Source organism: Streptomyces sp. NPDC001348 (assembly GCF_053597535.1).
Window position 1 is genome coordinate 100934 of sequence record NZ_JBSFIK010000010.1, and the last position, 56441, is coordinate 157374.

55 protein-coding genes (2 of these 55 running past the window's edge) are annotated in these 56441 nt (G+C 71.0%); 9 read left to right on the forward strand and 46 right to left on the reverse strand.

Annotated elements, in window-relative coordinates:
- Positions 1–644, reverse strand: the 5' portion of a protein-coding gene (gene rlmN / locus ACWC21_RS13560) for a 23S rRNA (adenine(2503)-C(2))-methyltransferase RlmN (protein WP_450881240.1). The gene continues 463 nt to the left of window position 1, outside the view; only the first 644 of its 1107 coding nucleotides appear in the window; its start codon is at positions 642–644; its stop codon lies off the left edge, out of view.
- Between the two features lie 448 nt (positions 645–1092).
- Here rlmN and ACWC21_RS13565 point away from each other — a divergent pair, with 448 nt between their 5' ends.
- Positions 1093–2214 (forward strand): FAD-dependent oxidoreductase, encoded by a 1122-nt coding sequence (locus tag ACWC21_RS13565; RefSeq protein ID WP_450881408.1) that lies wholly within the window; start codon positions 1093–1095, stop codon positions 2212–2214.
- A 14-nt stretch (positions 2215–2228) separates the two neighbouring features.
- On the opposite strand, the gene ACWC21_RS13570 is transcribed toward ACWC21_RS13565, so the two are convergent.
- A complete protein-coding gene (locus tag ACWC21_RS13570) occupies positions 2229–2852 on the reverse strand; it encodes a LysE family translocator (RefSeq protein ID WP_450881242.1) in 624 nt (207 codons plus the stop codon).
- 110 nt (positions 2853–2962) lie between these two features.
- Between ACWC21_RS13570 and ACWC21_RS13575 the strand changes: the two genes are divergently transcribed.
- Positions 2963–3937, forward strand: coding sequence for a LysR family transcriptional regulator (locus tag ACWC21_RS13575; protein ID WP_450881244.1), 975 nt, complete (start codon positions 2963–2965; stop codon positions 3935–3937).
- 16 nt (positions 3938–3953) lie between these two features.
- On the opposite strand, the gene ACWC21_RS13580 is transcribed toward ACWC21_RS13575, so the two are convergent.
- The 7 genes from ACWC21_RS13580 to rpsB form a co-directional block, all read right to left on the reverse strand.
- A complete protein-coding gene (locus ACWC21_RS13580; protein ID WP_450881246.1) occupies positions 3954–4685 on the reverse strand; it encodes a hypothetical protein in 732 nt (243 codons plus the stop codon).
- A gap of 299 nt (positions 4686–4984) precedes the next feature.
- Positions 4985–5605 (reverse strand): LysE family translocator, encoded by a 621-nt coding sequence (locus ACWC21_RS13585; RefSeq protein WP_450881248.1) that lies wholly within the window; start codon positions 5603–5605, stop codon positions 4985–4987.
- Between the two features lie 86 nt (positions 5606–5691).
- Entirely contained in the window at positions 5692–6819 is a 1128-nt protein-coding gene (locus ACWC21_RS13590; protein WP_450881250.1) for a phosphatidate cytidylyltransferase, read from the reverse strand.
- Positions 6819–7376, reverse strand: coding sequence for a ribosome recycling factor (gene frr / locus ACWC21_RS13595; protein WP_014675285.1), 558 nt, complete (start codon positions 7374–7376; stop codon positions 6819–6821). Before frr ends, ACWC21_RS13590 begins: the two co-directional genes overlap by 1 nt.
- Positions 7377–7514: 138 nt before the next feature.
- Complete coding sequence (gene pyrH, locus ACWC21_RS13600; protein WP_450881252.1) at positions 7515–8273, reverse strand: UMP kinase; 759 nt, start codon at positions 8271–8273, stop codon at positions 7515–7517.
- A gap of 203 nt (positions 8274–8476) precedes the next feature.
- Complete coding sequence (gene tsf, locus ACWC21_RS13605; RefSeq protein ID WP_389155850.1) at positions 8477–9313, reverse strand: translation elongation factor Ts; 837 nt, start codon at positions 9311–9313, stop codon at positions 8477–8479.
- 149 nt (positions 9314–9462) lie between these two features.
- Complete coding sequence (gene rpsB, locus ACWC21_RS13610; RefSeq protein WP_450881254.1) at positions 9463–10380, reverse strand: 30S ribosomal protein S2; 918 nt, start codon at positions 10378–10380, stop codon at positions 9463–9465.
- 281 nt (positions 10381–10661) lie between these two features.
- Between rpsB and ACWC21_RS13615 the strand changes: the two genes are divergently transcribed.
- Positions 10662–11246 carry a peptidoglycan DD-metalloendopeptidase family protein gene (locus ACWC21_RS13615; protein WP_450881256.1) on the forward strand — a complete coding sequence of 195 codons (585 nt, stop codon included), beginning with the start codon at positions 10662–10664 and terminating at the stop codon, positions 11244–11246.
- A gap of 24 nt (positions 11247–11270) precedes the next feature.
- Here the strand turns inward: ACWC21_RS13615 and ACWC21_RS13620 are convergent, their stop codons facing one another.
- The 18 genes from ACWC21_RS13620 to proS form a co-directional block, all read right to left on the reverse strand.
- Positions 11271–11828, reverse strand: coding sequence for a TetR/AcrR family transcriptional regulator (locus ACWC21_RS13620; RefSeq protein WP_450881410.1), 558 nt, complete (start codon positions 11826–11828; stop codon positions 11271–11273).
- A gap of 53 nt (positions 11829–11881) precedes the next feature.
- Positions 11882–12724: an RNA polymerase sigma factor WhiG gene (whiG, locus tag ACWC21_RS13625; protein WP_132855968.1), complete on the reverse strand. Its 843-nt coding sequence runs from the start codon at positions 12722–12724 to the stop codon at positions 11882–11884.
- 312 nt (positions 12725–13036) lie between these two features.
- Positions 13037–14197 carry a DNA-processing protein DprA gene (gene dprA / locus ACWC21_RS13630; RefSeq protein WP_450881258.1) on the reverse strand — a complete coding sequence of 387 codons (1161 nt, stop codon included), beginning with the start codon at positions 14195–14197 and terminating at the stop codon, positions 13037–13039.
- Positions 14194–15819, reverse strand: coding sequence for a YifB family Mg chelatase-like AAA ATPase (locus tag ACWC21_RS13635; protein ID WP_450881260.1), 1626 nt, complete (start codon positions 15817–15819; stop codon positions 14194–14196). Before ACWC21_RS13635 ends, dprA begins: the two co-directional genes overlap by 4 nt.
- A complete protein-coding gene (locus ACWC21_RS13640; RefSeq protein WP_450881262.1) occupies positions 15819–16193 on the reverse strand; it encodes a YraN family protein in 375 nt (124 codons plus the stop codon). The genes ACWC21_RS13635 and ACWC21_RS13640 overlap by 1 nt, the downstream gene beginning before the upstream one ends.
- 88 nt (positions 16194–16281) lie before the next feature.
- Complete coding sequence (locus ACWC21_RS13645; protein WP_003993268.1) at positions 16282–16590, reverse strand: DUF2469 domain-containing protein; 309 nt, start codon at positions 16588–16590, stop codon at positions 16282–16284.
- A gap of 55 nt (positions 16591–16645) precedes the next feature.
- A complete protein-coding gene (locus tag ACWC21_RS13650) occupies positions 16646–17170 on the reverse strand; it encodes an NUDIX hydrolase (protein ID WP_450881264.1) in 525 nt (174 codons plus the stop codon).
- The gene (gene lepB / locus ACWC21_RS13655; RefSeq protein WP_450881266.1) at positions 17160–17939 is read right to left on the reverse strand and encodes a signal peptidase I; all 780 of its coding nucleotides are present in this window, start codon (positions 17937–17939) and stop codon (positions 17160–17162) included. The genes ACWC21_RS13650 and lepB (ACWC21_RS13655) overlap by 11 nt, the downstream gene beginning before the upstream one ends.
- A 197-nt stretch (positions 17940–18136) precedes the next feature.
- Positions 18137–19111, reverse strand: coding sequence for a signal peptidase I (gene lepB, locus ACWC21_RS13660; RefSeq protein WP_450881268.1), 975 nt, complete (start codon positions 19109–19111; stop codon positions 18137–18139).
- Positions 19002–20096: a signal peptidase I gene (gene lepB / locus ACWC21_RS13665; protein WP_450881270.1), complete on the reverse strand. Its 1095-nt coding sequence runs from the start codon at positions 20094–20096 to the stop codon at positions 19002–19004. The genes lepB (ACWC21_RS13660) and lepB (ACWC21_RS13665) overlap by 110 nt, the downstream gene beginning before the upstream one ends.
- The gene (lepB, locus tag ACWC21_RS13670; RefSeq protein ID WP_450881272.1) at positions 20089–20790 is read right to left on the reverse strand and encodes a signal peptidase I; all 702 of its coding nucleotides are present in this window, start codon (positions 20788–20790) and stop codon (positions 20089–20091) included. The genes lepB (ACWC21_RS13665) and lepB (ACWC21_RS13670) overlap by 8 nt, the downstream gene beginning before the upstream one ends.
- A 45-nt stretch (positions 20791–20835) precedes the next feature.
- On the reverse strand, positions 20836–21186 hold the full coding sequence (rplS, locus tag ACWC21_RS13675; RefSeq protein WP_030612790.1) for a 50S ribosomal protein L19: 351 nt from the start codon (positions 21184–21186) through the stop codon (positions 20836–20838).
- A gap of 135 nt (positions 21187–21321) precedes the next feature.
- Positions 21322–22155, reverse strand: coding sequence for a tRNA (guanosine(37)-N1)-methyltransferase TrmD (gene trmD / locus ACWC21_RS13680; RefSeq protein ID WP_450881274.1), 834 nt, complete (start codon positions 22153–22155; stop codon positions 21322–21324).
- Positions 22155–22751 (reverse strand): ribosome maturation factor RimM, encoded by a 597-nt coding sequence (gene rimM, locus ACWC21_RS13685; protein ID WP_450881276.1) that lies wholly within the window; start codon positions 22749–22751, stop codon positions 22155–22157. The genes trmD and rimM overlap by 1 nt, the downstream gene beginning before the upstream one ends.
- A 106-nt stretch (positions 22752–22857) precedes the next feature.
- Complete coding sequence (locus tag ACWC21_RS13690) at positions 22858–23097, reverse strand: RNA-binding protein (RefSeq protein WP_003973401.1); 240 nt, start codon at positions 23095–23097, stop codon at positions 22858–22860.
- Positions 23098–23102: 5 nt separating this feature from the next.
- Positions 23103–23522, reverse strand: coding sequence for a 30S ribosomal protein S16 (rpsP, locus tag ACWC21_RS13695; protein ID WP_450881278.1), 420 nt, complete (start codon positions 23520–23522; stop codon positions 23103–23105).
- Between the two features lie 275 nt (positions 23523–23797).
- Positions 23798–24400 (reverse strand): hypothetical protein, encoded by a 603-nt coding sequence (locus tag ACWC21_RS13700; RefSeq protein ID WP_450881280.1) that lies wholly within the window; start codon positions 24398–24400, stop codon positions 23798–23800.
- Between the two features lie 261 nt (positions 24401–24661).
- Complete coding sequence (gene proS / locus ACWC21_RS13705; protein WP_450881282.1) at positions 24662–26077, reverse strand: proline--tRNA ligase; 1416 nt, start codon at positions 26075–26077, stop codon at positions 24662–24664.
- A 199-nt stretch (positions 26078–26276) separates the two neighbouring features.
- On the opposite strand from proS, the gene ACWC21_RS13710 reads away from it, so the two are divergent.
- Positions 26277–27110 (forward strand): methyltransferase domain-containing protein, encoded by an 834-nt coding sequence (locus ACWC21_RS13710; RefSeq protein WP_450881284.1) that lies wholly within the window; start codon positions 26277–26279, stop codon positions 27108–27110.
- On the opposite strand, the gene ftsH is transcribed toward ACWC21_RS13710, so the two are convergent.
- From ftsH to nsdA, 6 genes are all read right to left on the reverse strand, one after another.
- Positions 27107–29065 (reverse strand): ATP-dependent zinc metalloprotease FtsH, encoded by a 1959-nt coding sequence (gene ftsH / locus ACWC21_RS13715; protein ID WP_450881286.1) that lies wholly within the window; start codon positions 29063–29065, stop codon positions 27107–27109. The two genes, ACWC21_RS13710 and ftsH, sit on opposite strands and share 4 nt — an antisense overlap.
- 108 nt (positions 29066–29173) lie before the next feature.
- Positions 29174–30724 carry a signal recognition particle protein gene (gene ffh / locus ACWC21_RS13720; protein ID WP_450881288.1) on the reverse strand — a complete coding sequence of 517 codons (1551 nt, stop codon included), beginning with the start codon at positions 30722–30724 and terminating at the stop codon, positions 29174–29176.
- A 129-nt stretch (positions 30725–30853) separates the two neighbouring features.
- Positions 30854–33301, reverse strand: a complete 2448-nt coding sequence (locus ACWC21_RS13725; protein WP_450881290.1) for a [protein-PII] uridylyltransferase — start codon at positions 33299–33301, stop codon at positions 30854–30856.
- A 64-nt stretch (positions 33302–33365) separates the two neighbouring features.
- A complete protein-coding gene (locus ACWC21_RS13730) occupies positions 33366–33704 on the reverse strand; it encodes a P-II family nitrogen regulator (RefSeq protein WP_039656487.1) in 339 nt (112 codons plus the stop codon).
- Positions 33701–35047, reverse strand: coding sequence for an ammonium transporter (locus ACWC21_RS13735; RefSeq protein ID WP_450881292.1), 1347 nt, complete (start codon positions 35045–35047; stop codon positions 33701–33703). Before ACWC21_RS13735 ends, ACWC21_RS13730 begins: the two co-directional genes overlap by 4 nt.
- A 397-nt stretch (positions 35048–35444) precedes the next feature.
- Positions 35445–36923 carry a transcriptional repressor NsdA gene (nsdA, locus tag ACWC21_RS13740; RefSeq protein ID WP_450881294.1) on the reverse strand — a complete coding sequence of 493 codons (1479 nt, stop codon included), beginning with the start codon at positions 36921–36923 and terminating at the stop codon, positions 35445–35447.
- A 457-nt stretch (positions 36924–37380) separates the two neighbouring features.
- On the opposite strand from nsdA, the gene ACWC21_RS13745 reads away from it, so the two are divergent.
- Complete coding sequence (locus tag ACWC21_RS13745) at positions 37381–38037, forward strand: bifunctional DNA primase/polymerase (RefSeq protein WP_450881296.1); 657 nt, start codon at positions 37381–37383, stop codon at positions 38035–38037.
- A 148-nt stretch (positions 38038–38185) separates the two neighbouring features.
- Here ACWC21_RS13745 and ftsY read toward each other — a convergent pair whose 3' ends face one another.
- On the reverse strand, positions 38186–39385 hold the full coding sequence (gene ftsY / locus ACWC21_RS13750; RefSeq protein ID WP_450881298.1) for a signal recognition particle-docking protein FtsY: 1200 nt from the start codon (positions 39383–39385) through the stop codon (positions 38186–38188).
- Between the two features lie 163 nt (positions 39386–39548).
- Between ftsY and ACWC21_RS13755 the strand changes: the two genes are divergently transcribed.
- Together ACWC21_RS13755 and ACWC21_RS13760 are read left to right on the forward strand one after the other, a co-directional pair.
- Positions 39549–40520, forward strand: coding sequence for an LLM class flavin-dependent oxidoreductase (locus ACWC21_RS13755; protein ID WP_450881300.1), 972 nt, complete (start codon positions 39549–39551; stop codon positions 40518–40520).
- Positions 40521–40572: 52 nt separating this feature from the next.
- Complete coding sequence (locus ACWC21_RS13760) at positions 40573–40950, forward strand: hypothetical protein (RefSeq protein ID WP_450881302.1); 378 nt, start codon at positions 40573–40575, stop codon at positions 40948–40950.
- A 123-nt stretch (positions 40951–41073) separates the two neighbouring features.
- Here the strand turns inward: ACWC21_RS13760 and ACWC21_RS13765 are convergent, their stop codons facing one another.
- The 4 genes from ACWC21_RS13765 to ACWC21_RS13780 form a co-directional block, all read right to left on the reverse strand.
- Positions 41074–42492 carry a sugar porter family MFS transporter gene (locus ACWC21_RS13765; protein WP_450881304.1) on the reverse strand — a complete coding sequence of 473 codons (1419 nt, stop codon included), beginning with the start codon at positions 42490–42492 and terminating at the stop codon, positions 41074–41076.
- A gap of 231 nt (positions 42493–42723) precedes the next feature.
- On the reverse strand, positions 42724–46425 hold the full coding sequence (locus ACWC21_RS13770; RefSeq protein WP_450881306.1) for an AAA family ATPase: 3702 nt from the start codon (positions 46423–46425) through the stop codon (positions 42724–42726).
- Between the two features lie 245 nt (positions 46426–46670).
- Positions 46671–46874, reverse strand: a complete 204-nt coding sequence (locus ACWC21_RS13775; protein WP_388796615.1) for a hypothetical protein — start codon at positions 46872–46874, stop codon at positions 46671–46673.
- 383 nt (positions 46875–47257) lie between these two features.
- Positions 47258–47539 (reverse strand): acylphosphatase, encoded by a 282-nt coding sequence (locus tag ACWC21_RS13780; RefSeq protein ID WP_450881308.1) that lies wholly within the window; start codon positions 47537–47539, stop codon positions 47258–47260.
- 170 nt (positions 47540–47709) lie between these two features.
- Here ACWC21_RS13780 and ACWC21_RS13785 point away from each other — a divergent pair, with 170 nt between their 5' ends.
- Both ACWC21_RS13785 and ACWC21_RS13790 read left to right on the forward strand, forming a co-directional pair.
- Complete coding sequence (locus tag ACWC21_RS13785) at positions 47710–48780, forward strand: CAP domain-containing protein (RefSeq protein WP_450881310.1); 1071 nt, start codon at positions 47710–47712, stop codon at positions 48778–48780.
- An 85-nt stretch (positions 48781–48865) separates the two neighbouring features.
- On the forward strand, positions 48866–49276 hold the full coding sequence (locus ACWC21_RS13790) for a winged helix-turn-helix transcriptional regulator (RefSeq protein ID WP_450881312.1): 411 nt from the start codon (positions 48866–48868) through the stop codon (positions 49274–49276).
- On the opposite strand, the gene mutM is transcribed toward ACWC21_RS13790, so the two are convergent.
- From mutM to ACWC21_RS13830, 8 genes are all read right to left on the reverse strand, one after another.
- Entirely contained in the window at positions 49249–50133 is an 885-nt protein-coding gene (gene mutM / locus ACWC21_RS13795; RefSeq protein ID WP_450881314.1) for a bifunctional DNA-formamidopyrimidine glycosylase/DNA-(apurinic or apyrimidinic site) lyase, read from the reverse strand. The two genes, ACWC21_RS13790 and mutM, sit on opposite strands and share 28 nt — an antisense overlap.
- 81 nt (positions 50134–50214) lie before the next feature.
- A complete protein-coding gene (gene rnc / locus ACWC21_RS13800; RefSeq protein ID WP_450881316.1) occupies positions 50215–51021 on the reverse strand; it encodes a ribonuclease III in 807 nt (268 codons plus the stop codon).
- Between the two features lie 7 nt (positions 51022–51028).
- On the reverse strand, positions 51029–51202 hold the full coding sequence (gene rpmF / locus ACWC21_RS13805) for a 50S ribosomal protein L32 (protein ID WP_003951102.1): 174 nt from the start codon (positions 51200–51202) through the stop codon (positions 51029–51031).
- Between the two features lie 2 nt (positions 51203–51204).
- Complete coding sequence (locus tag ACWC21_RS13810) at positions 51205–51855, reverse strand: YceD family protein (protein WP_450881318.1); 651 nt, start codon at positions 51853–51855, stop codon at positions 51205–51207.
- Positions 51856–52283: 428 nt separating this feature from the next.
- On the reverse strand, positions 52284–53411 hold the full coding sequence (locus tag ACWC21_RS13815; RefSeq protein WP_450881320.1) for an ATP synthase F0 subunit B: 1128 nt from the start codon (positions 53409–53411) through the stop codon (positions 52284–52286).
- A 98-nt stretch (positions 53412–53509) separates the two neighbouring features.
- On the reverse strand, positions 53510–53989 hold the full coding sequence (coaD, locus tag ACWC21_RS13820) for a pantetheine-phosphate adenylyltransferase (protein WP_450881412.1): 480 nt from the start codon (positions 53987–53989) through the stop codon (positions 53510–53512).
- 26 nt (positions 53990–54015) lie between these two features.
- Positions 54016–54603: a 16S rRNA (guanine(966)-N(2))-methyltransferase RsmD gene (gene rsmD / locus ACWC21_RS13825; RefSeq protein ID WP_450881322.1), complete on the reverse strand. Its 588-nt coding sequence runs from the start codon at positions 54601–54603 to the stop codon at positions 54016–54018.
- A gap of 46 nt (positions 54604–54649) precedes the next feature.
- A protein-coding gene (locus ACWC21_RS13830) for a helicase-related protein (RefSeq protein ID WP_450881324.1) crosses the window boundary here: on the reverse strand, positions 54650–56441 show its 3' portion. Its footprint extends 1445 nt past the window's final position; only the last 1792 of its 3237 coding nucleotides appear in the window; its start codon lies off the right edge, out of view; its stop codon occupies positions 54650–54652.

Consider the following 56441-nt stretch of genomic DNA (forward strand, 5'->3'; position numbering starts at 1 on the left):
ATGCCGCGCTGGGAGAGCCCCAGCCCGTCCGGCGCGGGGTCGGTGAGGGCCCGGACGGCGCCGACGACCCGCTTGTAGTTGGCCAGCGGCTCCCCCATCCCCATGAAGACGATGTTGGACAGCCGCGCCGGACCACCGGGAACCTCGCCGTCCCGGAGCGCCCGCATCCCGTCGACGATCTGGTGGACGATCTCGGCGGTGGACAGGTTCCGGTCGAGCCCCGCCTGCCCGGTCGCGCAGAACGGGCAGTTCATCCCGCATCCCGCCTGCGAGCTGATGCACATGGTGACCCGGTCCGGGTACCGCATCAGCACCGACTCGACGAGCGTCCCGTCGAACAACCGCCACAGCGTCTTGCGGGTGGTCCCCTGGTCGGTCGACAGATGCCGCACCACCGTCATCAGCTCGGGCAGCAGCGCCTCCCGCAGCTTGCCGCGCGCCCCGGCGGGGATGTCGGTCCACTGCTCCGGGTCGTGCGCGTACCGCGCGAAGTAGTGCTGCGAGAGCTGCTTGGCACGGAACGGCTTCTCCCCGATCTCGGCCACCGCGTCCTTGCGCTCGGCGGGCGTGAGATCGGCGAGATGCCGCGGCGGCTTCTTGGCTCCGCGCGGGGCTACGAAAGTGAGTTCTCCGGGTGCAGGCATAACCCTTCCAGTGTCGCAGATCAACTCCGGGGCCCAGGCAGGTCACCAGGAGGAGGGCTCGCCTCGGCCGGCCGGCCCGTCGTCGACCGCGGCCGACCCCGCTTGTGACACGTGATCCCTTCGCCCCGTCAGTAGCTCGGCCAGTACTGCTGTGCCGGGCTGTCGCCCGGTGGTGTCGGCGCCAGATGGAGATGAACGTGGCGGGCGCGGTGCGTCGCAGCGTGAGCGGCCCCGGCCGCTGCGAGGTGGATGCCGGGCTATAGTCGCGGGGTCGCGAAAAACGATGTCCCGCGGGTCCGCCCGCCGGGCATCGCGCATACATCGATGCAGATGGTTCTGATCGGTGAGCGTCTCCTGCCGAGACCGGACGTCCCGTCCGCTCACGGCGCTGGCCCCCGCCGACGCGTGTCGGCGCTGCAGAGGAGCGCGCAGCATGCAGAAGACCATCATGCAGAAGACAATCGCCATCGTCGGAGCGGGACTGGGCGGGCTGACGCTCGCCCGGGTGCTTCAGGCTCACGGTGTCGCCACGACGATCTACGAGGGTGAGGCTTCGGCGACGACCCGTGCGCAGGGCGGCCTGCTCGACATCCACGAAGAGACCGGACAGGTCGCGCTTCGCGCGGCTGGTCTGTACGACGAGTTCCTCACTCTGGTCCGCCCGGGCGAGGACGCCAAGCGGGTGGTCGACCGCCACGGCACGATCCTGTTGGACATGCCTGCGGACCCCGGTTCGGCCCGTCCTGAGGTGGCTCGTGGCGAACTCAGGCGCCTGCTCATCGACTCGCTGGCGCCCGGGACGATCAGGTGGGGTCACAAGGTCGCCTCGGTCCGGCACCGTCCGGAGGGCGGCTGCGTCCTCACCTTCGCGGAAGGTTCCGCCGCGCGCGCCGACATCGTCATCGGCGCGGACGGCGCCTGGTCGAAGGTGCGTCCGCTGCTCACCCCCGCCGAGCCTCTCTTCAGCGGAACCTGCTTCATCGAGATCGCCCTCACCTCGGGCGGCCAGAACTGTCGGGCGAGCATGGCTGCGATCGGCAGCGGCACGCTGATGGCGGTCGCGCCGGGCAAAGGCATCATCGCCCATCGCTACGCCGACGGGCACGTGCGCGGATACGTGGCGCTGAACAAGCCCGAGGAGTGGATGAGGTCGATCGACTTCGGCGACCCGTCCGCGGGGCTCCGCCGACTTGCCGACGAGTTCGACGGCTGGTCGCCGCTGCTCACCGCCTTCGTGACGGAGAGCGACGCGGAACCGTGGCTCCGACCCATCTACGCCCTTCCCGTCGGGCTTGAATGGGGCAGGGTGCCCGGAGTGACGCTCGTCGGTGACGCCGCGCATCTGATGTCGCCCTTTGCCGGCGAGGGCGCGAACCTCGCCCTGTACGACGGCGCGGACCTGGCCGGAAAGCTGGTTGAGCAACCTGACATCGAGGTCGCGCTCAGCGCCTACGAAGAGCAGCTGTTCCTGCGTGGTAGCGACGCCGCCGGACGCTCGGCGCAGAATCTGGACATCTTTTTCGGCCGGGAAGCGCCGCAGAGCATAGTCACTCTGTTCGATCACTCCTGATGATGCTGGTGCGCTCAGACGCCTGCCGCCACCGCGGCGCCCAGGCCTAGCAGGACGACACCGGTCGTCACGCTGAGTCCCCGCAGGACGGTCGGCCGGGACACGAGGTCGCGTCCTCGGCCGACGGCCCAGGTGAGCAGGGTGTACCAGGAGGCGCTGACGAGTGCCCACAAGGCTCCCAGGGCGACGGTCGACAGGAACACCGGGCCTTTCGACGTCACGAACTGGGGCAGCACCGAGACGGCGAACACGCCGGCCTTCGGGTTGCCGAGGTTGGTGCTCAGGCCGGTGAGGTATCCGCCCGCGAATCCGGTGCGGCGCTCGCCCTCGCCGGGTGGACGGTCGGAGGCGGCGGTCAGGGCGGTCCGCAGCGTGTTCACTCCGAGGACCATCAGCACGACGCCGCCTGCGATCCGGAGCGCCGCGTATGCGGTGGGGCTGGCCAGCAGGACGGCGGACAGCCCGGCCGCGGCGGCCGTGGACCACAGCAGGAAGCCGGTGGCGTTGCCCGCGAGCGTGCCTCGGAGGGTGCGGTGGCCGCCTTCCAGGACCTGCCGGATCATCAGGGCCTGGCTCGCGCCGGGCAGCATGGCCAGCAGCAATGTGGTGGCGATGAATACGGGCACATGCGTGGGCATGGGAAAGAACCCCTTCCGGGGATCGCGGTCGATGGGTGCACCGACCAGGCTTCCTGGCCCGCGCTCGTAAGAGAAGTCAAAAGAGAAGGGTGCAGCGTTAAGATCGGTGAATGGTGGTGGACCCGGGTCAGCTCCGGCTACTCGCACTGATCGAGCGGCACGGCTCGCTGACGGCGGCGGCTCACGCCCTGCACCTCTCGCCTGCGGCGGTCACCCAGCAGGTGGCCAAGGCTGAGCGCGATTGGCAGGTGCCCCTGGTCATCCGTGGTCCTCGGGGCGCAACGCTCACCGCGGCCGGTGCGCTGCTCGCCTCGCACGGTCGGACCGTGGAGGAGGCATCGGAGAAGGCCGAGGCGCAACTGGCCGCACTGCTGGGCCACCTCTCGCTACGACTGCGGATCGGAACGTTCCAGGCGGCAGCCCTGCACCTGTTGCCACCCGCCCTGACGGCTCTGCGGCACCGCCATCCGGACGCCGACGTCTCCGTCGTCGACGTGGTGTCCGGACGCGGAGCGGACGAGATCAGCGCGGGCCGCCTGGATCTGGCCATCGTCGCGTCCTGGGGCACGCCGCTCGCGCCGCCCCCGCAGCTACGCGCCCACCCGCTCCTGCTGGACCCGATGGTCGTGGTTCTCCCCGACGACCACCCGCTGGCCACCGGGCACCCCCCGGAGACCGAACTACAACTGGAACAACTGCGCGACGCGACGTGGGTTTCCATCCTGGCCGGCCACGCCGCCCGCGAGCAGTTCCACGACGCTGCCCGCGAGGCCGGCTTCACTCCCACCGTGCGGTTCGAGACCGAGTCGTACGACGTCGCCCAGGCCCTCGTCGGCACGGGCAGCGCAGTGGCCCTGGTCTCGCGGCTGGCCCTGACCCACACCCCCGGGACCACCCACCGCGAACTGGCCCGCCCCAGACCGCACCGCCAGCTCTACGCCCTGACCAGGGCCGACGCCAGCCTCACACCACTCGCGGACAAGCTCATCGGCCTCCTGCGCGACGTCGCCGGCGACATCACCGCCACCTGGGAGGCTCCCCGCGACCCGGTGCCGGCCGATTCCCCGCCCGAGGCCACGTTCTGACCGTGGCCCTGCCTGTTCAGACTCTGTGGTCGATCTTCTTTTCCCGCATCAACTCGCCCAGCTCCGTGTCCGACAGCGGGTGCAGCGTGCTCAGGAGTCGGCGCAGCGCCTGTTCGTCGACGGTCTGGCTGGTGACCTCGATCTCCACCTTCCGGTGGCGGCGGGTAAGGGTGATGTCCGCCGCGCCGGCGAAGCGGCGGACCGTGACCATCTCGCCGTCCGTGTCCACCCTGCAGGTCACGTCCTTGTCCGCGGGCTCGGGGCACCGGAGTGCCGGCGTGACCGGCGGGCGCACCGTCAGACCCACGTACCCCGTCTCGTACCCCTCCCGGACGGGGCGGTACTCGACGGTGAAGGCGGCGGGGCCGGCCTCGGCACGGGACACGTGCATGCCCGGCGGCGCGGTGCCGATGTAGAGCAGCTCCGACTGCTCCCGGTACCGGGCGATCTCCGCCTGGTCCTGGCGCCGGTGAGCCTGCGCCGGACCGATGAAACCCCCGTAGGCCACCGCGGCCGCCAGCACGGCGAGCGCCCCCAGCCGTACCCAGCGGCTCGGCACGAAGAGCGCCGCGGCCACGGCGTACGGCAGTCCCGTCAGCGCGATCCGGGTACCGGCGCTCCCCAGGTCGACGCCCGCGCCGTAGGCGGCCACCCCTGCCAGGTCCCCGAGCGTGCCCAGGATGAAGACCAGCACCGCCCAGCCCAGCCGCTGCGCCGCCGAGCCGCACTGCGGCACCACGGTCCGCACCGGCCGGCCATGGCCAGCAGGACCACCGTCAGCGGCACACCCAGCGCGAACACCGGCAGCGTCGCACCGGCCCCACCGCCCCAGGCCGACAGGAACACCGCGAAACCGAGCGTCGGCACCACGGCCGTCGCCAGCACCCAGACCAGTAAGAGATGCAGGGCGGTGAGCGTCCCTCTGTCGCTTGTCATGTCACGGAGCCTGTCAGCCGGCGTCCCGGCGTACATGAGTACGCGTACCCACTCTCCGTTCGCGCCGCGTCCTCGGCAAGTTCCGGGCTGTTCAAGGCTGTTCAGCGCTGGTCACGGCTGGGACGTGGCGACCTTCACCCCGAACCCGATCAGAACGAGGCCTGTGGTGCGGTCCATGGCGCGTCGTACGGAGGGCTTCTCGAAGAAGGCGCGAGCCTTGGCCAGCACCATCACGTAGCCGCCGAGCCAGAGGAGCGTGAGGGCCGCGTGGATGAGGACCAGCAGCGTCATCCCGAGGTGCGGGGAGAGGCCGGACGGCGCGAGTGTGGGCAGCAGGCCCGTGTAGAAGACGGCGATCTTCGGGTTGAAGACGTTGCTGACCAGTCCCATGCGCCACGGGCTGCCGGACGGAGACGGAGCACTTGCCTCCGCGGTCGCCGTATGGCCGCGCCGGCTGTGCAGGAGTGCCTGGACGCCGAGGAAGCCGAGGTAGGCGGCGCCGGCGAGCTTGACGACCGTGTAGGCCGTGGCGGATGCCGCCAGGACGGCGGCCAGGCCCACCACGGTGAGTACGCCCCAGATGAGCAGGCCGACCGTAATGCCTCCGACCGTGCGCAGGCCGTCCTGCCATCCGGAGGCGATGGCTCGCTTCGTCACCACCGCCATGTCAGGACCGGGGACCATGGTCAGGACGGCGAGGACACCCGTCGCCGCCACGAGCTGAACGAGCATGCTTCAGTCTCGCATCGCACGAGTGGGCAGAACTCCGGGCCCCCGTTCCGGTGCGGTACGGGGGCCCGTGAGGTCCTGCGCGCGGCTCAGGCCGAGCCGACGAACGTCACCATCAGCAGCCAGACCACCGGAGCGGTCGGCAGCAGTGAGTCCAGGCGGTCCATGATGCCCCCGTGGCCCGGGAGCAGCGTGCCCATGTCCTTGATGCCCAGGTCGCGCTTGATCATCGACTCGCCGAGGTCGCCGAGCGTGGCGCTGGCCGCGACCGCGAGGCCGAGAACGAGGCCCTGCCACCAGGCGCCGTCGTCGATGAGGAACTGCATGCACAGCGCGCCCGCGACCATGGCGAACAGGATCGCGCCGAGCAGCCCCTCGCGGGTCTTGCCGGGGCTGATCCGCGGGGCGAGCTTGTGCCTGCCGAAGCGCCAGCCGACGGCGTACGCCCCGGTGTCGCTGACCACCGTCAGGAGGAGGAAGGTCAGCACGCGCCACGGGCCGTCGTCGGCGGTGAGCATCATCGCGACGAACGTGGCCAGGAACGGGACGTAGAACGCCGCGAACACGCCGGCCGTGACGTCCTTGAGGTAGCCCTCCGGCGGTTCGGTCATCCGCCAGACCAGCGCGGCCAGCGCGGTCAGCGCCATCGCCACCCAGGCACCCTCGGCGCCACGGAGGTAGCCGGCCACGACCATCGCCGCACCGCCGAGCGCGAGCGGGACCAGGGGCGCCTTGATGCCCTTGCGCTCCTGCAGCCTGCTGGTCAGCTCCCACAGGCCCACGACGACGGCGACCGCCACGACGCCGACGAACACGGCCTTGACGACGAACAGGGACGCCACGATCACGACGCCGAGCCCGACGCCGACCCCTATGGCCGCGCCCAGGTCCCGGCCCGCGCTCTTCTTCTGCGGCGCGGGCGCCGGCTGCGGGGCGTCGGGCATGGGCTCCGGATTCTGCGGCGCCGCCCCGGGGGGCGACGTCCGCTGCATGTCATACGGTCCGTAGGGGTGGGCCTGCGGTGTCTCCTGGTCTCCGCCGAACGCGGGTACGTCGGGCACGCTGGGCATGGGGCGAGTCTGCTGCGCGTCCTGCGCATCGTACGCGGGCCCCGCCGGGGCAGGTCCCTGGACCGGTCCCCGGTCGGTGGGCCCCGGCCCCCAGTACCCGGCCGGTGGCCCGGTCTGCGGCGGAGCGCCCCAGGAAGAGTCGTTCATCAGACCTCGAGCAGCTCCGCTTCCTTGTGCTTGAGGAGCTCGTCCACCTGGGCGACGTACTTCGCGGTGGTGTCGTCGAGTTCCTTCTCCGCACGGCGGCCCTCGTCCTCGCCGACCTCGCCGTCCTTGATCAGCTTGTCGATGGCGTCCTTGGCCTTGCGGCGGACGGAGCGGATGGACACCTTGGCGTCCTCGCCCTTGCCCTTCGCGACCTTGATGTACTCGCGGCGGCGCTCCTCGGTGAGCTCGGGGAACACCACGCGGATGATGTTGCCGTCGTTGCTCGGGTTGACGCCCAGGTCGGAGTCGCGGATCGCCTGCTCGATGTTGCGCAGCGCGCTCTTGTCGAACGGGGTCACGACCGCCATGCGCGGCTCCGGCACGGAGAACGAGGCCAGCTGGTTGATCGGCGTCGGCGCGCCGTAGTAGTCGGCCACGATCTTGTTGAACATCGCGGGGTGTGCTCGGCCGGTGCGGATCGCGGCGAAGTCCTCCTTGGCGACCACGACGGCCTTCTCCATCTTCTCCTCGGCCTCGAGGAGGGTCTCTTCGATCACCACTTGCTCCTGCGTGTCTTGAGTAGGCCCGGCTGCGGTTCCCTGTCGGCGGCGGCCGGCTGCGTCGCGTCTTCTTCCTGCACGGTTCCCGACCGGCAGGTCATTGTCCATCCCCCGGCGAGGTCCCGGGTGGTCCGGTCAGGCCCGGCTGCCCTGATCACCCACAAGGGTGCCGATCTTCTCACCCTTGACGGCCCGCGCGATATTCCCCTCGGCCAGCAGCTCGAACACGAGGATCGGCAGCTTGTTGTCACGGCACAGGGTGATCGCGGTGGCGTCGGCGACCTTCAGGTCGCGGGTGATGACCTCCCCGTAGCCGAGGGCGTCGAACTTGACCGCGTCCGGGTTGGTCTTGGGGTCGGAGTCGTACACCCCGTCCACGCCGTTCTTGCCCATCAGCAGCGCCTCGGCGTCGATCTCGAGGGCGCGCTGGGCGGCGGTGGTGTCGGTGGAGAAGTACGGCATGCCCATACCGGCGCCGAAGATGACCACGCGGCCCTTCTCGAGGTGGCGCACGGCGCGCAGCGGGATGTACGGCTCGGCGACCTGGCCCATGGTGATGGCGGTCTGCACCCGGCTGTCGATGCCCTCCTTCTCCAGGAAGTCCTGGAGGGCGAGGCAGTTCATCACGGTGCCGAGCATGCCCATGTAGTCGGAGCGGGCGCGGTCCATGCCGCGCTGCTGGAGTTCGGCGCCGCGGAAGAAGTTGCCGCCGCCGATGACGACCGCGATCTCGGCGCCGTCGCGCACGACGGCCGCGATCTCACGGGCGATCTTGTGCACCACGTCCGGGTCGACTCCCAGGCCCCCGCCACCGGCGAACGCCTCTCCGGACAGCTTCAGCAGAAACCGGCCGTGTACTTTGCCGTCGTCGCTCTTCTGGGCCTTGGTGGTCATGGGGATCCCGCCTCTGTTACGTGGTGCACATGCGAAGGAGGCCACTGCCGGTTGGGGTCGCTTCTCGCTCCCATGCGCGGCAATGGCCTCCTCGTCAGTTCTGCTGTCGTCCGCCACATGCCCGGGTGCGGCGGTGTACGCGGACGACTGCTGTCGACCCTATCGGGATTTCCCCAGGGTCACGCGTCGATCGCGGTACGGACTCAGATGCCGACCTTGATGCGCGTGAAGCGCTTCAGGGTGACACCGGCCTCGTCCAGAACCTTCTGGACCGACTTCTTGTTGTCCAGCGCATACGGCTGGCCGAGCAGCGTGGCGTCCTTGAAGAACCCGTTCAGCCGACCCTCGACGATCTTGGCGATCGCGGCCTCGGGCTTGCCCTCGGCGCGGGTGGTCTCCTCGGCGATGCGACGCTCGGACTCGACGACGTCGGCCGGCACGTCCTCCTTGGCGAGGTACTTCGGCGCGAAGGCGGCGATGTGCTGGGCGACGCCCTTGGCCACCTCGGCGTTGGGCTTGTCCAGCTCGACGAGGACACCGATCTGCGGGGGCAGGTCGGGCATCGTGCGGTGCATGTAGGCGGTGACGTAGCCGTCGGAGAACTGCGCGAAGCGGTCCAGGACGATCTTCTCGCCGAGGTTGGCGTTGGCCTCGTCCACGAACGCCTGGACGGTCTTGCCGGCCTCGATCTCGGAGGCGAGCAGGGCGTCGAGGTCGGCCGGGGAGGTCTTGGCGACGTGCTCGGCGATGGTGTTGGCCACGGCCTGGAACTTGTCACCCTTGGCGACGAAGTCCGTCTCGCACTTCAGCTCGACCAGGACGCCGGAGGAGTTGTCGTCGGCGATGATGGAGACCACGGCGCCGTTCTCGGCGGAGCGGCCCTCGCGCTTGGCGACGCCCTTCTGGCCCTTGATACGGAGCGCCTCGACGGCCTTCTCGACGTTGCCCTCGGCCTCGTCCAGCGCCTTCTTGCAGTCCATCATGCCGGCGCCGGTGAGCTCACGGAGCTTCTTGACGTCGGCGGCGGTGTAGTTCGCCATGAGTCTGTGAGTCTTTCTCGAAGTCTTGGGAGATCGGAGATCTGCGCGGTCTGCGCTCCACTGGAGTAGCGCGGACCGCGGACCCGGTGCTGACCTACGGGTGAACAGCGGGGGCGGACTTCATGCCGCCCCCGCCGTCAACACCGGGGTCAGGCCTGCTCGCCCTCGGCGGCCGGAGCCTCGGTGGCCTCGGCGGCCGGAGCCTCGGCAGCGGGGGCCTCGGCAGCGGGGGCCTCGGCGGCCGGAGCCTCGGCAGCGGGGGCCTCGGCGGCGGCCGGAGCCTCGTCAGCCTTCTTCTCGCCCTCGAGCAGGTCGCGCTCCCACTCGGCGAGCGGCTCGCCGGCGGCCTTCTCGCCCTTGTCACCGGTGGCGACGCGGGAGCGGGAGATGAGGCCCTCGGCGACGGCGTCGGCGATCACACGGGTGAGCAGGGTGACGGAGCGGATCGCGTCGTCGTTGCCCGGGATCTTGTAGTCGACCTCGTCGGGGTCGCAGTTGGTGTCGAGGATGGCGACGACCGGGATGTTGAGCTTGCGGGCCTCGCCGACCGCGATGTGCTCCTTCTTGGTGTCCACGATCCAGACGGCGCTGGGCACCTTCTGCATCTCGCGGATACCGCCGAGGGTCTTCTCCAGCTTGGCCTTCTCGCGGGAGAGGACCAGCAGCTCCTTCTTGGTCAGACCGGAGGCCGCGACGTCCTCGAAGTCGATCTGCTCAAGCTCCTTGAGGCGCTGCAGACGCTTGTAGACGGTGGAGAAGTTGGTGAGCATGCCGCCCAGCCAGCGCTGGTTGACGTAGGGCATGCCGACACGGGTGGCCTGCTCGGCGATGGCCTCCTGCGCCTGCTTCTTCGTGCCGACGAACATGACCGTGCCGCCGTGGGCCACGGTCTCCTTGACGAACTCGTAGGCGCGGTCGATGTACGACAGCGACTGGAGCAGGTCGATGATGTAGATGCCGTTGCGCTCGGTGAAGATGAAGCGCTTCATCTTCGGGTTCCAACGGCGGGTCTGGTGACCGAAGTGGACGCCGCTCTCCAGCAGCTCCCGCATCGTGACGACGGCCATGGCCGTATCTCCTTGAATTTCTCGGTTGTGCCGCGGATGCCGGACGGCTCCCGCGCCTGACGCCCGCGATGCGCCGTTGCCACATGAGGACCGAGGGGCGCTGACACGAACGGACCGTCGCCGGTCACGTCGCGTCGGGGCGTGCGAAGTCGACCCGGTGACCCGGATCGCCACAAGAAGTGTACGGGACCGGCGAGCCGCCGGGTGACGCCGCTGTCCACAACCCGGGTGCCGTCCACAGATCGGGGTGGTGACCGGCGGTGGTGCGGGACGGTTCTCCCATGCGAGCGAAACGAGGTGCGGGTATGTGGCTGCTCCTGCCGCTGGCCCTGTCGGTGAGTGCCCTGTCCCCCCTGACGCTTCCTCCCCTGGCGCGGGCGGACACCCCTGGCCCCCCGGCCGCCGGACCACCGGTCCCGGCGATCGGCCGGGCCTGGCCGGTGGGCACCCGGCCGGCGGTGGTACGCGGCTGGGAGCCCCCGGCGTCGGTGTACGGCCCCGGGCACCGGGGCGTGGACCTGGCGGCCGCCGCCCCGGCTCCGGTACGGGCGGTGGCGGCGGGCCGGGTCTCCTTCGCGGGGCGGGTGGCCGGGCGGGGAGTGGTGGCCGTGGAACTGGCGGGCACCGGCCTGCGCACGACGTACGAGCCGGTGAAGCCCTCCGTACGGAAGGGGGACGAGGTGGAAGCGGGCGAGACGGTGGGCAGGGTGGAGGCCGCCGACGGGCACTGCGGGGGCGGGTGCCTGCACTGGGGCCTGCTCAGCGGGCACACCTATCTGGACCCGCTGTCCCTGCTCCCACCGTGGCTCCTGCGCAGGGGCCCGTCGCGACTGCTGCCGGTGCTGGGCGTCCCGCTGCCCGGGTAGCGCCGGCGGCCGACGCGGCCGGTGTCAGCCCCGCACGCCGCGCAGGGCCATACCGACCGCGGCATCCGTGATCTCGGCCGGATCCTCGGCGGCGCCCAGCTCGATCCGCCGCACGGCCGCGTCCACGACGCCCTGCAGCAGCATGGCGGCGAGCCGGGGTTCCGCGTGCCCCAGCTCCCCCAGCGCCTCGACGATCATCGCCACCAGCCCTCCGTGGGCGGCGCGGATCTTCTCCCGCGCCCCGGCGTCCAGCTCGCTCGCCGAGATCGCCACGACGGCCCGGTGCCGCCGGTCCCCGACCAGGGCCAGCTGCCGGCGCACATACGCCTCGACCTTGCCCTCAGGGGTGTCCGCCCGCTCCATCGCCGCCGCCACCTCGGCCGCCCACACCGGGAAGTCGACCTCGCACAGCTCCTCGACCACGGCGGCCCGCGACCGGAAGTACTCGTACACGGACGACCGCGCCAGCCCGGTCCGCTCGGCGAGGGCCGGGAAGGTCAGTGCCTCCGTCCCGCCCTCGGACAGCAGGGACCGGGCCGCGTCCAGGAGGGCGGCTCGCTGCATCGACCGGTGCTCGGCCACGGAGGCCGCTCGAATCCTTGGCACGTCGACAACTGTACAAACGCGCCGCCCGGTCAGCGGCCGAAGCTCGCCAGCTTCGCCCGCAGCTGCAGCACCGACTTGGTGTGGATCTGACTGACCCGGCTCTCCGTGACCCCGAGCACGTTGCCGATCTCGGCGAGCGTGAGCCCCTCGTAGTAGTAGAGCGTCACGACGGTCTTCTCCCGCTCCGGCAGCGTGTTGATCGCCCGCGCCAGGAACCGTCTGAGCTCGCGGTCCTCGGCCACCTCGACCGGATTGTCCGCGTCGGTGTCCTCCAGCGTGTCCATCAGGGTCAACCGCTCGCCGCCCTCACCGCCGGCGTGCAGCATCTCCTCCAGCGCCACCACGTTCGCCAGCGACAACTGGCTGAAGACCGCGTGCAGCTCGTCCACCTCGATGCCCAGCTCGGCGGCCACCTCGGGCTCCGTGGGGGTCCGTCTGAGCCGCGCCTCCAGCGTCGCGTACGCACGCTCGACGTTCCGCGCCTTCTGCCGCACCGACCGGGGGATCCAGTCCAGTGCCCGCAGCTCGTCGATCATGGCCCCGCGGATCCGGGTGATCGCGTACGTCTCGAACTTGATCTCCCGGTCGATGTCGAACTTCTCGATCGCGTCGATGAGCCCGAAGACTCCCGAGGACACGAAGTCGGCCTGCTCCACGTTGGGCGGCAGACCGACGCTCACCCGTCCCGCCACGTATTTCACCAGCGGCGAGTAGTGCAGGATCAGCTGCTCCCGCAGCCGCTCGTCCCCCGTCGCCTTGTAGGACCGCCACAGCTCGTCGAGCGTCGAGGGAGCGGGCGGCCGCACGCTGCCACCGTCGCGGGCGGCTGGGGGGATCGCCGCCCGGTCGGACCCGGAGGTGTGCTGGGGCATTCGTCGCCTTGTGCCGTTCTGCCGTGAAGTGCCGTGAAGTGCTGTAACTGAGAGGAGTGGACGGAAGAGGTAGTGGGTGGGTGAGGTGTCTGTCTGGTGTCGAGTTGCCGCGGTCTGTGTCGAAGCCTTCGTGAGCGTAGCGTGACTGAGGAGTCGCGGTGTGCGAACGGCGAGCCTCACCCCCTGCGGGGGCACCCGTGACGACGTGTCGACGCCCGTCCGACGTATTGCTCTGTGTGACCGTCCGGGGGTGCCAACTCCGAGAAAACCCAAGGGTGTCGGGGGTTCCCCCGGACGGCCGAACACGCTCGGTCAACATCGGGTCCGATCATCCTCGACCGGGTTCATCGCCTGGCGTGTCAACTTCCAGCCGTCGCCGTGTCGTTCCACGTAACCAAGTGCTCGGAGCTCGTACAGTCTGGCGACCGCCTCGTCCCGCGTGGTCTGCGCCCCGCACGCGATCTCCCCGGGCGGCGCGGGCCGGTGTGCGGGCAGGGCGGCCAGGACGCGCCGGGCGTCGGGTTCCAGCAGGTCGCGCGGCAGGACCGGGCCGCGCCGGGCCGGGGCGAGATCACCGATCTCGCCGACCAGCTCGACGACCTCCGCGGCGTCGGTCACGAGCACCGCCTCGCCGCGCAGCAGGTCGTGCACCCCCGCCGAGAGGGCGCTGGTGACGGGTCCGGGCACGCCCATGGTGAACCGCCCCAGCCGCTGTGCCGCCCGCGCCGTGACCAGGGCGCCGCTGCGGCAGGCGGCCTCCACGACCACGGTGCCCCTGGTCAGGGCCGCGATCACCCGGTTGCGCAGGATGAACCTGCTCGGTGTCGGATGATCACCGGGCGGCAACTCCCCGATCACCAGCCCCTGTTCCGCGATCCTGGCGATCAGCTGGGTGTGCCCGCGCGGATAGGGCCGGTCGACTCCGCAGGCCAGGACGGCGACGGTGGCACCGCCCGCGCCGAGGGCGCCCCGGTGGGCGGCGCCGTCGATGCCGTAGGCACCGCCGGAGACGACCACCCAGCCCCGCTCGGCGAGCCCCGCGGAGAGCACGCCCGCCGTGTGGGCCCCGTACTCGGTGCAGGCCCGGGCGCCCACGACGGCGACCGATCTGAGCGCCCACATCCGCAGGCCGGCCCGGCCGCGCACCCACAGCCCCAGGGGCCGGGCGTCCCCGAGGTCGTCGAGCTGTCCCGGCCACTCGGCGTCCCCGGGGCACACGAACCGCACCCCGGCCGCCCGCGCGGCCTCCAGGTCCCGTTCGGGCTCGGCCCGCCCGGCCCGGGCCCGCAGCCCGGCCCACCGGGTGCCGCTCACCCCCGGCAGCGGCTCACTCCCCTCCCGCAGCCGCCGGGCCACCTCCCGGACCCCGTGCTCCCGCACCCAGCGGCCGCCGGTCTCGTCACCGGGTTCGAGGACCCGGGTGAGGAAGATCCGGCACAGCCGGGCCTCGGGCGAGGCGTCCACCGCGGTCACGTCAGCGCCCCGATGGCCATCGGCACGCCCCGGGGGACGCCCGTGCGCAGTTGGAGGGCCAGGGCGACGTCCGTGGCATCCGGCCGGTCGTGACCGACGAGGTCCGCCACCGTCCAGGCGACCCGGAGCACGCGGTCGATCCCCCGGGCGGTCAGGACGCCCCGTTCCAGGTTCCGCTCCGCCTCGTCCATCGCGCCGCTCGCCGCGTGCCAGCGGCCGCGCAGCTCTCTGCCGGGGACCTCGCTGTTGGTGCGCCAGGGGGTTCCGGACAGGCGTGCGGCGGCCCGTTCCCGGGCTGCCCGGACCCGGTCGGCGACCGTCGCCGTGGACTCGCCGCGCGCACCGGGCCGGGTGAGCTCGGTCCGGGTGACGGGGTCCACCTCGACGCGCAGGTCGACCCGGTCGAGCAGGGGGCCGGAGAGCCGGGACTGGTAGCGGCGGATCGCCGAGGGCGGGCACTCGCACAGCGAGTCGCGCTGGGAGAAACGTCCGCACGGGCAGGGGTTGGCCGCGAGCACCATCAGGAACCTCGCCGGGAACCGCACGACGCCCGCGCTGCGCGCGATCACCACGTGGCCCGACTCGAGGGGCTGCCGGAGCGCGTCGAGCGTGTGGCCGTGGAACTCGGGGGCCTCGTCCAGGAAGAGCACGCCCCGGTGCGCCAGCGAGACGGCGCCGGGCCTGGCGATGCCGGGGCCGCCGCCGACGAGGGACTGCATGGTGGCCGAGTGGTGCGGGGCGCAGTACGGGGCGGTGTCGATGAGGGGCTTGCCCGGCGGCAGGAGCCCGGCGACCGAGTGCACGGCCGTCACCTCCAGGGAGTCCTGGCGGCCGAGGCGGGGCAGGACGGCGGGCAGCCGCTCGGCGAGCATGGTCTTGCCCGCGCCGGGCGGCCCCTCCAGGAAAAGGTGGTGTCCGCCCGCGGCGGCCACCTCCACCGCCGTGCGGGCCGAGCGCTGGCCGACGACGTCGGCGAGGTCGTGGGCCTGCTCGTGCTGCGAGTCGCCGGCGCTGTGCATGCCGGTGGCCGCTCCCGCGCCGGGCGCGCGCAGTCCGGCGAGGAGCGGGTCCGGGCGCCCCGGTTCGTGCTGTTCCTCGTCCGGTACGGGTTCGTCCGTCAGGACGGCGATCAGCTGCCGCAGGCTGCGGACGCCGAGCACCGAGACACCGGGCACCAGGGCGGCCTCGGCGGCGGCGCACTCCGGGACGACCACCTGCTCGTAGCCCGCGTCCGCCGCGGCCAGCACGGCGGGCAGGATACCCCGGACCGGGCGGACCCGGCCGTCCAGTCCCAGTTCACCGATCATCACGATGTCGGCGAGGACCCGGGGGTCGATCCGCTCGGCGGCGCCGAGCACCGCGCAGGCGACGGCCAGGTCGAAGCCGCTGCCGGCCTTGGGCACCGAGGCCGGGCTCAGGCCCACCGTGAGTTTCTTCTGCGGCCACTCGCAGCCCGAGTTCACGACCGCCGCCCGCACCCGGTCCCGGCTCTCCGTGAGGCTCTTGTCGGGCAGGCCCACCAGGGTGAACGCCGCGACGCCCGGTTCCAGGTCGGCCTGGACCTCGACCAGCACTCCCTCGACGCCCACCAGCGCCACGGAACACGTTCGGGCGAATCCCATCAGACCACCCCCCGTGCGTGCTCGACCACGGGTGAGCCGCGGTCGGGGAGCAGGACGCCGATCAGGTCGATGCGGACGCCGCCCGGCGGGGCGCCCCCGTGTTCCTGTGTCCAGCGTTCCGCCAGGCCGCGCAGGCGCTGTGCCTTGGCCGGTGTGACCGCGGCCATGGGGTGCTGGAAGGAGCCCGCCCGGCGGGTCTTGACCTCGCAGACCACGAGGACGTCTCCGTCCCTGGCCACGATGTCGATCTCCCCCGTCCTGCCGCAGCGCCAGTTGCGCTGCAGGACGGTCATCCCCGCCTCCCCCAGCCGCCGCGCGGCCAGGTCCTCGCCGTACTTGCCCATCGCACTGCGTCGTGCGTCGCGTGCCCTCATCCCGGCACCACCTCCGGCGCCAACGATGAGGGCGGCTCGGCGGACTAGTGGATCTTGGTGGACAAGTCCGCGGTTGTGGACAACCCCGTCACCCGCTCGGGAGCTCCAGGTCGCTCTTGTTCAACTCCTCGATGTTCACGTCCTTGAACGTGAGGACGCGCACCTGCTTCACGAAGCGGGCCGGCCGATACATGTCCCACACCCAGGCGTCCGCCATGGACACCTCGAAGAAGACCTCACCCTGGACCGAGTGCACCTGCATCTCGTAGTCGTTGGTGAGATAGAAGCGCCGTTCGGTCTCGATCACGTATTTGAACAGACCGACGACATCGCGGTACTCCCGGTAGAGCTTCAGCTCCATCTCGGTCTCGTACTTCTCGAGGTCCTCGGCGCTCATGGCATGTTCCCCTTCACCGTGCGGTCCCCCCATTGTGCGTCAGTCCCGCAGGCCCCTAGACGATTTCCGGGTCAAGGGTCACGGGCCTGGCCGGGGGACCTTCGTCGAGCAGCCTGCCCAGGAGCTCGGCGAGTCTGGTCGGATACACCGTCTCATGTGCCCGGGTGAGTTCCCGGCACGTCCACCAGCGTGCTCCGGCGACGCTGCGCCGCTCCAGTTCGGTGAGGGCCGCCGCGCGGGTCTCGGTCTGGGCCGTACGGGCCAGGTAGTACCACTCGTCCTGGTCCCAGCGGCGGCCGGCGAACGGGAACGAGCACACGCGCCGCCACAGCACCGGGCCGAGTTCGACCTCGGTGATGCCGGTCTCCTCGGCGAGTTCCCTCAGTGCGGCCTCTTCGCGCGTCTCGTCGCCCTCCAGTCCTCCGCCGGGGGTGAACCACCAGTCGTCGGCCGGATCGTCCGGCTCGTGGCCGTGCAGGAGCAGGATGCGGTCGTCGGGGTCCAGCAGGACCACCCGGGCGACCTTGCGCAGCCCGCCGTCACGTGAGCCCGAGTCCGGCTCCGCGGTCTCAGCCGGCACGGACGGGCTCCGTACGAGCCCGGGAACGGCCGCCGAACAGCTTGGCCACGGGGCCGTAGGCGCCACCGCCCAGGATGAGCACGGCGCCGGCGCCGATCAGCCAGACGATCGCCCGAAGCGGGCCGGGCCGGGAGAGGGCGCCGAGGGTCTCGAAGCCGGTGGGGCGCTTCAGTATGCCGTTCATGGGCCAGACGACGGCGTCCACCCGGGCGGAGACGGCGCTGCGGGAGACGGTGCCCCTGGCGGCGTCGGTGAGGTGTGCGGTGGAGTCCAGGGAGCCCTGCCGCTCGTCGCCGAGGAGGAAGAGCCGGCCCTTGGGCACGGTCACCGTCGGGATCTGCTTGTCCTCGGCCGGACTGCCCTTGGCCAGGTACGGCTCGTCGATCTGCTTGCCGTTCACGGTCAGCTTGCCGTCGGTGCAGCAGGCGACGGTGTCACCGCCGACCGCGACCACGCGCTTGACCACGTTCGAGCCCGTCACCCAGCTCTCGTCGCGGAAGACCACCACGTCGCCGCGCCGCACCTGGTCGCCGTCGACGCGCTGGGCGAGCACCCGGTCGCCGGCGGCTATGGTCGGCGCCATCGAACTGGTGGGTACGGTGTACGGCCGGTAGACCAGCGCCCCCCACCCGAATCCGCCGAGGAACATCACCAGACCCAGCGCCACGACCACTCCGGACAGCCGCTGTCCCAGCGGGCTGCCCACCTGTGCCGCTCCTGTGCCCGCGCCGCTGCGCGGGGCCGTACGCGTCGTGCTCTCGCCACCCATGGCCCCGCACCCTACCCGGCGGTACCGGCGGGGGGCACCCGGCACCGGGCACCCGATCACCCGGCGCGGACGGGCGGGCGATGATCCATTGGCGAACGCATAACCGAACTTGACCGTCCCGTTGCCCGGAAACGGCGACGGGCCCCGGAGGCGGACCCGCTCGGTCCGCCTCCGGGGCCCGTCCGTGGCGTACGTTCCTACCTGCGGCGGCGCCGCCAGAGAGCCACCGGTACCACTCCTGCCAGCGCGAGCGCTTCCGGTGCGTACGGCGGTGCCGCGGCGGCCGCCTTCCGGTCGAGGCCCGGCTGGTCGAAGGTGTCCGGAACCGGCAGCGTGCCCCAGCGGTTGATCGGCCAGGCCTTCACGATGGCGCGTCCGACGACCTCCTTGACCGGAACCATGCCGTGGTACTTGTCGTCCTGGTTGTAGCGCGAGTCGCGGGAGTTCTGACGGTGGTCGCCCATGACCCAGACGTAGCCCTTGGGCACCTTGACCTTGAACTGGCCGCCGGAGTCGTCGTCCGTGCAGGGCGTGTTGCCGGGGTAGACGTACGGCTCGTTCAATGCCTTGCCGTTGACCTTCAGCGGGCCGGTCCCGTTGCACTGGACGGTGTCGCCGCCGACTCCGATCACCCGCTTGATCAGGTCCTTCTCCTCCGCCGACGGCATCAGGCCGATCCAGCTGAGGACCTTCTGCACGGCGTTGGGCTCGGGTGTGGGTTCACCGGCCAGCCACTCGCTGGGGTCGTGGAAGACGATGACCTCGCCGCGCTCCGGCTCGGAGCCGAACCACGGGGTGAGCTTGTCGACGAGGACCCGGTCGCCCTCCTGCAGGGTGTTCTGCATGGAATCGGAGGGGATCGAGAAGGCCTGCACCAGGAACGTCTTGATCAGCAGGGCCAGCACCAGCGCGATGCCGATCAGGATCGGCAGCTCCTTCCAGAAGGAGCGCGGCTTCCTCGGGGCCGGCGTCGAGCCACTGGAGCCCTGGTCCCCGGCCGGGGGCTGCTGCCCGCCCGGCGCCGCACCGTCACCGTCACCGTCGCCGTCACCCGCCACGGGGTCATTCCCGGAGGTCACGGCGTCGTCCGCACCGGGGGTCGCGTCCACGGGGCGTCCGCGGTCCTCCTCGCCGTCGTGTCCTGACCGTGCGCCAAGGGCCACATCCCCCACGCCAACTCCTCACTCTGTGCCGCCGCCTGCCCCATCCACGGTGCAGGCCCACCACTCCCATAACGAGCGGAAGTTCCGCAGGGGTCGGGAGTTGGATCGTTCCGTTCGGATCGTCGTTGACAACCCTATGCGACAGCTGCGGTGGTGAGGCCGTCGTGGCCCCCGCGTCGGTGACGGAAGAAAAGGTTTGCGGTTCCTTGAGACGTGTCCAGTGGCCCAGCGGCCAGCCGATGACCATGGCGCGTCCGACCACCGATTCCTCGGAGACCGTGCCGCCGTATTTGGAGTTCTGGTGGTAGCGGGAGTCCGCCGAGTTCCCCCGGTGGTCGCCCATCACCCACAGCCGCCCCTTGGGGACGGTGATGTCGAACCGCATGAGGGACGGGGCGTTGCCCGGGTACAGGTAGTCGGTCTCGCTCAGCGGAACGCCGTTGACCGTCACCCTGCCCTGTGCGTCACAGCACTTGACGTGGTCGCCACCGACTCCGATGACCCGCTTGATGAGGTCCTTCTCGTTGGCCGAGGGCAGCAGGCCGATGAACTGGAGCCCTTCCTTGACCTGCTTGACCACGACGGGGTCGTTCTTGGTCGTGGTGGTCTGCTCGTCCTTGAGCCAGCCGCCCGGATCGTGGAACACCACGACGTCCCCGCGCTGCGGCTTGGAGCCGAACCACGGGGTGAACTTGTCGACCAGGACGCGGTCGCCGATCCGGATCGTCTCCTCCATGGAGCCCGAGGGAATCACGAACGCCTGGACGAGGAAGGTCTTCAGGACGAGCGCTATGAGCACCGCCACGCCCACCAGGAGGGGGATCTCCCGTACGGCGCCGCGCCTGCGCTTGCGCTTGACCTTGCGCTGCAGCTTGCGCCGCTCGGCGCGGCTGCGCCCGCCGGACGACGGAGCGGAAGTGCGACGGAGCCCGGTGGGCAGCAGGCCGCCGGCGGGGGTGCCGGGCACGCTGCGCGGTTTGCCACGGTTACCCATGGGCGCCCTCCGCGGCGGCGGGCACGCGCGCGTAGGCGGCGGGCCGCCTCAGGTGGGTGAGACGGTCGTACGGCCACACGATCCAGTCGGCCCTTCCGATCACGTCGCCGACGGGGATCATGCCGCCGCCCGGCGAGCCCAGGTGGTCGCGGGAGTCGCTGGAGTCGCTGCGATGGTCACCGAGGAGGAAGAGCGTGCCGTCGGGCACCACGACGTCGAAGGGCACGGCGGACGCGCTGTCCCCGGGGTAGAGGAACGCCGTTTCGTCGACCGGACGGCCGTTCACCTCGATCCTCCCCTTCTTGTCGCAGCAGACCACGTGGTCTCCCCCTACACCCACAACGCGTTTGACGTAGTCCGCGTCCCCGAAATACCCGGTGCCGTCGAACACAACCACGTCGCCACGGCGCGGCTGGGCACCGAAACGGTACGCCAACTTATTTACGAGAACGCGGTCCCCGATCCTCAATCCCTGTTCCATGGATCCGCTGGGAATCTGGAAGGGCTGGACCACGAACGTGCTGAGGAGGAGCAGGAACACCAGGCAGGCGAAGAGCGTGAGGGTGGCCCACCCACCCGGCAGCCAGTCGGTGATCCGCGACACCAACGCGAAACGCGACCGCTCCTCCGTGCCCCCGGTGTCGTCGGGGCGGGAGGAGCGGTCGCGCTCCGTCGGCTGTGCTTCGGCGTCCATCGGGGCCAGATGCTATCCGCCCCCGCTGTGACCTCCGCGGAGAGCTCAGCTCTCGCGCTTCTCCTTGATCTTCGCGGCCTTGCCGCGCAGCTCGCGCAGGTAGTACAGCTTGGCGCGGCGCACGTCACCACGGGTGACGAGCTCGATCTTCTCCACGATCGGGGTGTGCACCGGGAAGGTGCGCTCGACGCCGACCGAGAAGGAGACCTTGCGGACCGTGAAGGTCTCGCGGACACCGGAGCCCTGGCGGCGGATCACAACGCCCTTGAACTGCTGCACACGGGAGCGGTTGCCCTCGATGACGCGGACGTGGACGTTGACGGTGTCACCCGGGCGGAAGGCCGGGATGTCGCTGCGCAGCGACGCGGAGTCGACGGAGTCGAGCAGGTGAGACATTTCGTCTGCTTTCTTCGCTGATGCCACAGGTCATCAACGGGAACTAGGTTTCCAGGAGGACTGCCGTGCGGGTCGGGGCGGGCGTCGTGTCCCCCTGTGGCAGGGGCGCACACCGGACGGACGCACAACAGCGGTCTATTCTTCCACGCCCTCGGTCCTGCGCCAAAATCGGCCGTAGGGCTCGCCGTCCGGGTCGGGCTCCCAGCCCAGGATGGACAGCATCTCGCGGTCCTTCTTGTCGAACGCCTTGGGATCGCAACGCTCGACGAGGTCGGGCCGGTTGGCCGTCGTACGCCGGAGCGCCTCGTCCCGGCGCCAGCGGGCGATCTTTCCGTGGTGGCCGCTGAGCAGCACGTCCGGGATGTCGCGGCCGCGCCAGACGGGCGGCTTGGTGTAGACGGGGCCCTCCAGGAGGCTCGCCATCGCGCCGGGCGCGAAGGAGTCGTCGCGGTGGGACTCGGCGTTGCCCAGGACGCCGGGCAGCAGTCGTGCCACGGCCTCGGTGACGACCAGTACGGCGGCCTCGCCGCCGGCCAGGACGTAGTCGCCGATGGACACCTCGTACACCGGGATCCGGGTGGCGTACTCGTCGATGACCCGCCGGTCGATGCCCTCGTAGCGGGCCGGGGTGAAGACCAGCCAGGGGCGCTCGGACAGCTCGACGGCCAGCTCCTGGGTGAAGGGGCGGCCGCTGGGGGTGGGGACGATCAGCGCGGGAGAGCGCGAGCCCGTCTCGTAGCCGTCGGCGAGCACGGAGTCGAGGGCGTCACCCCAGGGCTCGGTCTTCATGACCATGCCGGGGCCGCCGCCGTACGGGGTGTCGTCGACGGTGTTGTGGCGGTCGTGGGTCCACGCGCGCAGGTCGTGCACCCGTACGTCCAGCTGTCCACGCGCGCGTGCCTTGCCGACGAGGGAGACGTTCAGCGGTTCCAGGTACTCGGGGAAGATCGTGACGACGTCGAGGCGCATCAGGCATCGTCCCCTGAGTCCCTCGAGTCCCCCGAGCCCCTGGAATTCTCGAAGTCCCCGGATTCCCGGGACGACGCGATCTCCGCGCGGTCGTCGATCAGCCCCGGCGGCGGGGCGATGACCGCCCGCTGCCGCTCCAGGTCGACCTCGGTGACGATCTCCGCGACGAACGGGATCATGACCTCGGTGCCGTCCGGGCGTTCCACGATGAACAGGTCCTGCGTGGGCAGGTGCGAGATCTCCGTGATCCGGCCGACCTCCGTGCCGTCCTCGGTCACCACGTCGAGGTCGACGAGCTGGTGGTCGTAGTACTCGTCCTCCTCCTCGGGGAGTTCGTCCGGATCGATCTCCGCGATCAGGAGGGTGTTGCGCAGCGCCTCGGCGGCGTTGCGGTCGGCGACGCCCTCGAAGCGCAGGAGGAGCCGGCCGCTGTGCACCCGGCCGGCGGCGATGGTGAGCGGCCCCGCGGAGGCGGGATCCGTGGTCAGTACGGCACCGGGGCCGAGCCGGAGCTCCGGCTCGTCGGTACGGACCTCGACGGTGACCTCGCCCTTGATGCCGTGGGCGCGGCCGATCCGTGCGACTACCAGCTGCACTGTGCTTGCTCTCCTGTCGGAACGAGGAGCCGGGGACGGCTCATACGACTACGGGCCGGGGACGGCCCAGTGGCCTTCCCCGGCCCGAGCCGGTGCTGCGAAACGATCAGCGGACGTGGTCCACGTCGACGAGGTCGACGCGGACACCGCGGCCGCCGATGGCGCCCACGACGGTGCGCAGGGCGCGCGCGGTGCGGCCGTTGCGGCCGATCACCTTGCCGAGGTCGTCGGGATGCACCCGGACCTCGAGCACGCGCCCGCGGCGCAGGTTGCGCGAGGCGACCTGCACATCGTCAGGGTTGTCGACGATGCCCTTCACGAGGTGCTCAAGCGCCTCTTCGAGCATGCTGCTCAGGCCTCGGTCGACTCGGACTCAGCCGCGGCCTCGTCCTTCTTCTCAGCCTTCTTCTTCTGGGTGATCGCCTCACCCTTGCCCTCGTCGTCACCGCCGAGAGCGTCGAACGACGGACGGGCGGACTTCGCCTCGGCGACGAGCAGCGGCGCCGGGGCGGGCTCGCCCTTGAACTTCTGCCAGTCGCCGGTCTTCTTCAGGATGGCGAGCACGGGCTCGGTCGGCTGCGCGCCGACACCCAGCCAGTACGCCACACGGTCGGCGTCCACCTCGATGACCGACGGGTTGTAGGTCGGGTGGTACTTGCCGATCTCCTCGATGGCCCGGCCGTCACGGCGGGTACGGGAGTCGGCGACGACGATGCGGTAGTGAGGCGAACGGATCTTGCCCAGACGCTTCAGCTTGATCTTGACTGCCACGGGAGTGGGTTCTCCTGGATTTGACGTGGTTGGGCACGGCGAGACGGCCGCGTGGGGTTGCGGTACCCGAGTGCCCGATGGACGCGTCAGCCGGAGGAGAGAGGGGTCCTGTGCGGCTGTCGAGTACAGCTAGCCATTGTGCCATACCCGGCGGGTCGCTTCGGTACAGGGGCGTGCGCGGGCATGCGTGAGGGGCACCCGGCGCGGAGGTGAGGTACGTCGGGTGCTCGCCCGCCGGACGGGCCGGGTTACGGCTGCCACGAACAGCCGTAACCTCAGCTCGCCGCCGCCCCCACGATCTCCGGGATCCGGAACGGCTTGCCGCACCCGCCGCACACGATCGGGGCCTGGGCCAGGACCGACGGGACCACCCGGACGTTGCGACCGCAGTCGCAGACCGCCTTGACGCGGACGCCGCCGCCGGACGAGCCGTGGCGGGCGGCCGGGCCGCGGAACGTTCGGGAGGTGTCGGCGGAGGTGGCCGCCGTGTGTGCCTTGAGGGCGCGCTGCAGGCGCTCGATGGTCGACCGGTAGCGACGCTTCGCCTCGGGGTTGAGCGTGACCAGCGAGAAGCCGCTGCTGGGGTGCGGCTCGTCGGGATGGTCCAGGCCCAGCTCCTCGGCGATCGCGAGGAATCGGCGGTTGTGGTAGCGGCCGGCGCGGGAGGTGTCGCGTACTCCGCGTGCGGCGGCGATGCCGTGGACTGCTTCGTGCAGCAGCCGTTCGAAGGAGAGCTCGTGTCCGCAGGCGGACGAGGACTCTCCGATCAGGGACTCTGGCGCGGCAAGGTCAGGCAGCTCGGGGTGGTACCGCTGGATGTCGGACCACGCCTGCGCCAGCTCCGCGGCAAGGACAGGTGGTGTCTGTGTCGTGCTCACGTAATGACAACGAGCCGGGGTGCCGCTGTGTTCCGATTCCGGGGCATCCCAAATAATTTGCACGTACCCGTCAGTTGCCCCTGATGCGTCCCGACGAGGGCGGGTGCGCTGATCTGCGGATATGCCTCACAGGTCGTAACAAGCCGGTACGTAGTGCTACGTACGGCCCGGCGCGTACCTGGTGTCCGCGCGCCGGGCCGCAGCGGTCCGCGTGAGCCGCAAGAGGCGTTTCGGCCGCTCGCCGGGCCGGAAGGGCTCCGCTCAGTAAGCGCGTGCGACGAGCGCGACGTTACCGGGGGCGTCCTCGTCGGCCGGCACCGACCCGTCCTCGGCGACCAGACACCGTACGGTCATCGCCTGCTCGGCCAGCCTGGCCTCGCCGTCCGCGCCGAGCGTCGCCCACGGGATGCACGCCCAGCCGCCCGCGCCGACCGCCTCCACGGCCTCGTCGATCGAGGACACGTCCGTGGTGCGGGACTCGCGCCGCTCACGGGACTGGCTCAGCAGCAGCGCCTGGTCCTCCTCCAGCAGGCCGGGCAGGACGTCGGCGAGCGTGTCGAGCTTCGCCGGCTCCTTGCCCCCGGGGATGCGCCGGGCGAGCATCGCGGTGTCGTTCTCCAGGTCGCGGGGGCCGACCTCGACGCGCACGGGCACACCCTTGAGTTCCCAGTCGACGGCGCGGCGGCCGAAGGGCGTGTCGGTGCGGTCGTCGACCTGGACCCGCAGACCCGCCGCCCTCAGCCGGTCGCCGATCTCGCGGACCTTGGCCAGAACCGCCTCGTCACCCTTGATCGCGAGGACGACGACCTGGGTCTGCGCCAGACGCGGCGGGACGCGCAGGCCGTTGTCGTCGCCGTGCATCATCACCAGGGCGCCGATCATTCGGGTGGTCGAGCCCCACGAGGTCTGCCAGACCAGTTCCTGGGTGCCTTCCCTGGACAGGTACTGGGTGTTGAAGGCCTTGGCGAAGTTCTGGCCCAGCTCGTGGCTGGTGGCCATCTGCAGGGCCTTGCCGTCGCCCATCATGCCTTCGAGCGTGAGGGTGTTGATGGCGCCGGCGAACCGCTCCTTGGCGGTCTTGCGTCCCGCGACCACGTCCATCGCGAGGACGTTCGTCATGAAGTCCTCGTACACCTCGCGGTGGATGTGCGAGGCGAAGTCACGGGCGTCCTCGTAGGTGGCGTGCGCCGTGTGGCCCTCCTGCCACAGGAACTCGGTCGTGCGCAGGAACAGCCGGGGCCGCAGCTCCCAACGGACCACGTTCGCCCACTGGTTGATCAGCAGGGGCAGGTCCCGGTAGCTCTGCACCCACTTCGAGAAGTACTCGTTGATGATCATCTCGGAGGTGGGCCGGACCACCGCCGGCTCCTCCAGCTCCTTGCCGCCGCCATGGGTGACCACCGCGAGTTCGGGCGCGAACCCCTCGACGTGGTCGGCCTCCCTGGCGAGGTACGACTGCGGGATCAGCAGCGGGAAGTACGCGTTCTGGGTACCCGTCTCCTTGATGCGGGCGTCCATCTCCGCCTGCATCCGCTCCCACAGCCCGTATCCGTACGGTCGGATGACCATCGTGCCGCGCACCGGGCCGTTGTCGGCCAGTTCCGCCTTGCTGATCAGATCCTGGTACCAGCGGGGGAAGTCGTCCGCCCGGGGTGTGAGAACGGGTGCCTTGGCCATGGCGAGATGGTACGGGCTCACGTTGCGAGGATGTGAATTCTCGCCACAGGCGCAGGGAAGGCACAAGGAGGGCCCTTCGACCACTGGACGCCGCCGCGAGCCCGGAGTTACCTGACATACGTGGAATGTGCGAGCGCACGGCACGGGGGCCACGCAACGGGGCACAGCGGCAACTCTCTGCGGATTGGGGCGCTTACCTATGACACCTACGCTCGTGCGACAACACCTGTCTCTCGCGGGGACGGCTCCCCGCGTGAACCTGTGCGCACGCGCGCGTGACTGGTCCGAGATTCAGGAGCGGATGCTGGTCCCGCTCTACGAGGCCGTCTACGAGCGACTTGAAACAGGCCCCGGCACACGGCTGTTGGGCCTCGGCTGCGGCTCCGGGCTCGCCCTGCTGATGGCGGCCTCCCGAGGGGCCGCGGTCGCCGGTGTCGACTCCTCACCCGAATTACTCGCCCTCGCGCGGCAGCGCCTGCAACCGGACGGCTGGAACGCACACACGCGTGCCCGCACCCGGGTCCTCGCCGGATCGGTCCGGGACGCGGCGGGTCCGGGCACCCCCGCCTACACCCTCGTCACCGCCCTGGACCCCGTCGGGTCCCTGGCGTCCGGTTCGGAGGACCTCGGTGAGCTGCTCGCCGCGGCGACCCCGCTCGCCCGGCGTGGGGCGCCCGTGGTGCTCGCCGGCTGGGGCCCGCCGGAACGCTGCGCCACGTCGGCGGTGCTGCGGGCGGCCGCCGGGCCCACGCGGTGGCGGCCCGCCCTGCGCGACGACCTCGAGGACGTCGCCCAGCGGGCCGGGCTGAAACCGGACGGCTCGGGCCGGGTCTCCTGCCCCTTCGGGTACGCCGACCTCGACAGCGCCGCGCGCGGCCTGATGTCGACGGGTCTGCTCGACGGGGCGATCGCCGCCACCGACCAGGAACGGGTCGGCAAGGAGCTGGCGGAGGCGTTGCACCCGTACCGGCGGGGGGACGGAACCGTCTGGATGCCGAACGTCTTCCGCTACCTGATCGCCCGCGTTCCCTAGGGGGTGTCTCCCCGCTGGGGCTCGTCGTCCTTGCTCAGGCGTGTGATCCCCGCGATCCGGTACGCGTCCGCCTCTTCGAGCGTCTCGTGCTCCAGCAGGGCGTGGGCGAGGGCGTCGAGCTTCCCGCGGTGCTCGCGCAGTTTGCGGCAAGCCTGCGCGTAGCACTCGTCGACGATCCGCCGCATCTCGCCGTCGATCACGTCGAGGGTGTGCGGTGCGGCCGCGAGTCCGTACGCCTGCTGGGCGTCGCTCGGGAGGGCGGAGAGACGGCCGACGCGCTCGCTCATGCCCCAGCGGGCCACCATGCCGCGCGCGATGTTGGTGACCTGCTCCAGGTCGTTCTCCGCGCCCGTGGTGACGACCCCGTAGATCACCTCTTCCGCCGCCATGCCGCCCAGGGCGCCGATGATCCGGCCGCGCAGGTACTCCTCCGAGTGCGCGTACCGCTCGACCTCGGGGGTCGACATCGTCACCCCGAGGGCCCGGCCGCGCGGCACGATGGTGATCTTGCGGACGGGGTCGGCGCCGGGCTGCAGCATGCCCAGGAGGGCGTGTCCGCTCTCGTGGTAGGCCGTGCGGCGGCGGTCCTCCTCGGGCATGATCAGGGTGCGTTCGGCGCCCAGCTGGACCTTCTCCAGGGCTTCCGACAGGTCGGACGGGGTCACCTGCTCCTGCTTGCGCTTGACCGCGAGCAGTGCGGCCTCGTTGGCGAGATTGGCCAGATCCGCACCTGTCATGCCGGGGGTCGTACGGGCCACCCGGGCCAGGTCCACGTCCGCGGCGAGCGGGATCCCGCGTGTGTGGATCCGCAGGATCGCCTCACGTCCGCCGCGGTCCGGCGGCGAGACGTTGACCACCCGGTCGAACCGGCCGGGCCGGGTGAGCGCCGGGTCCAGGATGTCGGCGCGGTTCGTCGCCGCGATGACGACCACGCCCTCCGAGCCCGAGAAGCCGTCCATCTCGGTGAGGATCTGGTTCAGCGTCTGTTCGCGCTCGTCGTGCCCGCTCACCGAGGCCCCGCCGCCGCGGGCCCGCCCGATCGTGTCGATCTCGTCGATGAAGATGATCGACGGGGCCACCTTGCGCGCCTCGGCGAACAGCTCACGGACCCGGGAGGCGCCGACGCCCACGATCATCTCGATGAACTCGGAGGCGGAGGCGGAGAAGAAGGGCACGCCCGCCTCGCCCGCCACCGCGCGCGCCAGCAGGGTCTTGCCGGTGCCGGGGGGACCCGCGAGGAGCACGCCGCGCGGCATCTTCGCGCCCATCCTGCGGTAGAGGTCCGGGTGTTCCAGGAAGTCGACGACGTCGTCCAGCTCGCCCTTGACCTCGTCGATGCCGGCCACGTCGGCGAACGTGGTGCGCTGGGTGCCCGGCCGCAACTCGACCGGCCTGGGCGGCGCCTTGCGGCCGAGCATGCCTCCCGGGCCGCCGAGGCCGCCCGCCCGCAGCCGCCGTGCGAAGAAGAGCCACACGGCCACCAGGATCACCAGCGGCACCAGGGAGAGCAGCAGGTTGGACAGCAGGCTGCGCTGCTGCACCACGGGTTGTGCGGTCACCGTGACGTGGTGGCTGCTCAGGTTCTGCCAGAGCCTGTCGTCCGCGAAGGCCGGGCGCTGCGTCCGGAACCTGGTGTACCGGCCGCCGCCCTCGGGGTTGGTACGGGCGGTCCTGAGCTGGCCCTGGATCGCGTCGCCCTTGGAGTAGATCTTGGCGACGTTGCCCGCGCCGACCTGTCTGCTGAACTCCGTGTAGGAGATCGTCGGCTCGTTGCCCTGGCCGAGGTAGTTCAGCCCGGCGTACGCCAGCAGGAAGACGATCACGGCGGTGAGGAGCAGCCCCCACCACCGGCCGCGGATCCTTCTGCCGCCGGTCCGGGGTGGTGTCTCGTCCGGGGTGCCCTCGGTGCGCCACGGGCGGTCAGGGGCCCTGGGGGGTGGCGCGGCATTGCTCATATCTGGACGTTACGGCACACAACGGGTCGTGGCACGCGCTGAGGGCGCCCCTCCCGCACGGGAGGGGCGCCCTCGGTGTCGTACCGGCGTCCTGCGTCCGGTGGCCGGTCAGCCCATGAACTTCTTGAACTCGTCCGGCAGCTCGAAGTCCTGGCCGCCCTGCTGGGGCAGGTTGAAGGCGCCCCCGCCCTGGCCGGCCGCCTCGCGGCGCTGGGCCGCCTCCAGCTCCTGCTGCTTGCGCTTCATCGGGTTGCCGGAACGCTGCTTGCCCTTGGCCTTCTTCGGCTGCTTCTTGGTGCGGCCGGGACCGCCGCCCATGCCCGGGATCCCCGGCATGCCGGGCATGCCGCCGCCCTGCGCCATGCGGGACATCATCTTGCGGGCCTCGAAGAACCGCTCGACGAGGTTCTTGACCGCGCTGACCTCGACGCCGGAGCCCTTGGCGATACGGGCCCGGCGCGAGCCGTTGATGATCGTGGGGTCCTGGCGCTCGCCCGGGGTCATCGACTTGATGATCGCGGCCGTGCGGTCGACGTCCCGCTCGTCCAGGTTGTTGATCTGGTCCTTGATCTGGCCCATGCCGGGCAGCATGCCGAGCAGCTTGCTGATGCTGCCCATCTTCCTGACCTGCTCCATCTGGGCCAGGAAGTCGTCCAGGGTGAAGTCCTGGCCCTTCTTGGACGCCAGCTTGGAGGCCATCTTCTCGGCCTCTTCCTGGCTGAACGTCTTCTCCGCCTGCTCGATCAGGGTGAGCAGGTCACCCATGTCGAGGATGCGGGAGGCCATCCGGTCCGGGTGGAACGCGTCGAAGTCCTCGAGCTTCTCGCCGTTCGACGCGAACATGATCGGCTTGCCGGTGATCTGGCGGATCGACAGGGCCGCACCACCGCGGGCGTCACCGTCGAGCTTGGAGAGCACCACGCCGTCGAAGCCGACACCGTCGCGGAAGGCCTCCGCGGTGTTGACGGCGTCCTGGCCGATCATGGCGTCGACGACGAAGAGGATCTCGTCGGGGCTGACCGCGTCGCGGATGTCCGCGGCCTGCTGCATCATCTCCTGGTCGATGCCGAGGCGGCCGGCGGTGTCCACGATCACGATGTCGTGGACCTTGGTCCTCGCGTGCTCGATGGAGTCCTTGGCGACCTTCACCGGGTCACCGACACCGTTGCCCGGCTCCGGCGCGTACACCGCGACACCGGCCCGCTCGGCGACCACGCTGAGCTGGTTGACGGCGTTGGGCCGCTGGAGGTCGGCGGCGACCAGCAGGGGCGAGTGGCCCTGCTCCTTCAGCCACCGGCCGAGCTTGCCCGCGAGGGTGGTCTTACCGGCACCCTGCAGACCGGCGAGCATGATCACGGTCGGGGGCTGCTTGGCGAAGCGCAGCCGGCGGGTCTCGCCGCCGAGGACCGTGACGAGCTCGTCGTTGACGATCTTCAGGACCTGCTGGGCCGGGTTCAGCGCCCTGGAGACGTCGGCGCCGAGGGCGCGCTCCTTGACGTTCTTGATGAACGTGCGGACGACAGGGAGGGCCACGTCCGCCTCGAGGAGCGCGATACGGATCTCGCGCGCCGTGGCGTCGATGTCCGCCTCGCTCAGCCTGCCTTTGCCGCGGAGGTTTTTGAAAGTCGCGCTGAGGCGGTCGGAGAGGGTATCGAACACGGCGGCGTCGGTCCTTGGTGTCGGCGACAATCTGGGCTGCCCTCCAGGGTATCCGGCCCGGCAAGCAAATCGTCCCCGCCCGCTGGATCCAGCGGGCGGGGACGTCCGGTGAACGCGCGGTCCGGAGGGTCAGGTGCGCAGCATCTCCTCGAGTTTCCGTGCCACGGTCGCGGCTTCCGCCCCCGGCAGCGGCGTGCCCTCGGCGCCGGTGACGTAGAAGGCGTCCACCACGTTGGAGCCGAGCGTGCTGACGTGGGCACTGCGCACCCGCACCGCCGCGTCCTCCAGTGCCCGTCCGATCCGGAACAGCAGCCCGGGCGCGTCCTGCGCGCGGACCTCGATCACCGTGGCGTGGTGGGAGGCGGCCGGGGCGACCGTGACGCGCGCCGGCGGGGCGACCCGGCCGCGGCGGCGGGGGTAGGCGGCGTCGCGTTCGGCGAGGCGGGCGGCGATGTCCAGGCTGCCGTCGAGGGCGCGTACGAGGTCGGCGCGCAGGCGGGCCGCCTGTGGCAGGGAGCCGTACTCCGCGGCGACCCGCCAGTCGAGGAGCAGCACCGAGCCCTCCTCGATGCTGTCGGTCAGGTCCAGGGCACGCAGTTCGGCCGTGCGGACGGTCAGCCGGTGCACGGCCAGGACACCGGCGACCGCGGGCAGCACGCCGGGCTGGTCGGGGACGGCGATGAGGAGTTCCACGCCGAGGGGCTCCGGTTCGGCGGAGGGCTCCTCGGCCGGCGGCTCGGTCTGGGCGCGCAGGGCGAGGACCGGCCCGCCGGTGCGGAGCGCCTCGACGGCGAGCCGCTCCTGTTCGGCGGTGGGCGCCGCGGTCTCGGGTTCGTCGGGGGCGTCCCCGGCGATGACGGCGGAGACCCGCTTGACCAGGTCGGCGACGAGGGAGCCGCGCCAGGAGGACCAGGCGGCCGGGCCGGTCGCCAGCGCGTCCGCCTCGGTGAGGGCGTGCAGCAGTTCCAGCGTGCTCTGGGTGCCGACCGCCTCGGCGACCGAGTTGACGGTGGCCGGGTCCTCCAGGTCACGCCGGGTGGCGGTGTCGACGAGCAGCAGGTGGTGGCGGACGAGCGTGGAGAGCACGGCCACGTCCGCGCGGTCGAAGCCGATCCGTGCCGCCACGTCCTTGGCGATGATCTCGCCGGCCACGGAGTGGTCGCCGGGCCAGCCCTTGCCGATGTCGTGCAGCAGTGCGGCGACGAGCAGCAGGTCCGGGCGGCTGACCCGGCGGGTCAGCTCGGAGGCGCGGACCGCCGTCTCGATCAGGTGCCGGTCGACGGTCCAGATGTGGACGGCGTTGCGCTGCGGGCGGCAGCGGACCCGCTCCCAGTCCGGCAGCAGGCGGGTGATCAGGCCCTCCGCCTCCAGTGCCTCCCACACGTCGATGGTCGGACGCCCGGAGCCCAGCAGTGTCACGAGCTGCTCGCGTGCCTCGGCGGGCCAGGGCGTGGGCAGGGGGCGGGTATGGGCCGCCATGCGCCGTACGGCGTGCAGGGAGAGCGGGAGTCCGGCCTGCGCGGCGGCGGCCGCGGCGCGCAGCGGCAGTACGGGGTCGCGTTCGGGGCGCGCGGCGCGGGCGAGTACCACCTCGCCGTCCTGCTGCACCACGCCCTCGGCCAGCGGAGAGCGTTCGGGGGCCGGTTTGCCACCGCCCAGCATGGCGCGCAGGCGCGGGCGTACGGCGCGCGACCGCAGCACCCGCCCCACCTCGCGCCAGGTGACGTCACTGGCGTACGAGATGACCCGGGCGGCCTCGTACACCTGCCGCAGCAGGGTGTCGGCGTCGAGGAGACCCAGCTCGGCGGCGACCTGGTCCTGTTCCTGCAGTGCCAGCCGGTCGGTGGCCCGTCCGGTGGCCAGGTGCAGGGCGTCGCGTACGTCGAGCAGGCGCCGGCGGGCGTCGGCGAGGCCCTCGCGCGGGGCGTCGGCCAGCCAGGAGGCGGCCACGGCGCGCAGGGCGGTGGCGTCCCGCAGGCCGCCCCGGGCCTCCTTCAGATCGGGTTCGAGGAGGTACTGCAACTCGCCCTGGCGTTCGGCGCGCTCGGCGCACAGCTCCTGGAGTTCGGGGAGACGTTTCGGCGCCTGGTTGCGCCAGTCCGCGAGCACCGCCGTGCGCAGCCCGGCGGTGAGGCCGAGGTCACCGGCGAGGTGCCGGGCGTCGAGGAGGCCGAGCTGGACCTTGATGTCCTCGCCGGCGGTCTTGCGCGCCTCGGCCGGCGTGCGCACGGAGTGGTCGAGGGCGAGGCCGAGGTCCCAGACGGGGTACCAGAGGCGGTCGGCCAGGGCGGCGACCGCCTTGGTGTCACCGCCGTCGTGCAGCAGGAGCAGGTCGAGATCGCTGCGCGGGGACAGCTCGCCGCGCCCGTAGCCGCCGACCGCCACGAGGGAGACGCCCGGCAGCCCCTCGGCCGCCGCGGTGAACAGCCGCGCGAGCCAGTCGTCGGTCAGTTCGGCGAGGGCCGCACGGCGCGGCGGCCCGGACCGCGCCCCCTCGCCGAGGAGGCGCAGCCGGGCCGCCGCGTAACCGCTGGGTCCCGAGTCATCCGCTTCGTTCCGTACATCCGCACTCGTCACCCAGCAGCTCCTGCCCGTATTCAGGTGGTTCTGTTCTTCAGTGTGTCCGGATCCCAGCGTCCGGTCACAGCGCGTCCGGGCCGCGCTCGCCGGTCCGGACCCGTACGGCCGTCTCGACCGGCAGGGACCAGACCTTGCCGTCGCCGATCTTGCCGGTGCGGGCCGCCTTGACGACGACCTCGATCAGCTGTTCGGCGTCGTCGTCCTCGGCCAGTACCTCGATGCGGATCTTGGGGACCAGGTCGACGGTGTACTCGGCACCGCGGTAGACCTCGGTGTGGCCCCGCTGACGACCGTATCCGCTCGCCTCGGTCACCGTCAGCCCGTGGACGCCGAAGGCCTGGAGGGCCTCCTTGATCTCGTCGAGCCGGTGGGGCTTGACGACGGCGGTGATGAGCTTCATGCGTCCACCTTCTTGGTCTTGGTCTGCGGGGCGGCCAGAGGCGAAGCGGCGACCGACCCGGCGACACCACCGCCGGCGCCGCTGAAGTCGTATGCGGTCTCGGCGTGCTCGGCCTGGTCGATGCCGGAGATCTCCTCGTCCTCGGTGACCCGCATGCCGATGGTCTTGTCGAGGAGGAAGGCCAGGACGGCGGAGGCGATCAGGGAGTAGGCGAGGACCGCGCCGACACCGGCGCACTGCTTCCACAGCTGGGTGAAGCTGTGGTCGCCGTAGAAGACACCGGTCGCGGTGGACTGGCCCTTGCCGGTGGCGAAGAAGCCGATGAGCAGGGAGCCGATGATTCCGCCGACCATGTGGACGCCGACGACGTCGAGGGAGTCGTCGTAGCCGAACCTGAACTTCAGGCCGACGGCCGCGGCGCAGGCGACACCGGCGATGGCGCCGACGGCGATCGCGCCGAGCGGGGAGACCGCGCCACCGGACGGGGTGATCGCGACCAGACCGGCGACGGCACCGGAGGCGGCGCCCAGCGTGGTGAACGCGCCGTGGCGGATCTTCTCGTAGGCGAGCCAGGCCAGCATGGCGGCGGCGGTGGCGACCTGGGTGTTGACGAACATCAGCGCGCCGACGCCGTCGTCGTTGCCGAGCCACGAGCCGGCGTTGAAGCCGAACCAGCCGAACCACAGCAGGCCGGCACCCAGCATGACCAGCGGGAGGCTGTGCGGGCGCATCGGGTCCTTCTTGAAGCCGACGCGCTTGCCGATGACCAGGATCACACCGAGGGCGCCCGCACCGGCGTTGATGTGGACCGCCGTACCACCGGCGAAGTCGATCACGCCGAGCTTGTAGGCCCAGCCGTCGGCGCCCCAGACCCAGTGGGCGACCGGGACGTAGACGACCGTGAGCCACAGGGCGACGAAGAGCGACCACGCCGAGAACTTGACGCGGTCCGCAAGGGCGCCGCTTATCAGGGCCGGCGTGATGACCGCGAACATCAGCTGGAAGACCATGAAGACGAAGATCGGGATGGTGTAACCGTCCCAGAGCTGCGTCAGGCCGACGTTGCTCATGCCGAACCAGTCGGAGTTCCAGCCGATGAGGCTGTTCTTCGTGCCGAAGGCGAGGGAGAAGCCGTAGAGGACCCAGAGGATCGTGACGATCCCGATGCTGATGAAGCTCATCATCAGCATGTTCAGGGTGCTCTTGACGCGGACCATGCCCCCGTAGAAGAAGGCGAGGCCGGGTGTCATGAGCAGCACCAGGGCGGAACAGATGAGCATGAAGCCTGTGTTCGCGGATGACAGCTTCGGTGCCTCCGCGGCAAGCGTGATGGCTGATGCCATCGGCGTCTCCTCGTCGATTGGTACGGCCCCGTGCGGGCGAAGCCTGAGCGGTCCGGTCAGTGAGGGGTGGGCCGGTTATGCGCCATGAGATTGGCGCAGCGCCGTTTCGGTGGAAGCCACTCGTTGTTTCGCCGGGGTGACGAAGACGCCGTGCGTGTTACGCGTAGGTGAAGTGCCGGATGTCCCCCGCGCCGATCGTTATCGTGGCGCAACCTTGGGAACGACAACCGCGACCGTCGATCGAGGAACCCCCACGGCGCTCGGCCACATGCGCGAAATCGGCGCCGGTTCAGGCGCCGAGGGGTGTGTGCCGGCCGCGGACGGCCTTCCGATGACCTGGCATGGGGGAGCCGAGTCGGACAGTTCGGGAGGGCCGGCCGCGGCCGGGGCCTGCGGGTCAGACCGCTTCCGCGGTCTCCGGGAGGTCGACGGCGAGCTGCTGGCCGAGCTCGACGACCTCGGCGAGATCGCCGTAATCGCGGACGGCCGTGTCGACGGTCTTTCGGATACGGGTGTTCACACGCTCGGAGCGGACCTTCTTGGCGACCTGCATGGCCTGGGAGGCCATGACCGCGCATTGCTCGGGTTCTCTGCGCAGCAGGTGCACCGTGGCCATGCCGATGAGGTTGAGCGCATACGACCGCTGGTGCTCGTGGTCCTTGGCGAACAGTTCCACGGCGCGCTGCATCAGGGGTTCCGCGAGGGAGGCGTAGGTGGGGCTGCGACCCGCGACATAGGCGAGGTCGCGGTAGGAGTGGGAGTTCTCCGCGTGCAGCTCCGCCTCGGAGAAGAAGCGGATCCAGTCGGGGTCGGGATCGTCCCACTCGTCGGCCTCGGCGAAGGTGTCCTCGGCCATCCGCACCGCCCGCTTGCACTTGCCGGGCTGGCCCATGTTGGCGTAGGCGCGGGCCTCCATCGCATACAGCATCGCCTGGGTGCGCGGGCTCGCGCAGTCCCGGCTGCCGTACTGCGCGAGGTGGATCAGTTCCAGGGCGTCGTCGGGCCGGCCGAGGTGGATCATCTGCCGGCTCATGCTGGACAGCACGTAGGAGCCGAGCGGCTTGTCGCCGGCCTCCTTGGCGGCGTGCAGGGCGAGGACGAAGTACTTCTGCGCGGTGGGCTGGAGCCCGACGTCGTAGCTCATCCAGCCGGCCAGCTCGGCGAGCTCGGCGGCGACCTGGAAGAGCTTGCGGGCGGTGGTTTCGGACTGGGGTTCCTGGAGGAGGTCGGTGACCTCGTGCAGCTGGCCGACGACCGCCTTGCGGCGCAGACCGCCGCCGCACTGCGCGTCCCACTGCCGGAACATCACCGTGGTGGTCCCCAGCAGCTCCAGCTCCGGCTTGGACAGACGGCCGGGGCGCCGGGGCTCGGCGGCGGGCCCGGCCTGGTGCGGTACGGGCGCGGACGGTGAGGGGACGAGCCAGCGCTGCATCGGCTCGACGAGGGACGGGCCCGCGGCCAGGCCCAGCGAGGTTCCGAGGAAGCCGCGCCGCGCCAGCATCAGGTCGCTGCGCGAGAACTCGCTGAGCAGGGCCACCGTCTGCGGGCCCGTCCAGGGCAGGTCCACTCCGGACACGGAGGGTGACTGGCGGGCCGCGCGCAGACCGAGGTCCTCCACGGAGACGACACAGCCGAACCGCTCCGAGAACAGCTCGGAGAGGATCCTGGGAATCGGCTCGCGAGGGTTCTCCCCGTCCAGCCAGCGGCGCACCCGCGAGGTGTCCGTGGAGATGTGGTTGGCCCCCAACTGCCGTGCGCGGCGGTTGACTTGGCGGGCGAGCTCGCCCTTGGACCAGCCGCTGCGCACGAACCACGAGCCGAGCAGCTCGTTGGGGCGCTTGTCAGCGTTCGTCCCGCTACCGCCACTGCCGCCCACTGGAACGCCCCCATCCCTGAGACCACTTGTCGCCGAGTGCGCCAAGCCCTATCAGAATGCCGGTAAATACGGCTTCTCGTCCGGCAGTTGCCACCCTTCGAACGGGATGACGACTTGCCTCCGGCATACCCACGAGTGCATGCGTCCCCAGGACTCGTGCACTCAGCGTAATCCTACGATCACGGACGCAGCCACGGCGATCCCGGAATCGCCACCATTCGCCACCCCTTCGAATGAACCCACGTCCGGCCGGTCGCGATTCACTTGACACAGGGCGACTTGAAGCAGGTGCAGCGGTGCACTCAGGGGCGCGCGTGGCAGGGCGTACAACCCTGAGCGCTTCCACGCGCCACCCGTATCGAGCGGAAAGAAGGGAAGGCGGAGCCTGAAAGGTCACGTTCCGTTTCCATATCGTTCCGCCGCGTAACCACCGCGCGCCGGACCCGTTGGAGGGGGCATGGAGTTCACGATCGGCGGCATCCGTGAGATCCGCTCCGGCGCGCGTCGGCGCGGGCGCTCCACGGAGTGCACCGCCGTCGCCGAGTTCACCGGACTGTGGGGCTGGGACGTGGTGCCGGGCGCGCGGGCCTCCGCCGGTGCCTGCTCCTGTGGCCGCGCGGAATGCCCCGTACCGGGGGCCCACCCCCTGGAGTTCGCGCCCCGGATCTCCGCCGGGGCCACGCTGGACGAGGCGACCAAGGCCTGGGCCGAGCACCCGGGCGCCGCCGTGATGCTGCCCGTCGGGCGGGCGTTCGACGTGATCGAGGTGGCCGAGCCGGCCGGCCGCCGCGCGCTGGTCCGGCTGGAACGCATGGGCCTCCCCCTCGGCCCGGTCACCGCCACCCCGGACGGCCGTGTCCACTTCCTGGTCGCCCCGGGCGCCGCCGCGGAGCTCCCCGCCCTGCTGTACCGGATGGGCTGGGACGACCCCTCCGCCCTCGACCTGCGCGGCCTCGGACCCGGCACGTACATCACCGCGCCGCCCTCGGACCGGGGCGGCCTGGGCCCGGTGCGCTGGCTGCGGCCGCCCGCACTGGACTCGGCGACGAGGCCTCCGGCGGCCCGGCTGCTGCTCGGAACGCTGGCGTACGTGGCACACCGGTCACGGGCCTAGGAGGGGTCTCCGGCGGATCATGCCGGAGACGCGGGGGCCGGAACCCCGCCGGCCCCCGCACCCCCGCGCCGCAAGGAGAAACGCCCGCCCCCGTCACATCCCGGGGCGGGCGCTTCCGCGATCAGCTGCCACGTTCGGCAGGTGATGGTCACTCTCCGATAAGGGCGTCAACGAACGCCTCCGGCTCGAACGGCGCCAGGTCGTCCGCGCCCTCGCCGAGGCCGATCAGCTTGACCGGCACGCCCAGCTCGCGCTGGACCGCGACCACGATGCCGCCCTTCGCCGTGCCGTCCAGCTTGGTCAGCACGATGCCGGTGATGTCGACGACCTCGGCGAAGACCCGGGCCTGCACCAGCCCGTTCTGCCCGGTGGTGGCGTCGAGGACGAGCAGCACCTCGTCCAGCGGGGCGTGCTTCTCGACGACGCGCTTGACCTTGCCGAGCTCGTCCATGAGGCCGGTCTTGGTGTGCAGACGGCCGGCGGTGTCGATGAGGACGACGTCGACCCCCATCTCCTTGCCCTCCTTGACCGCGTCGAAGGCGACGGAGGCGGGGTCGCCGCCCTCGGGCCCGCGCACGGTGTAGGCGCCCACGCGCTCGCCCCAGGTCTGCAACTGGTCGGCGGCGGCGGCCCGGAAGGTGTCGGCGGCGCCGAGGACGACGGTACGGCCGTCGGCCACCAGGACACGGGCGAGCTTGCCGGTGGTGGTGGTCTTGCCGGTGCCGTTGACGCCGACGACCATCACGATGCCGGGCTTGCGGTCCTCGGGCTCCGTCTTCACGGTGCGGTCGGCGTCGGCGCCGACCAGCTTGACCAGCTCCTCGCGCAGCAGGCCGCGCAGCTCCTCCGGGGTCCGCGTGCCGAGCACCTTCACACGCTCACGCAGCCGGTCGACCAGCTCCTGGGTGGGCTGCACACCGACGTCGGCGGTGAGCAGCGTGTCCTCGATCTCCTCCCAGGTGTCCTCGTCGAGGTGCTCCCGGGAGAGCAGGGTCAGCAGACCCTTGCCGAGGGCGTTCTGCGAGCGGGACAGCCGGGCGCGCAGGCGCACCAGGCGGCCGGCGGTGGGCTCCGGGATCTCGATCTCGGGAGCCGGTACGACGGGGGGCTCCTCGACTGCGACCGGGGGGCCGCCGGGGAGGTCCACCTCCTCGATGGTCCGGCGTTCTTCGTCGTGCGGCGTCTCGGCCTCGTCGCCGACGTGCGGCTCGGCCGGGGGCGCGGTGATGTCGGGCGTGGTGGGGGGCGGCGGGGGCAGCGGCTTCCGGCGCCGGCTGCCGACGATGAGCCCCCCGAGCGCGCCGAGCACGACCACGGCGATGACTACGGCAAGGATGATGGTTTCCATAACGGGTCCAGTATCCATCCCTGCCCCGCGCTCAGCCGGGCGGAGCGCCCCGGTGCGCCTCGTACGAGCGCACGACGGCCCGTGTCACCCCCATGGCCATCTGACGTCCCGTCAGCTACCGTCGCGGCACCCGGCCCACCCACCCGGCGAAGGGGGACCTCCCATGCCCGTCACGGTCGTCCGTTTCAACCTCGTCGAACCCGGCGCCTCCCCCGCCGCCCTCGGCGCCCGCTACCGGGCGGCCCTGGAGATGGCCGCGTACGCCGACGAGCGGGGCGTCACCACCGTGCAGACCGAGGAACACCACGGCGCGGACGACAACTGGCTGCCGGCGCCGTTCGCCTTCGCGGGCGCGGTCTTCGGGGCCACCCGGCGGATCGCGGTCACGGTGTCGGCGGTCATCGGCCCGCTGCACGACCCGCTGCGGCTGGCGGAGGAGATCGCCGTCCTGGACCTGCTCAGTGGTGGCCGGCTGGTGACGGTGGCCGGGATCGGGTACCGGCCTGAGGAGTACGCCCTGTTCGACGTGGAGTGGAAGCGGCGCGGCCGGCTCCAGGACGAGCTGCTCGAGACCCTGCTCAAGGCGTGGACCGGCGAGGAGTTCGAGTACCGGGGCCGCACGGTACGTCTCACCCCGCGCCCGTTCAGCGACCCGCACCCCCTGCTCCTGGTCGGCGGCTCCTCCAGGGCCGCCGCCCGCCGGGCGGCCCGGCTCGGCCTGCCGTTCTTCCCCAGCGCGCACCTGCCCGAGCTGGAGGCGTACTACAAGGAGCAGCTCGTGGAGTACGGCACCGAGGGCTGGACGATGATGCCCGCGGCCGAGACGCCGCTGCTGCACCTCGCCGAGGACCCGGACCGGACGTGGGCGGAGTACGGGGAGCACTTCCTGCACGAGGCGCGGACGTACGCCTCCTGGCAGTCCTCGGACATCCGCTCGGCGGTGCGGTCGTCGGCCACGACGGTGGCGGAACTGCGGGCGGAGGGGGTCTACCGGGTCCTCACCCCGGAGGAGTGCCTGACGCAGGGGCTGGACAGCCTCGTCCTGCATCCACTGGCCGGCGGGATGCCGGTGGAGGAGGGGTGGCGGAGCCTGCGGCTGTTCGCGGAGCGGGTGGTTCCGGCGCTGGGTGGCTGACCTGCGCCGATAATCCCTGGCCGGGCGAGGCCCGTGGTGATCCACTGGGCGCATGAGTCTGACGGTGGAAGTGTTCGTCCGGGAAGCGGACGGGAAGTCACGGATACTCGACGTGCCGGACGACGTGTTCCACTCCGGCGGCTTCGAGTCCTGGCGTACGACGGTGTGGGGATCGGAGTTCGTGCGCTCGCTGGGTGCCCGCCTCCTGCCGGTGCTGGCCGAGCGGGACCTCTGTGTGGAGGCCGGGGACGTGCCGGAGTTGCTGCGCGAGGTCGCCGTGCTGTGCTCCCGTCTCGACGAGGTCGCCCGCGGCACCGAGCGGCCGCGGACGGTGGAGGAGCACCGGCACCAGATCGAGACGCGGTTGGCGATCATCGAGGAAAGCTGCCGCAAGGCCCTGGAGATCGGCGGCGGCGTCCTCATCTGGTGACCTCGCCGTCACGACACCGCCGCCCCGGCTCGCGCAGTGGGCGAGCCGGGGCGGCGGAGGTGCGGGGAGAGGAGCAGCGGGGACTTCGCCCTTCTCCCCGGTTCGCGGGGCCTGCTGCGAGGCTCAGCCCATCTCCTCCAGCGCCTTGCCCTTCGTCTCCTTGACGAACTTCAGGACGAACGGGATGGAGAGCGCGGCGCAGACCGTGTAGATCACGTAGGTCACGGAGAGGTTCCAGTCGGCCAGCGACGGGAAGCTCGCGGTGATGGCCCAGTTGGCGATCCACTGCGCGGCGGCGGCCACGCCCAGGGCGGCGGCGCGGATCTTGTTCGGGAACATCTCGCCGAGCATGACCCAGACGACCACACCCCAGGAGAGGGCGAAGAAGAGGACGAAGACGTGCGCGGCGATCAGGGCGGTCCAGCCCTGGGTGGCGGGCAGCTTGCCGTCGACGAGGTCGAAGGAGAAGGCCCAGGCCTCCAGGGCGAGACCGACGACCATGCCGACCGAGCCGATGATCGCGAGCGGCTTGCGGCCCACCCGGTCCACGAAGATCATCGCGATCACGGTGCCGAGGATGTTGATGATCGAGGTCGTGAAGGAGTAGAAGAACGAGTCCGTCGGGTCGACGCCGACCGACTGCCACAGCGTCGAGGAGTAGTAGAACGCGACGTTGATGCCGACGAACTGCTGGAAGACCGACAGGCCGATGCCGACCCAGACGATCGGCTTGAAGAAGAAGCCGCCGCCGAGCAGGTCGCGGAAGCTGGACTTCTCCTCGCGCTTCATGGCGGTCTCGATCTCGTGCACGCGGGCGTCCAGGTTCGCGCTGTCGCCCTCGACCTCGTTGAGGATCTCCCGGGCGCGCTCGTGCTTGCCGACGGAGATCAGGAAGCGCGGGGACTCGGGGATCGCGAAGGAGAGCAGTCCGTAGAGGACGGCGGGGACGACCATGACGCCGAGCATGACCTGCCAGGCCTCCAGGCCCATCAGCTTGCCGCGCTGGTCGCCGCCGGCGGCGTTGAGCAGGCCCCAGTTGACCAGCTGCGAGATGGCGATGCCGACGACGATCGCGGCCTGCTGGAAGGAGCCGAGACGGCCGCGGTAGGCGGGCGGGGCGACCTCGGCGATGTAGGCGGGGCCGATGACGGAGGCCATGCCGATGGCGAAGCCGCCGACGACGCGCCAGAGGGCGAGGTCCCACAGCGCGAAGGGCAGTGCGGAGCCGACGGCGCTGACGGTGAACAGGACCGCCGCGATCTGCATGCAGCGGATGCGGCCGATCCGGTCGGCTATGCGGCCGGCGGTCGCGGCGCCGACGGCACAGCCGATCAGGGCGATGGCGATGACCTGGGCCAGGGCTGCGGAGCCTACGTGGTAGCGGTCCCGGATGGCCTCGACGGCGCCGTTGATCACGGAGCTGTCGTAGCCGAAGAGGAAGCCGCCCATCGCGGCCGCCGCCGCGATGAAGATGACGTGCCCGAGATGTTCGGGGTGAGCCGTCCTGGCTCCTGACTTGTGTGCCTGCGTTGTGCTGGTCACGCGTTCAACTCCTCGGGCCGCCGGCAACGCTGCCGGCGTGGGGGCGAGCCCTTCCGGTGAGACCTGAAGGTAAAAACAACGTTGCCGAGACTAAGCCTTCAAGTTCCGAAGTCAATAGGTTGAGTCATGTGAGCTTCGAGATACGGGAGGGTTGATTGTGTTCATTTCTTGAAGGACGCGTGGCGCCGGAGTGACCGGGTGATCGCGGCACCCGGCTGGCCGGGGTGCCCGCTACCGAAGGCGCTGCGAGATGACCTTGGACACGCCGTCGCCCTGCATGGAGACGCCGTACAGCGCGTCGGCGACCTCCATCGTGCGCTTCTGGTGCGTGATGACGATCAGCTGCGAGGCCTCCTGCAGCTCCTGCATGATCCGGATCAGCCGCTGCAGGTTGGTGTCGTCGAGGGCCGCCTCCACCTCGTCCATGACGTAGAACGGGCTGGGCCGCGCCTTGAAGATCGACACGAGGAGCGCCACGGCGGTCAGCGAGCGTTCGCCACCGGACAGCAGCGACAGCCGTTTGACCTTCTTGCCCGGCGGACGCGCCTCGACGTCCACGCCCGTGGTGAGCATGTTGTCGGGGTCGGTCAGCACCAGGCGCCCCTCACCGCCCGGGAAGAGCCGGCCGAAGACGCCCTCGAACTCGCGGGCCGTGTCCCGGTAGGCCTCCGTGAACACCTGCTCGACCCGCTCGTCGACCTCCTTGACCACCTGCAGCAGGTCGGCGCGGGTCTTCTTCAGGTCCTCGAGCTGCTCGCTGAGGAACTTGTGCCGTTCCTCCAGCGCCGCGAACTCCTCCAGGGCCAGCGGGTTGACCTTGCCGAGCTGCTGGTAGGCCCGCTCGGCGGACTTGAGCCGCTTCTCCTGCTCGGCGCGTACGTACGGCCTCGGCTGGTTGCGCGGGTGTTCCGGATCCTCCGGCAGCTGCTCGCCCTCGGCGGGGGGCGAGGGCGGCACCGGCTGCTGCGGGCCGTACTCGGCCACGAGCCCCGCCGGTTCCACACCGAGTTCCTCCAGCGCCTTGGTCTCCAGCTGCTCGATGCGCAGCCGCTTCTCTGCTCCTAGTACCTCGCCTCGGTGAACTGAATCCGTCAACTTGTCAAGCTCGGCCTTGAGGTCCCGTCCCGCGCCCCGGGCGGCCGCCAGTTCCTGCTCGCGGCGGGCCTTCGCGGCCTCGGCCGCGACGCGCTCCCGTTCGGCGCGGCCCACCGACACCTCCACGTGGGCGAGCAGTTGGCGGGCGCCGACGGCGACGGCCTCCGCCACGGCGGCCTCGTGCCGCAGCCGGGCCCGCCGCTGCTCGGCACGCGCGCGTGCCTCACGCTCGGCGCGGGCGGCCCGGTCCAGCGAGTCGGCACGTCCGGCGAGGCCCTTCACCCGTTCCTCGTGGGTACGGGCCTGGAGCCGGGCCTCCATCTCGGTCTGGCGGGCGTTGGCGCCGTCGGCGGCGAGGCGGTCCCGTACCGAGGTGTCCGGCTCCTCCTCGACCGGCATCTCCTCGGCGACGGCGAGCCGCTCGGCGAGTTCCTCGGCCTCCTGGACGGCCTTGTCCAGTGCCTCCTGCGCTCGGGCCGCCGCCGCGGTGGACCGCTCGGCCTCCCCGGCGGCGCCGCGGGCCTGGCCGGCCAGGCGCCCGAGCTGCTGTGCGACGGCGGACTTCTCCCGGTCGCCCGCCCGGCGCCGCTCCCCCAGTTCCTCCACGAGTGCGGCGCACTCCGCCCGCCGCCCGGCCGCCGCCCGCTGCGCCTCGGCCAGCTCCTCGCAGCGCACCGCCAGCTCCTCCAGCTCGGCGGTGGCCTCGTCGACGGAGGCCTGTACCTCCAGGAGGCTCGGCGCACCGGCGGACCCGCCCTGCGCGAAGTGCGCGCCCAGGAGATCGCCTTCGGCGGTCACGGCGGTGAGGTGGGGGCGGGCGTGGACCAGGTCCTCGGCGTCCTCGAGGGTGTCCACGACGACGATGCCGCGCAGCAGCCGGCGCACGGCGGGCATGAGCTCGTCGGGCCCCCGGACCAGGTCGGCGGCGGAGGGCGGACCGGCGGAGCCCCCGTCCGCCCGCGCGGTGACGGCCCCGGCGCCAGGACCGTCACCGCGCGTGCCGTCCGGCCCGCTTCCCGGGCCGGCGGACACGGCGAGCCCTTCCCCCGGCCGGCCCGGGACGTCGGGGCGCTCGGCCGGTGACGGGGTGCCGGCACCGCGGTCGTCGGCGGTCTCCGGGGCTCCCGCCAGGAGCAGGGTCGCTCGCCCCGCGTCCTGTTTGCGCAGGAGGCGGATCGCGTCGGCGGCGGCGGACGGGGTGGTCACGGCGAGGGCGTCGGCGGCGGCGCCGAAGGCCGCGGCGAGCGGGACCTCGTACCCCGGTGTCACCGTCAGCAGTTCAGCCGCCGGGCCGAGCAGACCCGTGAGCCGGTCCTTCGCCCCCAGGAGCGCCCCGGTACCGTCCTTGCGGCGCAGGCCGAGCGCCAGCGCATCCCGGCGGGCCTGCGTCGCGGCGCGACTGCGCTCCGCCGCGGTGGCCGCCTCCCGGGCGGCGGACAGGGCGGCCTCCGCCTGTGCCAGCTGCCGCTTCGCCGCCTCGTGCCGTTCGGCCAGTTCCGCGTCCCCGGCGTCGAGGCCGTCGACCTCGGCCTTGAGTGCCTCGTACTCCTCCTGCGCGCGGACCGCCCGTTCCCGGGCCTCGTCCCGGGCGGCGGCCAGCCGGTCGATCTCGGCCTGCGCGGAGGCGGCGCGCGAACGGGCGGCGTTGACCTGGCCGCTGAGCCGTGCCAGGCCTTCGCGGCGGTCGGCGATGGCACGGGCGACGTCCTTCAGGCGGCGTTCCTCGACGGCGAGCTCGCGCTCCAGGTCGGCCCGGTGCGCGACGGTGTCGTCCAGGGCGCGCTGGGCGGCCTCCAGGGCCGCCTCCAGCTCGGCCTCCTGTTCACGGATCCGGGCGGCCTCGCGCTCCATGTCCTCGGGGTCCCGGCCGCGCCGTTCCTCGGGCGGGGCCGAGGTGGCGCTCTTCACCCGGGCGTCGGCCAGCGAGATCGTGCCGCGCACCCGTTCGGCGAGCTGGGAGAGCTCGTACCAGGTCTGCTGGGCGCGCTGGAGGCGCGGCGTGAGCCGGCGCACCTCGTCCTCCAGCAGGGCCTCGCGCTGCAGGGCCTTCTTCAGTTCCCGCTCCGCGGCCTCCTTGCGCTCCTTCAGCGCCGCCTCGTCGGCGATCTCGGCCTGCAGCGCCCCCCGCAGCCGTACGAGGTCGTCGGCGAGCAGCCGCAGACGGGCGTCGCGCAGGTCCGCCTGGATGACCGCGGCCCTGCGTGCCACCGCCGCCTGGCGGCCCAGCGGCTTGAGCTGGCGGCGCAGCTCGTCGGTCAGGTCCTGCACGCGCGCGAGGTTGGCCTGCATCGCGTCCAGCTTCCGCAGCGCCTTCTCCTTGCGCTTGCGGTGCTTGAGGACTCCGGCGGCCTCCTCGATGAAGGCGCGGCGGCCCATCGGGTCGGCGTGCAGGACGGAGTCGAGCTGCCCCTGGCCGACGATGACGTGCATCTCGCGGCCGATGCCGGAGTCGGACAGCAGTTCCTGGATGTCGAGGAGGCGGCAGGTGTCGCCGTTGATCTGGTACTCGCTGCCGCCGTTGCGGAACATGATCCGCGTGATGGTGACCTCGGCGTACTCGATGGGCAGCGCGCCGTCGGAGTTGTCGATGGTCAGGGACACCTCGGCGCGGCCGAGCGGCGGACGGCCGGTGGTGCCGGCGAAGATGACGTCCTCCATCTTGCCGCCGCGCAGCGACTTGGCGCCCTGCTCCCCCATGACCCAGCTGAGGGCGTCCACCACGTTGGACTTGCCCGAGCCGTTCGGACCGACGACGCACGTGATCCCCGGTTCGAACCGGAGTGTGGTAGCCGAGGCGAACGACTTGAACCCGCGGAGGGTCAGGGCCTTGAGGTGCACGCCGCCGGACTTTACCCTTCCGTCCCTATCTCACTCTACGAACATCGGCAACCGCACGGTTTCGCGCATGAACATGCAGGGCACATCAGACGTTGAAGAGGGTGAAAGGATGCGCGGGGGAAAGAAAGAAGGGACGCCGAAGCGTCCCTTGCAAATCTGACGACCGGTCTTCGGTCGTCTGACAACTGAGCGGTTGATACGGGCAGCCCAACCACTGCGTGTGCTGTCGTGGAGCGATGCAGCGATCAGGTGAGCGCAGGCTCCGCCTGGTGTGCGTCGATGCTCTCCATGATCCTGTCGTGAGAAGCGGCAGCCGAAAGCGCGTCGTTCTCCGCCTGGATCCGTACGAGCTCGGATTCCAGGTCCTGTACGCGCTGCTGGAGCCGTCGCATCTCGGCGAGGAGTCGAGGGTCGGAGCCGCCGACGTAACCGAGAAGCGCCTTTGCCATGATGGATGGTCCTCCACACTGAGTGACCGACCGAAGCGGTGGTGGGTCGTGAGGGATTCGCACCCGGGGTGCTTGGCACACTCGAGTGTTGCTCTGCTATTGCTACATGCCAAACAGCTAAGGTGCGCGGGGCTTTCAGCGTCTCACCAAAAAGTTTGACGGTCAACACGATCACGCCCCGGATTGGCGGGCAACCCGGTGGTGCGCGGCCGGAAAGCGGCGGCGCTGCGACTGACACGGGGCCCTCAGGGCGTGGCGATCATCTTTACGTGCGGAGCCTGCCACTGCAAGCGGTTCTTGGCAACAACCAGGCCATTCCTGCTCGGGGCAGTTGCCGGTGGCATGCCTCTCCGCTTCCGCCCGGGTGACCTGCCGGTACGGGCTCAGCGGATGGCGAAGCCGTCGTAGCCGCCCCGGGGTGTGTCCCAGATCTCGGTGACACCGTTGACGAGCCCGGGCGTGTCGCCGCCCTGGAGCCACTTCAGCAACCCGTCGCACGCCTCGCGCGACCCCTCGGCCACCACCTGGACCCGGCCGTCGGCCAAATTGAGAGCAAAACCACTCAGTCCGCCGATCTCGAGCGCCTTGGCCCGCGTGAACCAGCGGAATCCCACGCCCTGCACGCGTCCACGCACCCAGGCGACCAGCCGTACATCCTCGCTCATGGGTGCAACCTAACCGGCCAATGTCTCTTGGGACACTTCGCCCTCCCACGGCATGAGGTACCGTCCCCACCCAATGAATCTCATATGAAACTCACTCGATCGAGTGAGTTCGGTTGACCCGCAAGATCGTATGAGAGGGGTTGACCGCGAGGGACGAGGAAGGCCAGGACATGGGACGCCACCGACGCTCCGCCGCCGGCACGGGCGGCCACGACCCGCAGGACTCGTACGCCGGTGACCGCGCCACCCTGGGCATCGCGCCCTACCTGAACCCGGAGGCGTACACCGGCGCCCACGAGAAGTCCGAGGCGTACCTGTACGCCACGGACGACGCCTACGCCCGGTCCACCGGTACGGCCGCCTTCCCCGAGGGCGGCTTCGACCCCTCCGGCGAGGCGCCCCGCGGCCGTCGCCGGAAGAAGAAGCCGACGGCGGTGCGCACGGGTCTGCTCGGGGTGTCCGCGGCGGTCGCGCTCGGCACGGTGGCGGTGGCCACCGGCGCGGTTCCCGGCCTCGACAACTACCGGCTCGGCGGCACCACCAGCAGCGGCGGCGACAAGGTGCAGGCCGCGGGCACGCCCAGCAACACGGCGAGCGAGCAGGGCGGCACCTCCGGCAGCGCCACCGCGAGCCGCGGCAGCGGGACCTCGACCAGCCGTGACACCGACCGCCCGGCCGCTCCGGCGAGCCCGTCCGCCTCGGCCCCCGCCTCCCCCTCCGCATCCGCGTCGCAGTCCCCCGTGCCGACCAGGACACCCTCGAAGCGCCCGACGGCGAAGGTCCCCGCCCAGCCGAGGACCACGCCGAGCCGTCCGGCAAGCAAGGCACCGGTCAAGACGTCGGCGCCGGTGACGGTGTCGGCGGAGGCCGCCGCCGAGGCGGAGGTGCTGAAGCTGGTGAACGAGGAGCGGGCCAAGGTCGGCTGCAGCGCCCTGTCGGCGAACAGCTCGCTGACCAAGCTGGCCGAGGGCTTCAGCTCCGACATGGCCGCGCGCGGCTTCTTCGACCACACCGACCCCGACGGCGCGACCCCGTGGGACCGCGCCGCCAAGGCGGGCATAAGCGGCCTCGGCGGCGAGAACATAGCCCGGGGCCAGGCGGACGCCGCCTCCGTGATGGAGGCGTGGATGAACAGCCCGGGCCACCGGGCCAACATCCTGAACTGCGACTTCAAGACCCTGGGGGTCGGTGTGCACTACGGGTCCGGCGGTCCCTGGTGGACGCAGGACTTCGGCTACTAGGAGCACCCGAGCCACTCACCTTGAGCCACTTACCTCCGGTTAGTGCAACCTGCTGGTTAGCGCTTCCTTCGAGTACGCTTGGGGGATGACCGTCACGCACGAGAACCAGGGGAGTACGGAGGCGCAGGACCTCCCGTACAACGTGTTCGCGAAGGCCTGCCCGTCGCGGGGCACCCTGGAGCACGTCACCGGCCGCTGGGGGGCGCTCACCCTCGGCGCGCTGCACGAGGGTTCCCTGCGCTTCAACGAACTGCGCCGCCGCGTCGACGGCGTGAGCGAGAAGATGCTCTCCCAGACCCTGCAGGCGCTGGAGCGCGACGGCCTGGTGCACCGCGAGGCGCAGCCGACGAATCCGCCGCGGGTGGACTACGAGCTGACCCCGCTGGGCCGCGAGGTCGCGACCCGCCTGCTGGGCCTGATCCACTGCGTGGAGGGCCGGATGGACGAGGTGCTGGCCGCCCGCGAGCGCTACGACGCCAGGCGCGGCGCCCGCTGACACTTCGGGCAGAAGTAGCTGGAGCGGTTCATCCAGGGCCGGCGGCGCATGGGCGTACCGCAACGTCGGCAGGGCAGGCCCTCCCGGCCGTACGCGTCCAGTGAGCGGTCGAAGTATCCGGACTCGCCGTTGACGTTGACGTAGAGACTGTCGAAGCTGGTGCCGCCCACCGCGAGGGCCTCGTTCATCACGTCCCGGATGTGGCCGAGGAGTTCGGTGGTGCGGGGGCGGGTGAAGGTGCCGGTGGGACGGTCGTAGTGCAGACGGGAGCGCCACAGGGCCTCGTCCGCGTAGATGTTGCCGACGCCGCTGATCAGCGACTGGTCCAGCAGGGCCCGCTTGATGGTGGTCCGCTTGCGCCGCAGCGCGAGGTGGAAGGCCTCGTCGTCGAACAGCGGGTCGAGGGGGTCGCGGGCGATGTGCGCGATGACGTCGGGCAGGCCGTCCGGGGTGGTGTCGTGCAGCGACAGGCCGCCGAAGGTGCGCTGGTCGACGAAGCGGAGTTCGGTGCCGCCCGCGGCGGAAGCCGCTGATGTCAGCGTGTCGGCGAAGCGGATACGGATCCTGAGGTGCTTCTCGTCCGGCGCGTCGGACGGCTGCACCAGCAGCTGCCCGCTCATCCCCAGGTGGGCGAGCACCGCCTGCGGGGTGTCCTCGAGCGGCAGCCACAGGTACTTGCCCCGGCGGCTGGGCGTGCCCACGCGATGCCCCTTGAGCCGGTGCGCGAAGTCGTCCGCACCGGCCTGGTGACGGCGTACCGCACGGGGGTGCAGCACCTCGGTGTCGGCGACGGCCCGGTGGGCGACCCACCGTTCCAGGCCGCGTCGTACTACCTCGACCTCGGGCAACTCGGGCATCGGGACCCCTGGGACGAAATCCGGTGGACGATCCGAGCGCCCGCCCCTGAGCTGGGGCGGGCGCTCGGCTCTTACAGCGTGTCAGGCGGAGGTGGAGGCTTCGTCGCCGGCGCCCGCGTCGATGTCGACCGCGTCGGCCGTCGCCTTGGCGCGCTCGTCCGCCGCGGCCCGGATGGACCGCCAGGCGGACTCGGCGGCCTGCTGTTCCGCCTCCTTCTTGCTGCGGCCGGTGCCGGTGCCGTACGAGACGCCTCCGACGCGGGCGGCAGCAGTGAAGGTCTTCTCGTGGTCGGGGCCGGTCTCCGTGACCAGGTACTCGGGCACGCCGAGCCCCTCCGTCGCGGTGAGCTCCTGGAGACTGGTCTTCCAGTCCAGGCCGGCTCCGAGGTTGGAGGACTTCTCGATCAGCGGGTCGAAGAGCCGGTGCACCAGCTCGGACGCCGAGTCGAGGCCCTGGTCGAGATAGACCGCGCCGATCACCGCTTCCAGGGTGTCGGCGAGGATGGACGCCTTGTCCCGGCCGCCCGTGCCCTCTTCACCGCGGCCGAGCCGGATGAAGGAGCCCAGTTCGAGGCCGCGGCCCACCTCCGCGAGCGCACGAGAGTTCACCACGGCGGCCCGGAGCTTGGCCAGCTGGCCCTCGGGCAGATCCGGGTGGGTGCGGTACAGCGTGTCCGTGACGACGAGACCGAGCACGGAGTCCCCGAGGAACTCCAGCCGCTCGTTCGTCGGCAGACCGCCGTTCTCGTACGCGTAGGAACGGTGGGTCAGCGCACGCACCAGAAGGGCGGACTCGAGCTTGTAGCCGAGCCGCCCTTCCAGAAGCGTGTGGGACGAGGCCGTGTTGTCCGCTGAGTTCTTCTTCGGCGTGGACACAGTGCCTCTCACCAGCCGCTCAGACCTCGAGGACCTGACGCTTGTTGTAGGTGCCGCAAGACGGGCACGCGATGTGCTGCTGCTTGGGCTCGTGGCAGCGCTCGCACGCAACCAGGGTGGGGACCGCAGCCTTCCACTGCGACCGGCGGTGGCGCGTGTTGCTGCGCGACATCTTCCGCTTCGGAACAGCCACGGCTACTTCTCCTGCTTCTCGTCGACGCCCGCTTCCGCGTCAGCGCCGCTCATCTCGTCCTTCTCGCCGTCCTTCATGGTGCCGGCGAGTCCCTGCAAAGCCGCCCAACGGATGTCGACGGCGTCGTGATGGTGGTCCGGGTCGTCCGCGAGCCGCGCTCCGCACTCGGAGCACAGGCCCGGGCAGTCTTCCCGGCACACCGGCTGCATCGGCAGTGCGAGCACCACCGCATCCCGCAGCAGAGGTTCGAGGTCGAAGAGTCCGTCCTCGAGGAAGAACCTGTCCTCGTCGTCCTCGGCGTCGTCGCCCGGTTCCGCGGTCACGCGGCCCCGGTCGTCGGCGTCAGGGTACGAGAACAGTTCCTGGAAGTCCGCTTCGAGCTCCAGCTCGACCGGCTCCAGACACCTTACGCACTCCCCCTCGGCCGCCGCACGGGCGGTGCCCGTGACGAGCACCCCTTCCATGACCGACTCGAGCCGGAGATCGAGCTCCACCGGGGCGCCTTCCGGCACTCCGATGACTCCCTGGATACCGAGGTCCTTGGGAGCGTCGATCGTGCGGGTCAGGCGCTGCAGCGCACCGGGACGCCGCCCCAGCTCGTGTGTGTCGAACACAAGAGGGTTGCGGTGGTCGAGGCGCGCGTTGGAAGCCATTCCTGCTTTCGATCTTCGAGCTCAGAGGGACGCCACCCTCGGCGTACCGGGGCAGCGCTGATCGCGGACGTACACGCGACCGAAGAGCCAGGATACTGGACCTTTCGCTCACGGCCCAATCGGGGCCGTCGCCAGGGTCTGACCGGCGGATCAGGCCGCAGGAAAGAGGCGGTGCCCCATCGACGCCGACGAGCGGGGCGAATGGGGGTGCCCCCGCGCGAGCTCGGTTCGAGCGTGGGGGAGCGTCCAGCCGCAAGGCGGAGGGGGGCGCCGACGCGATGGGGGTCCCCCGCTCGAGCGCAGTCGAGAGTGGGGGAGTCGGCAACCGACGACAACGCCGGTGGGGGCACCACCCGCTCGAGCGAAGCCGAGAGTGGGGGAAGGGCGCGCCCAGCCCCGCGTCTGCGACATGATCCGCCGGACAGCCCCTAAAGGCCGCGCTCCTGTTCGTACGCCCGCAACTGCTCGGCGCTGATCATGCTGGTGTCGAAGAGACTGGTCTCGTCGAGGGCGTACCCCTGCTGGGGCTCCTGGGCCTGCTGGGCCTGGTGCTCCTGCTGGGCCTGGTGAGCCTGCTGGGCCTGCTGGGCCTGGTTCGGATCGTAGGCCGCCTGCTGGTCGTAGCCCCCCTGGAAGGGGGCACCTCCCGCCGGAGCGTAGCCGGAGGTGGGGGAATAGGGGTCGGCCTGCTGGTAGCCGTACGGGTCCTGGTGACCGTAGCCGTGCTGCTGCGGGAAGCCGCCGTAGGGGTCGGGCTGCTGGTAGCCATAGGCCGGCTGCTGGTCGTACTGCGGCTGCTGCTGGGGCTGCGCGGGCTGTTCGGGGCGGGCGTCCTGCTGGGCGAGGGCCGCGAGGTCGGCGAGGTAGTCGGCGTCGCTGGAGTGCTGCAGGGTGGTGGAGTCGTCGGCGAGGGCGCCGAGGTCGTCGGTGGCGATCCGGCCGTGCAGCTTCTGACGGCCCCGGCCGACGGCCTCCAGGGTCTTGGCGAGGACCGCCTCGAAGGCGCCGAGCTTGACGTCCACGTAGGCGTCCGCGTCGCGGCGCAGCGTCTCCGGGTCGTGGCTGCGCTCGGGGGCGTCCTCGTCCTCGTAGCCGTGCTCGTCGAGACCGGGGCCGGTGCCCAGCAGCTTCTCGCGGCCGCGGCCGACCGAGCCGAGGGTCTTGGTCAGCACGACCTCGAAGTTGGCGAGCTTGGAGTCGACGTACTCGTCGGCCTCGGCCCGGATCTCCTCGGCCTCCTTGCGGGCCTCGGCCAGGATCCGGTCGGCCTCGGCCTGGGAGCGGCGGGCCACCTCGGTGTCGGAGATCAGCGAGCCGCGCTCGGCGTGCGCGCTCTCGATGATCCGCTCGGCCTCCAGACGGGCCTGCTCGACCATCTGCTCGCGGCCCCCGATCAGCTCCTGGGCCTGCGCGAGCGAGCCGGGCAGGGCCTCGCGCACCTCTTCGAGCATCGCGAGCAGATCGGCGCGGTTGACCACGCACGAGGCCGACATCGGCATGGACCGGGCGCTGGAGACCGCGGTGACGATCTCGTCGAGCTTCTTCTGGACGTCCACCTGTGCTCGCCACTCTCTACAGCTGTGTTGGAGACGGACGGGACGACTGTACGGCCCCGGGACGGGGGTCCGACACCGGGTGACGGCCCGTCAGCCGGTCAGTCCCTCCTGAGGCGCTTGCCGAGGGCGTCGAGCACCTGCGGCGGCACCAGGTGGGAGACGTCACCGCCCCAGGTCGCGACCTCCTTGACCAGGGAGGAGGAGAGGAAGCTGTACGTGGGGTTGGTCGGCACGAAGAGCGTCTCGACGCCCGAGAGGCCGTTGTTCATCTGGGCCATCTGCAGCTCGTAGTCGAAGTCGCTGACGGCGCGCAGGCCCTTGACGATGGCGGGGATGTCCCGCTGCTTGCAGTAGTCGACGAGGAGGCCGTGGAAGGCCTCGATCCGCACGTTCTCGTACTCGGCGGTGACCTGGCGGATCAGGTCGATCCGCTCGTCGATCTCGAACAGGCCCTTCTTGGACTTGTTGATCATCACCGCGACGTAGACCTCGTCGTAGAGGCGGGAGGCGCGGGAGATGATGTCGAGGTGTCCGTTGGTGATCGGGTCGAACGACCCGGGACAGACGGCGCGGCGCACTGGTGGTCCCTCGCTCTCCGGTCCGGTCATCGTGCGTCTTCGCACGTAGAGGCGGCGCGACCGTACCAAAACGTTCCCTCGCCGTAACGACGGGCCCGGACCGCCTCGAAGCCGTCCGGCCAGTGGAATTCGCCGCCTCTGGTGCTGCGCTCCACGGTGACGAGGGCTTCCGCCGCGAGCCACCCCTGCGTGCGGAGTGTGAGCAGAATCTCGCGAAGATCGTCGTCGGAGACGGCGTACGGCGGATCCAGGAAGACGAGGTCGTACGGCTCCGCCGGCGCCGCCGACCGGATGACCTGCTCGGCCTTGCCCGCGCGGACCTCGGCACCGGGAAGGCCGAGGTTCTTCACGTTGTCCCGGACCGTGCGGGCCGCCCGCGCGTCGGACTCGACGAGGAGGGTGTGGCTCGCTCCCCGGGAGAGGGCCTCCAGGCCGACGGCGCCGGACCCGGCGTACAGGTCGAGGACACGTTCGCCGTCCAGGGGGCCGCCGAGCAGGGACTGCCAGGTGGAGAAGAGGCCCTCGCGTGCTCGGTCCGATGTGGGGCGGGTGCCGTTTCCCGGCGGGACGGCCAGGCGGCGTCCGCCGGCTGCGCCGGCGATCACGCGGGTCATCTCGGGTCCTTGTCGGTGTGCGCGAATGGTGGCCGCTCCCAGTCTGTCAGCCCTTCTCCAGGTACTGCTCCCGCTCCTCGTCCAGCAGGGCGTCCAGGGCGGTGCGCAGCTCCGGCAGCCGCTCCAGCTCCGGGTCGGCCGCGACGACCGCCGCCGCCTCCTGTCTCGCCTCCGCGATGATCTCCTCGTCGTCGATGACGGCCAGCACGCGCAGGGACGTGCGGGCGCCCGACTGGGCCTGGCCCAGGACGTCGCCCTCACGGCGCTGTTCCAGGTCGAGACGGGAGAGTTCGAAGCCGTCCAGCGTCGACGCCACCGCGCCCAGCCGCCGGCGGGCGTCGGTCGCCTCCGGCATCTCGGTGACCAGCAGGCACAGTCCGGGCGCGGAGCCACGGCCGACGCGGCCGCGCAGCTGGTGGAGCTGGGACACGCCGAACCGGTCCGCGTCCATGATCACCATGGCGGTGGCGTTCGGGACGTTGACGCCGACCTCGATGACGGTGGTGGCGACCAGCACGTCGGTCTCCCCGGCGGCGAACCGGCGCATCACCGCGTCCTTGTCGTCGGGGTGCATACGGCCGTGCAGGACCTCGACCCGCAGGCCCTGCAGAGGGCCCTTGGCCAGTTGCTCGGCCACGTCGAGGACGGCCAGCGGGGGCCGCTTCTCGGCCTCGTCCTCCGCGGACTTCTTCTTGCCGGCCTTCTTGGGATCGTCCTCCTCGTCACCGATGCGCGGGCAGACGACGTACGCCTGGTGGCCGGCCGCCACCTCCTCGCGCACCCGCTCCCAGGCCCGGGCCAGGAAGTGCGGCTTGTCGGCGGCCGGGACGACGTGGCTGGCGATCGGCGAGCGGCCGGCCGGGAGCTGGTCGAGGACGGAGGTCTCCAGGTCGCCGAAGACGGTCATGGCGACCGTCCGCGGGATCGGTGTGGCGGTCATGACCAGCAGGTGCGGGGGCTGCTTCCCCTTGCCGCGCAGCGCGTCGCGCTGTTCGACGCCGAAGCGGTGCTGTTCGTCGACCACGACCAGTCCGAGGTCGTGGAACTGCACCTTGTCCTCGATCAGCGCGTGTGTGCCGATCACGATCCCGGCCTCGCCGGTGGCGAGGTCGAGCAGTGCCTGACGGCGGGCGGCGGCGCCCATCGAGCCGGTGAGCAGCACCACCTTGGTGGCGTGCTCGGCGCCGCCCAGCATGCCCCCTTCGGCGAGCTCGCCCATCATCTCGGTGACCGAACGGTGGTGCTGCTGGGCGAGCACCTCGGTGGGCGCGAGCATGGCGGCCTGGCCGCCGGCGTCGACGACGGCGAGCATGGCGCGCAGGGCGACCATCGTGTTGTGGGTGACGGTGAAGTTGTCGGTGACGTATGCATGGCTCGGGTGAGCCACGCTGATGCACTGGACGGGCATTCGGCCCACATACTCGACGGCGCGGATCCCACGTCGAAATGTGTTGTACTTCCGGCGGGCCTGCACGCGTTGGGCCTTGCGTGTCAACCTGAACGGGGCGTACTCGTCCGGCAAGGCCAGCGAGACATTGAACGCGGTCTTCTTCGGCAGCACTCGTGCCCGGCCGCCGAGCGAGCGCACCAGCCAAGCCACGTCGTCGGCGAGCTTTCGTGAGGCTGAACAAAACGAGATGCTCATACCGTCTGCTTGGACGGTGCCGTCGGTGTCCAGCAGTCCCTGAAGCAGCGCAAGACGATTCTTGATCGCAGTGTTCTTGAAAGCATCGGGGACGAACTTCCCGTGCGACGTCACCCCCCAAAGGCCAAGATCACGCAGAGTCTGGATCACGGGATTCCGTACACCACCGACTCGATGTGCCAGCTGAATCGTG

Coding starts and splice junctions, on each gene's coding strand:
- ACWC21_RS13565 (WP_450881408.1), top strand. CDS start 1,093: ATGCAGAAGACAATCGCCATCGTCGGAGCGGGACTGGGCGGGCTGACG.
- ACWC21_RS13570 (WP_450881242.1), bottom strand. CDS start 2,852: ATGCCCACGCATGTGCCCGTATTCATCGCCACCACATTGCTGCTGGCC.
- ACWC21_RS13575 (WP_450881244.1), top strand. CDS start 2,963: ATGGTGGTGGACCCGGGTCAGCTCCGGCTACTCGCACTGATCGAGCGG.
- ACWC21_RS13585 (WP_450881248.1), bottom strand. CDS start 5,605: ATGCTCGTTCAGCTCGTGGCGGCGACGGGTGTCCTCGCCGTCCTGACC.
- ACWC21_RS13590 (WP_450881250.1), bottom strand. CDS start 6,819: ATGAACGACTCTTCCTGGGGCGCTCCGCCGCAGACCGGGCCACCGGCC.
- pyrH (WP_450881252.1), bottom strand. CDS start 8,273: ATGACCACCAAGGCCCAGAAGAGCGACGACGGCAAAGTACACGGCCGG.
- tsf (WP_389155850.1), bottom strand. CDS start 9,313: ATGGCGAACTACACCGCCGCCGACGTCAAGAAGCTCCGTGAGCTCACC.
- rpsB (WP_450881254.1), bottom strand. CDS start 10,380: ATGGCCGTCGTCACGATGCGGGAGCTGCTGGAGAGCGGCGTCCACTTC.
- ACWC21_RS13615 (WP_450881256.1), top strand. CDS start 10,662: ATGCGAGCGAAACGAGGTGCGGGTATGTGGCTGCTCCTGCCGCTGGCC.
- whiG (WP_132855968.1), bottom strand. CDS start 12,724: ATGCCCCAGCACACCTCCGGGTCCGACCGGGCGGCGATCCCCCCAGCC.
- ACWC21_RS13635 (WP_450881260.1), bottom strand. CDS start 15,819: ATGGGATTCGCCCGAACGTGTTCCGTGGCGCTGGTGGGCGTCGAGGGA.
- ACWC21_RS13640 (WP_450881262.1), bottom strand. CDS start 16,193: ATGAGGGCACGCGACGCACGACGCAGTGCGATGGGCAAGTACGGCGAG.
- ACWC21_RS13645 (WP_003993268.1), bottom strand. CDS start 16,590: ATGAGCGCCGAGGACCTCGAGAAGTACGAGACCGAGATGGAGCTGAAG.
- lepB (WP_450881266.1), bottom strand. CDS start 17,939: ATGGGTGGCGAGAGCACGACGCGTACGGCCCCGCGCAGCGGCGCGGGC.
- lepB (WP_450881270.1), bottom strand. CDS start 20,096: ATGGGTAACCGTGGCAAACCGCGCAGCGTGCCCGGCACCCCCGCCGGC.
- lepB (WP_450881272.1), bottom strand. CDS start 20,790: ATGGACGCCGAAGCACAGCCGACGGAGCGCGACCGCTCCTCCCGCCCC.
- rplS (WP_030612790.1), bottom strand. CDS start 21,186: ATGTCTCACCTGCTCGACTCCGTCGACTCCGCGTCGCTGCGCAGCGAC.
- trmD (WP_450881274.1), bottom strand. CDS start 22,155: ATGCGCCTCGACGTCGTCACGATCTTCCCCGAGTACCTGGAACCGCTG.
- ACWC21_RS13690 (WP_003973401.1), bottom strand. CDS start 23,097: ATGCTCGAAGAGGCGCTTGAGCACCTCGTGAAGGGCATCGTCGACAAC.
- proS (WP_450881282.1), bottom strand. CDS start 26,077: ATGGCCAAGGCACCCGTTCTCACACCCCGGGCGGACGACTTCCCCCGC.
- ACWC21_RS13710 (WP_450881284.1), top strand. CDS start 26,277: ATGACACCTACGCTCGTGCGACAACACCTGTCTCTCGCGGGGACGGCT.
- ftsH (WP_450881286.1), bottom strand. CDS start 29,065: ATGAGCAATGCCGCGCCACCCCCCAGGGCCCCTGACCGCCCGTGGCGC.
- ACWC21_RS13730 (WP_039656487.1), bottom strand. CDS start 33,704: ATGAAGCTCATCACCGCCGTCGTCAAGCCCCACCGGCTCGACGAGATC.
- ACWC21_RS13735 (WP_450881292.1), bottom strand. CDS start 35,047: ATGGCATCAGCCATCACGCTTGCCGCGGAGGCACCGAAGCTGTCATCC.
- ACWC21_RS13745 (WP_450881296.1), top strand. CDS start 37,381: ATGGAGTTCACGATCGGCGGCATCCGTGAGATCCGCTCCGGCGCGCGT.
- ftsY (WP_450881298.1), bottom strand. CDS start 39,385: ATGGAAACCATCATCCTTGCCGTAGTCATCGCCGTGGTCGTGCTCGGC.
- ACWC21_RS13755 (WP_450881300.1), top strand. CDS start 39,549: ATGCCCGTCACGGTCGTCCGTTTCAACCTCGTCGAACCCGGCGCCTCC.
- ACWC21_RS13760 (WP_450881302.1), top strand. CDS start 40,573: ATGAGTCTGACGGTGGAAGTGTTCGTCCGGGAAGCGGACGGGAAGTCA.
- ACWC21_RS13775 (WP_388796615.1), bottom strand. CDS start 46,874: ATGGCAAAGGCGCTTCTCGGTTACGTCGGCGGCTCCGACCCTCGACTC.
- ACWC21_RS13780 (WP_450881308.1), bottom strand. CDS start 47,539: ATGAGCGAGGATGTACGGCTGGTCGCCTGGGTGCGTGGACGCGTGCAG.
- ACWC21_RS13785 (WP_450881310.1), top strand. CDS start 47,710: ATGGGACGCCACCGACGCTCCGCCGCCGGCACGGGCGGCCACGACCCG.
- ACWC21_RS13790 (WP_450881312.1), top strand. CDS start 48,866: ATGACCGTCACGCACGAGAACCAGGGGAGTACGGAGGCGCAGGACCTC.
- mutM (WP_450881314.1), bottom strand. CDS start 50,133: ATGCCCGAGTTGCCCGAGGTCGAGGTAGTACGACGCGGCCTGGAACGG.
- ACWC21_RS13810 (WP_450881318.1), bottom strand. CDS start 51,855: ATGGCTTCCAACGCGCGCCTCGACCACCGCAACCCTCTTGTGTTCGAC.
- rsmD (WP_450881322.1), bottom strand. CDS start 54,603: ATGACCCGCGTGATCGCCGGCGCAGCCGGCGGACGCCGCCTGGCCGTC.